The 55,565-nt window shown below is 66.1% G+C and carries 57 protein-coding genes and 3 pseudogenes (1 of these 60 running past the window's edge); 17 read left to right on the top strand and 43 right to left on the bottom strand.

Features of this window, described 5'->3' with window-relative positions:
* The 7 genes from RSO01_RS22505 to RSO01_RS22475 all read right to left on the bottom strand — a co-directional run.
* A protein-coding gene (locus RSO01_RS22505; protein ID WP_147151699.1) for a primase/helicase family protein crosses the window boundary here: on the bottom strand, positions 1-272 show its 5' portion. The gene continues 805 nt to the left of window position 1, outside the view; the window shows 272 of its 1,077 coding nt (coding positions 1-272); its start codon is at positions 270-272; its stop codon lies beyond the left edge, outside the window.
* A complete protein-coding gene (locus tag RSO01_RS22500) occupies positions 256-1,923 on the bottom strand; it encodes a DEAD/DEAH box helicase (protein WP_147151698.1) in 1,668 nt (555 codons plus the stop codon). Before RSO01_RS22500 ends, RSO01_RS22505 begins: the two co-directional genes overlap by 17 nt.
* Positions 1,886-2,647: a hypothetical protein gene (locus tag RSO01_RS22495; protein ID WP_147151697.1), complete on the bottom strand. Its 762-nt coding sequence runs from the start codon at positions 2,645-2,647 to the stop codon at positions 1,886-1,888. The genes RSO01_RS22500 and RSO01_RS22495 overlap by 38 nt, the downstream gene beginning before the upstream one ends.
* Before the next feature lies 1 nt (position 2,648).
* Positions 2,649-3,713 (bottom strand): bifunctional DNA primase/polymerase, encoded by a 1,065-nt coding sequence (locus RSO01_RS22490; protein ID WP_147151696.1) that lies wholly within the window; start codon positions 3,711-3,713, stop codon positions 2,649-2,651.
* Positions 3,713-3,898: a hypothetical protein gene (locus RSO01_RS22485; RefSeq protein ID WP_147151695.1), complete on the bottom strand. Its 186-nt coding sequence runs from the start codon at positions 3,896-3,898 to the stop codon at positions 3,713-3,715. The genes RSO01_RS22490 and RSO01_RS22485 overlap by 1 nt, the downstream gene beginning before the upstream one ends.
* 279 nt (positions 3,899-4,177) lie before the next feature.
* Positions 4,178-4,399, bottom strand: a complete 222-nt coding sequence (locus RSO01_RS48305; protein WP_174825947.1) for a helix-turn-helix domain-containing protein — start codon at positions 4,397-4,399, stop codon at positions 4,178-4,180.
* A 137-nt stretch (positions 4,400-4,536) separates the two neighbouring features.
* A complete protein-coding gene (locus RSO01_RS22475) occupies positions 4,537-5,400 on the bottom strand; it encodes a hypothetical protein (RefSeq protein WP_147151694.1) in 864 nt (287 codons plus the stop codon).
* A gap of 309 nt (positions 5,401-5,709) precedes the next feature.
* Between RSO01_RS22475 and RSO01_RS49940 the strand changes: the two genes are divergently transcribed.
* From RSO01_RS49940 to RSO01_RS22440, 7 genes are all read left to right on the top strand, one after another.
* Entirely contained in the window at positions 5,710-6,018 is a 309-nt protein-coding gene (locus RSO01_RS49940; RefSeq protein WP_147151693.1) for a helix-turn-helix domain-containing protein, read from the top strand.
* Positions 5,904-7,007, top strand: a complete 1,104-nt coding sequence (locus RSO01_RS22465; RefSeq protein ID WP_147151692.1) for a tyrosine-type recombinase/integrase — start codon at positions 5,904-5,906, stop codon at positions 7,005-7,007. Before RSO01_RS49940 ends, RSO01_RS22465 begins: the two co-directional genes overlap by 115 nt.
* 113 nt (positions 7,008-7,120) lie before the next feature.
* Positions 7,121-8,326, top strand: a complete 1,206-nt coding sequence (locus tag RSO01_RS22460) for a TCR/Tet family MFS transporter (RefSeq protein ID WP_147151691.1) — start codon at positions 7,121-7,123, stop codon at positions 8,324-8,326.
* A gap of 19 nt (positions 8,327-8,345) precedes the next feature.
* Entirely contained in the window at positions 8,346-9,560 is a 1,215-nt protein-coding gene (locus tag RSO01_RS22455; protein ID WP_147151690.1) for a TCR/Tet family MFS transporter, read from the top strand.
* A gap of 55 nt (positions 9,561-9,615) precedes the next feature.
* Positions 9,616-10,650, top strand: a complete 1,035-nt coding sequence (locus RSO01_RS22450) for an ABC transporter substrate-binding protein (protein WP_147151689.1) — start codon at positions 9,616-9,618, stop codon at positions 10,648-10,650.
* A gap of 75 nt (positions 10,651-10,725) precedes the next feature.
* Positions 10,726-12,915, top strand: a complete 2,190-nt coding sequence (locus tag RSO01_RS22445) for an ABC transporter permease (RefSeq protein WP_147151688.1) — start codon at positions 10,726-10,728, stop codon at positions 12,913-12,915.
* Positions 12,912-13,961, top strand: coding sequence for an ABC transporter ATP-binding protein (locus RSO01_RS22440; RefSeq protein WP_147151687.1), 1,050 nt, complete (start codon positions 12,912-12,914; stop codon positions 13,959-13,961). Before RSO01_RS22445 ends, RSO01_RS22440 begins: the two co-directional genes overlap by 4 nt.
* On the opposite strand, the pseudogene RSO01_RS49935 reads toward RSO01_RS22440, so the two are convergent.
* The 11 genes and pseudogenes from RSO01_RS49935 to RSO01_RS22385 form a co-directional block, all read right to left on the bottom strand.
* Positions 13,945-14,283: pseudogene (locus RSO01_RS49935) on the bottom strand (histidine phosphatase family protein); the annotation flags it as partial. The gene RSO01_RS22440 and the pseudogene RSO01_RS49935 overlap by 17 nt on opposite strands.
* Positions 14,280-14,423, bottom strand: a pseudogene (locus tag RSO01_RS49930) (hypothetical protein); the annotation flags it as partial. The pseudogenes RSO01_RS49930 and RSO01_RS49935, both read right to left, overlap by 4 nt.
* Positions 14,424-14,448: 25 nt before the next feature.
* Positions 14,449-14,505, bottom strand: a pseudogene (locus tag RSO01_RS49925) (hypothetical protein); the annotation flags it as partial.
* Positions 14,506-14,518: 13 nt separating this feature from the next.
* Positions 14,519-14,749, bottom strand: coding sequence for a hypothetical protein (locus RSO01_RS22420; protein WP_147151685.1), 231 nt, complete (start codon positions 14,747-14,749; stop codon positions 14,519-14,521).
* A 270-nt stretch (positions 14,750-15,019) separates the two neighbouring features.
* The gene (locus RSO01_RS48460; RefSeq protein WP_218037433.1) at positions 15,020-15,550 is read right to left on the bottom strand and encodes a MerR family transcriptional regulator; all 531 of its coding nucleotides are present in this window, start codon (positions 15,548-15,550) and stop codon (positions 15,020-15,022) included.
* Positions 15,551-15,574: 24 nt separating this feature from the next.
* Positions 15,575-15,886: an integration host factor subunit alpha gene (locus RSO01_RS22410; RefSeq protein WP_092821269.1), complete on the bottom strand. Its 312-nt coding sequence runs from the start codon at positions 15,884-15,886 to the stop codon at positions 15,575-15,577.
* A gap of 146 nt (positions 15,887-16,032) precedes the next feature.
* Positions 16,033-17,004: a beta-ketoacyl-ACP synthase III gene (locus tag RSO01_RS22405; RefSeq protein ID WP_147151684.1), complete on the bottom strand. Its 972-nt coding sequence runs from the start codon at positions 17,002-17,004 to the stop codon at positions 16,033-16,035.
* A complete protein-coding gene (gene plsX, locus RSO01_RS22400; RefSeq protein WP_246158673.1) occupies positions 17,001-18,080 on the bottom strand; it encodes a phosphate acyltransferase PlsX in 1,080 nt (359 codons plus the stop codon). Before plsX ends, RSO01_RS22405 begins: the two co-directional genes overlap by 4 nt.
* Positions 18,081-18,132: 52 nt before the next feature.
* Positions 18,133-18,327 (bottom strand): 50S ribosomal protein L32, encoded by a 195-nt coding sequence (gene rpmF / locus RSO01_RS22395; protein WP_147151683.1) that lies wholly within the window; start codon positions 18,325-18,327, stop codon positions 18,133-18,135.
* Positions 18,328-18,443: 116 nt separating this feature from the next.
* The gene (locus tag RSO01_RS22390; protein WP_170303268.1) at positions 18,444-18,965 is read right to left on the bottom strand and encodes a YceD family protein; all 522 of its coding nucleotides are present in this window, start codon (positions 18,963-18,965) and stop codon (positions 18,444-18,446) included.
* A gap of 72 nt (positions 18,966-19,037) precedes the next feature.
* Positions 19,038-19,529 (bottom strand): ubiquinol-cytochrome C chaperone family protein, encoded by a 492-nt coding sequence (locus RSO01_RS22385; RefSeq protein WP_218037432.1) that lies wholly within the window; start codon positions 19,527-19,529, stop codon positions 19,038-19,040.
* 87 nt (positions 19,530-19,616) lie between these two features.
* Here RSO01_RS22385 and RSO01_RS22380 point away from each other — a divergent pair, with 87 nt between their 5' ends.
* On the top strand, positions 19,617-20,087 hold the full coding sequence (locus tag RSO01_RS22380) for an outer membrane protein assembly factor BamE (RefSeq protein WP_170303267.1): 471 nt from the start codon (positions 19,617-19,619) through the stop codon (positions 20,085-20,087).
* 202 nt (positions 20,088-20,289) lie between these two features.
* On the opposite strand, the gene RSO01_RS22375 is transcribed toward RSO01_RS22380, so the two are convergent.
* The 13 genes from RSO01_RS22375 to RSO01_RS22315 all read right to left on the bottom strand — a co-directional run bounded on the left by RSO01_RS22375 (position 20,290) and on the right by RSO01_RS22315 (position 32,859).
* Complete coding sequence (locus RSO01_RS22375; protein WP_147151679.1) at positions 20,290-22,395, bottom strand: sodium-translocating pyrophosphatase; 2,106 nt, start codon at positions 22,393-22,395, stop codon at positions 20,290-20,292.
* 154 nt (positions 22,396-22,549) lie between these two features.
* Positions 22,550-23,782, bottom strand: coding sequence for an MFS transporter (locus RSO01_RS22370; RefSeq protein WP_147151678.1), 1,233 nt, complete (start codon positions 23,780-23,782; stop codon positions 22,550-22,552).
* Positions 23,783-23,891: 109 nt separating this feature from the next.
* Positions 23,892-24,857, bottom strand: coding sequence for a thiamine-phosphate kinase (gene thiL, locus RSO01_RS22365; RefSeq protein WP_147151677.1), 966 nt, complete (start codon positions 24,855-24,857; stop codon positions 23,892-23,894).
* A gap of 3 nt (positions 24,858-24,860) precedes the next feature.
* Positions 24,861-25,340 carry a transcription antitermination factor NusB gene (gene nusB, locus RSO01_RS22360; RefSeq protein WP_147151676.1) on the bottom strand — a complete coding sequence of 160 codons (480 nt, stop codon included), beginning with the start codon at positions 25,338-25,340 and terminating at the stop codon, positions 24,861-24,863.
* On the bottom strand, positions 25,337-25,813 hold the full coding sequence (locus RSO01_RS22355; protein ID WP_147151675.1) for a 6,7-dimethyl-8-ribityllumazine synthase: 477 nt from the start codon (positions 25,811-25,813) through the stop codon (positions 25,337-25,339). Before RSO01_RS22355 ends, nusB begins: the two co-directional genes overlap by 4 nt.
* A gap of 2 nt (positions 25,814-25,815) precedes the next feature.
* A complete protein-coding gene (ribB, locus tag RSO01_RS22350) occupies positions 25,816-26,967 on the bottom strand; it encodes a 3,4-dihydroxy-2-butanone-4-phosphate synthase (RefSeq protein ID WP_147151674.1) in 1,152 nt (383 codons plus the stop codon).
* Entirely contained in the window at positions 26,964-27,566 is a 603-nt protein-coding gene (locus RSO01_RS22345; RefSeq protein WP_147151673.1) for a riboflavin synthase, read from the bottom strand. The genes ribB and RSO01_RS22345 overlap by 4 nt, the downstream gene beginning before the upstream one ends.
* Before the next feature lie 9 nt (positions 27,567-27,575).
* Positions 27,576-28,658: a bifunctional diaminohydroxyphosphoribosylaminopyrimidine deaminase/5-amino-6-(5-phosphoribosylamino)uracil reductase RibD gene (gene ribD / locus RSO01_RS22340; RefSeq protein ID WP_218037431.1), complete on the bottom strand. Its 1,083-nt coding sequence runs from the start codon at positions 28,656-28,658 to the stop codon at positions 27,576-27,578.
* A gap of 4 nt (positions 28,659-28,662) precedes the next feature.
* Positions 28,663-29,127, bottom strand: a complete 465-nt coding sequence (gene nrdR / locus RSO01_RS22335; protein ID WP_092821256.1) for a transcriptional regulator NrdR — start codon at positions 29,125-29,127, stop codon at positions 28,663-28,665.
* Between the two features lie 30 nt (positions 29,128-29,157).
* Positions 29,158-30,465, bottom strand: coding sequence for a serine hydroxymethyltransferase (gene glyA, locus RSO01_RS22330; RefSeq protein ID WP_281291487.1), 1,308 nt, complete (start codon positions 30,463-30,465; stop codon positions 29,158-29,160).
* Entirely contained in the window at positions 30,462-30,911 is a 450-nt protein-coding gene (rpiB, locus tag RSO01_RS22325) for a ribose 5-phosphate isomerase B (RefSeq protein WP_147151672.1), read from the bottom strand. Before rpiB ends, glyA begins: the two co-directional genes overlap by 4 nt.
* Before the next feature lie 110 nt (positions 30,912-31,021).
* Complete coding sequence (locus tag RSO01_RS22320; RefSeq protein ID WP_147151671.1) at positions 31,022-32,200, bottom strand: MFS transporter; 1,179 nt, start codon at positions 32,198-32,200, stop codon at positions 31,022-31,024.
* Positions 32,182-32,859 carry a GNAT family N-acetyltransferase gene (locus tag RSO01_RS22315; protein WP_147151670.1) on the bottom strand — a complete coding sequence of 226 codons (678 nt, stop codon included), beginning with the start codon at positions 32,857-32,859 and terminating at the stop codon, positions 32,182-32,184. Before RSO01_RS22315 ends, RSO01_RS22320 begins: the two co-directional genes overlap by 19 nt.
* A 104-nt stretch (positions 32,860-32,963) precedes the next feature.
* On the opposite strand from RSO01_RS22315, the gene RSO01_RS22310 reads away from it, so the two are divergent.
* A complete protein-coding gene (locus RSO01_RS22310) occupies positions 32,964-33,581 on the top strand; it encodes a bifunctional transcriptional activator/DNA repair enzyme AdaA (RefSeq protein WP_246158672.1) in 618 nt (205 codons plus the stop codon).
* 200 nt (positions 33,582-33,781) lie between these two features.
* Here the strand turns inward: RSO01_RS22310 and RSO01_RS22305 are convergent, their stop codons facing one another.
* The 6 genes from RSO01_RS22305 to RSO01_RS22280 all read right to left on the bottom strand — a co-directional run bounded on the left by RSO01_RS22305 (position 33,782) and on the right by RSO01_RS22280 (position 39,414).
* Positions 33,782-34,894: a branched-chain amino acid ABC transporter substrate-binding protein gene (locus RSO01_RS22305; protein WP_147151669.1), complete on the bottom strand. Its 1,113-nt coding sequence runs from the start codon at positions 34,892-34,894 to the stop codon at positions 33,782-33,784.
* Between the two features lie 62 nt (positions 34,895-34,956).
* Positions 34,957-35,316, bottom strand: coding sequence for a DUF6867 family protein (locus RSO01_RS22300; RefSeq protein ID WP_147151668.1), 360 nt, complete (start codon positions 35,314-35,316; stop codon positions 34,957-34,959).
* Positions 35,313-36,038 carry an ABC transporter ATP-binding protein gene (locus RSO01_RS22295; protein ID WP_246158671.1) on the bottom strand — a complete coding sequence of 242 codons (726 nt, stop codon included), beginning with the start codon at positions 36,036-36,038 and terminating at the stop codon, positions 35,313-35,315. The genes RSO01_RS22300 and RSO01_RS22295 overlap by 4 nt, the downstream gene beginning before the upstream one ends.
* A gap of 80 nt (positions 36,039-36,118) precedes the next feature.
* Positions 36,119-36,931: an ABC transporter ATP-binding protein gene (locus RSO01_RS22290; RefSeq protein ID WP_147151667.1), complete on the bottom strand. Its 813-nt coding sequence runs from the start codon at positions 36,929-36,931 to the stop codon at positions 36,119-36,121.
* Positions 36,932-37,073: 142 nt separating this feature from the next.
* A complete protein-coding gene (gene livM / locus RSO01_RS22285; protein WP_246158669.1) occupies positions 37,074-38,498 on the bottom strand; it encodes a high-affinity branched-chain amino acid ABC transporter permease LivM in 1,425 nt (474 codons plus the stop codon).
* A 1-nt stretch (position 38,499) separates the two neighbouring features.
* A complete protein-coding gene (locus RSO01_RS22280) occupies positions 38,500-39,414 on the bottom strand; it encodes an ABC transporter permease subunit (protein WP_147151666.1) in 915 nt (304 codons plus the stop codon).
* A 1,803-nt stretch (positions 39,415-41,217) separates the two neighbouring features.
* Here RSO01_RS22280 and RSO01_RS22275 point away from each other — a divergent pair.
* From RSO01_RS22275 to RSO01_RS22265, 3 genes are all read left to right on the top strand, one after another.
* Positions 41,218-42,072 (top strand): hypothetical protein, encoded by an 855-nt coding sequence (locus RSO01_RS22275; protein WP_147151665.1) that lies wholly within the window; start codon positions 41,218-41,220, stop codon positions 42,070-42,072.
* Positions 42,044-43,606, top strand: a complete 1,563-nt coding sequence (locus RSO01_RS22270; protein ID WP_147151664.1) for a type ISP restriction/modification enzyme — start codon at positions 42,044-42,046, stop codon at positions 43,604-43,606. The genes RSO01_RS22275 and RSO01_RS22270 overlap by 29 nt, the downstream gene beginning before the upstream one ends.
* Positions 43,607-44,063: 457 nt before the next feature.
* Positions 44,064-46,493: a serine/threonine-protein kinase gene (locus tag RSO01_RS22265; protein WP_147151663.1), complete on the top strand. Its 2,430-nt coding sequence runs from the start codon at positions 44,064-44,066 to the stop codon at positions 46,491-46,493.
* An 18-nt stretch (positions 46,494-46,511) separates the two neighbouring features.
* Here the strand turns inward: RSO01_RS22265 and RSO01_RS22260 are convergent, their stop codons facing one another.
* Positions 46,512-47,216: a YbaY family lipoprotein gene (locus tag RSO01_RS22260; RefSeq protein WP_170303266.1), complete on the bottom strand. Its 705-nt coding sequence runs from the start codon at positions 47,214-47,216 to the stop codon at positions 46,512-46,514.
* 236 nt (positions 47,217-47,452) lie between these two features.
* On the opposite strand from RSO01_RS22260, the gene RSO01_RS22255 reads away from it, so the two are divergent.
* Positions 47,453-47,788, top strand: coding sequence for a hypothetical protein (locus RSO01_RS22255; protein ID WP_147151661.1), 336 nt, complete (start codon positions 47,453-47,455; stop codon positions 47,786-47,788).
* A 41-nt stretch (positions 47,789-47,829) separates the two neighbouring features.
* Here the strand turns inward: RSO01_RS22255 and RSO01_RS22250 are convergent, their stop codons facing one another.
* The 4 genes from RSO01_RS22250 to RSO01_RS22235 form a co-directional block, all read right to left on the bottom strand.
* Positions 47,830-48,255 (bottom strand): hypothetical protein, encoded by a 426-nt coding sequence (locus RSO01_RS22250; RefSeq protein ID WP_147151660.1) that lies wholly within the window; start codon positions 48,253-48,255, stop codon positions 47,830-47,832.
* A 172-nt stretch (positions 48,256-48,427) separates the two neighbouring features.
* A complete protein-coding gene (locus RSO01_RS22245; RefSeq protein ID WP_170303265.1) occupies positions 48,428-49,042 on the bottom strand; it encodes a hypothetical protein in 615 nt (204 codons plus the stop codon).
* Complete coding sequence (locus tag RSO01_RS22240) at positions 49,039-49,665, bottom strand: hypothetical protein (RefSeq protein WP_147151658.1); 627 nt, start codon at positions 49,663-49,665, stop codon at positions 49,039-49,041. The genes RSO01_RS22245 and RSO01_RS22240 overlap by 4 nt, the downstream gene beginning before the upstream one ends.
* Positions 49,662-50,006, bottom strand: a complete 345-nt coding sequence (locus RSO01_RS22235) for a PadR family transcriptional regulator (protein ID WP_218037430.1) — start codon at positions 50,004-50,006, stop codon at positions 49,662-49,664. The genes RSO01_RS22240 and RSO01_RS22235 overlap by 4 nt, the downstream gene beginning before the upstream one ends.
* Positions 50,007-50,083: 77 nt before the next feature.
* Between RSO01_RS22235 and RSO01_RS22230 the strand changes: the two genes are divergently transcribed.
* From RSO01_RS22230 to RSO01_RS22210, 4 genes are read left to right on the top strand one after another with little or no spacing between them, the layout of a single operon-like run.
* A complete protein-coding gene (locus RSO01_RS22230) occupies positions 50,084-50,962 on the top strand; it encodes an NAD(P)/FAD-dependent oxidoreductase (protein WP_281291488.1) in 879 nt (292 codons plus the stop codon).
* A 32-nt stretch (positions 50,963-50,994) separates the two neighbouring features.
* Positions 50,995-51,513: a UGSC family (seleno)protein gene (locus tag RSO01_RS50265; protein WP_445009152.1), complete on the top strand. Its 519-nt coding sequence runs from the start codon at positions 50,995-50,997 to the stop codon at positions 51,511-51,513.
* Positions 51,510-52,547 (top strand): hypothetical protein, encoded by a 1,038-nt coding sequence (locus RSO01_RS22215; protein ID WP_218037428.1) that lies wholly within the window; start codon positions 51,510-51,512, stop codon positions 52,545-52,547. Before RSO01_RS50265 ends, RSO01_RS22215 begins: the two co-directional genes overlap by 4 nt.
* On the top strand, positions 52,544-53,527 hold the full coding sequence (locus RSO01_RS22210) for a hypothetical protein (protein WP_147151654.1): 984 nt from the start codon (positions 52,544-52,546) through the stop codon (positions 53,525-53,527). The genes RSO01_RS22215 and RSO01_RS22210 overlap by 4 nt, the downstream gene beginning before the upstream one ends.
* Positions 53,528-53,559: 32 nt before the next feature.
* Here RSO01_RS22210 and RSO01_RS22205 read toward each other — a convergent pair.
* On the bottom strand, positions 53,560-55,565 hold a 2,006-nt coding region (locus RSO01_RS22205; protein WP_147151653.1), incomplete at its 5' end, for a calcium-binding protein.

The raw sequence follows: 55,565 nt of genomic DNA, 5'->3' as shown, positions 1-55,565 counted from the left end.
CGTGTCCTGCAGGCCCGTGACCGAAGCCCGACAGCCACGAGGTCGAGCAATCGTCCATCCTCGAAATGCGGCACGATGATCGAAGGTTTACCGCCGGGCGCGGGGGCGTAGTTGTGCGCGTCGTGGTCGACAAACTCGATGCCGAAGATAGGGCCGCCGTGCTGGTGCAATCCGCAGGCGTCGAGCGCGCCGGCAACATCCTCGCACCGCGCCTTCCGGTGCGCCTCAACCAGCTCCAGCAAGAGCGGGTTGGTTTCAGGCCGCGGCTGCATTCGTCGGCCTCTTTTTGGAATAGCGCGCCATCTCGTTCCGACAGAAGCGCTCGGCATCCAGCGTCAGATAAGCAGGGTCGTGGTCGATATGGTCGTTGTAGCTCCAGGGCGGGAAGGCCCCGTACACGCCCTTGAACATGGCCGCCGCCCATCGGCGGGCGGCTTCGCCGTCGCCCTTCTTGCCGCGGACGGCGTAGGCCAGGAACGTTCGGTAAGCCACTTCGCGATTGCGCAAGATGGCATGGTTATCGAAGTCGAATTTCCGGCCCGACGTGGCGCCCATGTGCAGGCAGTGGGTGGTCCCGCGAATGGTCGTGACGTTGCTGGGCCGGCGGGGCCGTTCCCGGCCGCAGGCGAGACAGGCAGACACACCAGGCGGCAAGATGGCCTGACAGCCCAAGCATACCAGCTCCTTGCGCTCCTTCTCGGTCGCAGACGGGCGTGCCGTGCGGTCGCGCTCGGCGCCCTCGTCCAGCTTGTCGACGCCGTCTCGCCAAAACTCCACGGTATCATTCAGGAAGCGCAGGCAGTTGCCGGTGTGGTCGATCACCAGCGCCTTGTCCTTGCCGGGATGGGAGCGCATGACGCGCCCGAGCTGTTGAATGTGCGTCGTGAAGCTCTTGCGCAGCGGTCGGCAGAGGATGCCAACCAGCACATCCGGCACGTCGAAGCCCTTGGCGAGTGCATCGCAGGACACAAGTCCGGTGATGGCGCTGTCGGGCTTCCGAAACTCCGCAATCTTGGCGCGCCTGTCGTCCTCGCTGTCGTGATAGGAGATGTTGGCGAAGTTCAAGCCTACCTGGGCAAAGGCCCGGCATATTTCCTCGCCATGGCGCACACTGGATGAAAACACGATGGTCTTGACCGAACCGCCGAAGTGTTCGCCCGAGCGCTTGACGTACTCGCTCACCACATCGCCAACGATCTGCACTCCAGCCCGCTCCAGGCCGCCGTCATCCCACTCCCCTGTCGAGCGAACGGCAACGCCGCTTGTGTCCATTTCCGTGGTCGCGACGTAGACCAAGGGCCGCGCAAGCATGCCTCGCTCAATGAGCGCGTCGGTGCTGGCGACGTTGACGATCGCGCCGTAGTGGCGCCCCAGGCCCTTGGTGAACGGCGTTGCCGTCAGGCCGATCACCGCGACATGCTCGGGCAGCATCGCCAGCCATTCCAACGTCGAATCGTAGAGCGTGTGGACTTCATCGATCAGTACGAAACGCAGGTCGCGCAGATGGCTGTCGACGTAGCCGCCGCGGCCGAGGCGGCGTCCCAAGGTCTGCGCGCTCACGAGCTGCACCAGGGCGCCCGGCCGCTGGCGCCAGTGCGTCGCCTGCATCACGCCATGGTCTAGGCCGTATAGGTCCAGCGCCGTCGATGTCTGGTCGACAAGCGCCGTCCTGTCGGTGACGAATGCAGAGCGCGAGCCGGCACGCATGGCGCCCTGCATTAAGCCCAAGCCCATGATTGTTTTGCCGCTGCCGGTTGGGCTGCAGAGGATCTGGCGCCGATGGCCGCGCCGGATGTTCTCCCGCGCGGCGTCGATCGCCGCGGACTGGTAGTCGTACAACACCAGTTCTTTGACCGGCGGCGCGGGGTCGAGGTCGGAGAGTAGATCACGCATCGGCGTGACCCTTCTTCCAGCCGGCGGCAATGGCCCGTTGCTGCCAGAGGTTGGCGCGGGTCTTGAGCGAGCCGTTTTCTTCCACCAGGGCAGCGACGCGCCTATCGAGCGCCGCCACCTGCTTGCGCAAGGTCTCGTTCTCGGCCGCCAACGCGGGATCGCCACCTATGGCGATACGCTCATCCCGCTCCATCTCCTGATCGCGCGCCGATGCGTCGGCCGCGGCCTGAAACTCAGGATCAAGGACCACGCGCACGCTGTCGCGCTTGCGCTTGTCGGATAGGAGCGTTTCAAACGTCTCCGCTGGTATGGCGGCATAGGTCCGCGCTCGATGCGCCAGGTTCTTGTCAATGCCGGCCTCTGCCAGCGTCACCGGGGCGTCCGGCTCCCGTGGGTTTGACTCTAACCCGCGGCGAAGTTGACCCGTTGCCCTGCCTACCGTCTCGCCCTGGGCGTGCATCAATTCGCCTAGGCGTCGTTCGGCGCGGATACGAATGTCTGCCGCGTCGAGCTCCATTTGGCGATTCTTCGCCTGCTTTGCGTAGGCCCGCACGGCCTCTGCCGTGGCGCGGATATTCTTCACCTCGTCAACGGCCTTGGCCTCTGCCAGTGCCTTGCAGGCGTTGTCGTACAGGGCGAGCCCGCCGTCTGAGGGCGCGACGATCAGCGAGCCCGAAAATTCCCGGCCCGACTCATGATCATGATTCTTACCTTGGGGGCAGGGGGCGGGGGTGTCAGTTATATTGGGGTTCAACTCAGACCCCTTTCCCGGCGGGCGCCGTGTTGGAGGGGAAGCAGTACAAGGCGGGGTCGTTCTTCCCTCGCCCGCCGGCCGCGATCTGCTGCAGCTCGCCTAGGTCGCAGGCTTGCCGGATGGCAGCGCGATAACGGTTGCGACCCCAAGAACCAATTAAGCGCGCGTCGGCCATGGCCTGGGGTACCAGGGCGAAGGGTCTTCCCGGCTGGGCACCGTGCGCCCTCCTCGCCATCGTCATCAGCGCTAGCGAGTCGGTCGCCCCGGCCGTCAATAGGCGCGTGATCGACTCGGCGGGGATGATGATGGTTGAGCCGTTGCCGGAAACCATCAGTCGCCCTTGTTCGCGATAGCGCCACACGCTGCCCACGGTCCTCTGCACTTCGGCATCGGGCAGCGGGTCGGCCAGATCGGCATTGCAGCGGCGGATTTGTTCTAGGAGGGCGTCGCGATCGACAACGCCAAGGGCGAGTTCACGTGCCAGCCGAAACATGGAGGCATTCCGGTTGCCCTGCTCGGCCTTCGTCGCTTGTTCATGTTCATTTCGCAATGAACTTTGAGCAGCGCCCAGCGCGCCGGGTCGGATCTTCGGCAGTTTGCGAAGATCATCTAAGCCACCACGCAGGAAGCGATAGCGGCCACCTGTGGGGCGTTCGGACGGCGGGGCGACCGCAAGGCCGCCCTCCCCCAGGATGTCGATGGGATGGCCTTTGTCGGGCCTGATGCTGCGTCGTTCGCCGGCATGCCGGTAGTACAGATGCGCCTTGCCGCTGGCCGTCTGCACGATGACCGGTGAGTCGCCATAGGTGTTGATGGCGTGCCGCACCTCGGCGTCGACCTGACTGTCGATGTCCACGACAGTCAGGCCGTTGCGCTTGCCGCACCAGAAGCCGAGGCCGGGCGCGTCGGCAAATCTCGGTTTGTGGGCGAGATCGATTGCAGCACGTCGACCAAGGCGTGCGGGATGCGCGATCAGTGGTCGCTTCCCGTCCGCCCCGCCGAGCGGCAGGGGGACTATGCCTGCGGCAACCCACGCGGCGGCTGCCTCGGTGTATGCGCCGGCCATCACCGCGGCGCCTCTATGGTGGCGAGGTAGGCCGCCGCAGTGTCGGGATTGATCTCGCCGCGACGGCGTTGGTCATGGATGACTGCCGCCGTTAGCAAGTCGAAAGCAGTAGCGAAACGGCGCGAGTCGATCCTGGGGAGCGCCGACCGGCGGCCGGGGAACGGCACGACGTTGTTGGTGCTCATCACCTAGCGAGCCTCCCTGTTCGGGAAAGCCAGATCAGCAACTACACGGGCTGTGGCGGGGAGAAGTCCGAAGCGATGGACAAGCCTACGCTCGGCGTAGGTCGCGACGACGTGCCAGCGCGGACGTTGCGCCCTATGGCGCCGTTGCTGTAGAATGTTGGGGTTCATCGTTGATGCCTCTGTTCAATGCCCTTGCCGGGGCGTGGACGCACAAAATTGAAGCCATCGGCGCGTCGCCCGCGTCGGTGGCTTCTTCAATTGGGGAAACGCGAAGCGGCACTAGGCGGCGCTCTTCATGTCGGGCAGGTTGGCGATGAAGGCGCGGGCGGCCGGCGCTGGAATCAGCGTGCGGACGCCCAACTTTTTGGCCTGCAATCGGCCGGCGCGGATTGCCGCGTAGGCCGTGGGCCGGCTGCAGGGAACGGCCTTGCAGAAATCGTCAAGGCTGTAGGCGAGTCGGTCGGCGCTGTCGGGAAGGTCGGCGGTAGCGGCGTCGGTCATCGGCTGGCTTTCTCCTTACGGTGGAGTGCCCTGCTAGGTGACAGGGCGTGCCAGCGAGTATGTTGCTGCCGTTAACTGCTGAAAATTCCGGCATCCTGGGCTTGCCCAAGTTGCCCAAGACTTTGCCCAGCTCTCCGCTAGGTCGAGCGTCGAGCGCTCTGCGATCTCGCGGCGCGCTTCCGACCGTTGGGGCCGCCATGGTGCCATGCCTCGGGACCTACGATCGCGCGCGCCTTGCGCACCAGCTTGCGGAGACTCGCCATCGCCGGGAACGCCTTCCGTGCATCGCGCTCGTCATCGTCGCGGCCGGGCGGCGGTCGCTTCGGATCATGGGCGGTCACGCGCGCGCGATACCACTCGATCAACTCGGCCGGGACAGGATCGGCCGGCGCCATGCTGACCAGGAGTGTCGACGCCGCGTCGACAGAAGCAGGCTCAATCGCTGCAGGCTCGACAACAGAGGCAGGCGGCGCCGCCGCGATCGATGACGCGGCCGGCGCGGCTGCAGGCTCAGCCATTGCGGACCACAAGCGCCGTACATCATCGGCTTGCACGCGAAGATCTCGCCAGCAATCGGCATCCACCATATCGGGTGGCCCAAGGCAATTGACGCCATCGCGCTCAAAGAAACGCAAAGTGTCAAAAGCCTCTGGGGGAATTTCCCGAGAGGGGCCACCATACAGGGAGCGGCCCGTCATCTTGAGCGCGCCACGCCCGCAGGCGGCCAGCAATTCCTTTTGTGCGCCCCCGATCCATGCGGTGCCTGGCGTATCTGCTTTTGGCGGCCCAAAGTATTCGGTGGTTTGGTCTAGAAGTTCGAGGAGTTGCCCATAGCTCATGCCGTCGCCGATCATCACGGCGTGGTCTTCGTCTTCACTGTCGATCGATTCCAACTCGGCGGTGAACGCCAGCCTTGCAAAGGTTTGATCGGCCAAACTGGCGGCCAGATCATCGTCGTGGCTCGCTATCCAGAGGCAAGCCTGTGGGATGTTCCACCGCATGATGTCGGCCCTCCGCAATGGGGCACCGCAAGGGAGAAGGTTGACGCGGCCGCCCCGCTTGCGGTCGGGGTGTTCGCTCCGTCGAGCTAGCCGCGCCCAATTCGGCCTGTAAGCTGCCCTCCTGTGCCTTGGCAAGCCACAAGGGTCGATTACGTGGCTGGCCTTTTGTCATGACCTCAATCAAGTAGACATCTGTCGGAGGGCAGCTTACGGCGAGGAGTGGATGATGGCCCTCCATCTACTCAACGCCCCGATCCAACGGGCAGGCGCCTATCGGCTAGCGGGGCCGCGAGCCGGGCGCGAGCTGCGATGACGACGGAGCTACGCAGCCCAGCCGAGATAGCGGCCCGACTCCACTGCTCCCCCCGGACGCTGGCCGAGCATGTTCGCACCGGCGGCCTCCGATATGTCATCATCGGCCACGGGACAAAGCGGCCGCGCAAGATGTTCACGGACGCCGACGTCGAAGAGTTCATCGAGCGCCAGACTCGCAGGGACGTACCATGTCAGTCTACAAGCCCAAGGGCTCGCCGTTCTACCACTACGACTTCGAACTCGGAGGTGATCGCTTTTACGGCTCTACGAAAAAGACTGAGCGCCGAAAAGCCGAGAAGGTAGAGGAAGACAAGCGGGATGCGGCAAAGAAGGCCGCCAAGGCAGCGCAGAAATCATCCGCCTCGTTGCAGATCGACGACGTCGCTGGCCGCTACTGGAGCGAAGTCGGCCAGCATCACGCCGGCCATAAGGACACATGGGCCGCCCTGGAGCGCCTGGTCGAATACTTCGGGCCACCCAAGCTGATCACCGAGATCTCCGACAGTGACGTCGCGCAGCTGGTCGCCTGGCGCCGCGGGCACCGGAAGCACGGCAAGCTAGATGCCCCGCTGATCACCAACGCCACCGTAAATCGCAGCACGACCGAGGTGCTGAAGAAGCTGTTTACACGGGCCAAGAAGGCTTGGGGCGTGAAGTTCGACCACGAGCCGAACTGGACGGCGCATTGGCTCGAGGAGCCGGAGGAACGGGAGCGCGAGCTCGTTGGCGATGAGGGCGCCCGCCTCGAGGCGGCCACCAGAGAGGACCACGGGCCGTTCTTCGCCTTCGCTGGCACTGCGGCCCTACGGCTGAGCGAATGCCTCCTGCGCTGGTCTGAGGTCGACTGGGATGGCCGCCAGATCCGCAAGCCCGGCAAGGGCGGCAAGCTGGTGGTGGTGCCGATCACGCCGACGATCCGGTCGATTCTGTGGCCCCTGCGCGGCCATCATCCTGAGCACGTCTTCACCTACGTCGCGAGGCGCACCAGGGGCAAACTGATCAGAGGGCAACGCTATCCCCTCACCTACTCAGGCGTGAAGTCCGCCTGGAAGCGACTGCGCAAGCAGGCCGGGGTCGTCGACTTCCGATTCCACGATTACCGGCACGACGTCGGCACCAAGCTCCTGCGGCAGACCGGCAACCTCAAGCTCGTGCAGAAGGCGCTCAATCACCGCAACATCAAGACGACGACACGGTACGCCCATGTGCTCGGCGATGAGGTAGCTGAGGCGCTGGAAGGTCTCGCTAAGTCCCGTAAAAAGTCCCGAAACGCCTCGCGCAAGGTTGCCTAGGTGGTTGGCATCGTTGCCGAATTCCGCCCGACCCAATCAGTCTGGGGGACTGGGGGTCGCAGGTTCAAATCCTGTCGCCCCGACCATTTTCCTCCCCATCCATCGACGACGCCATGAATACCCGGCGGGCGCTCGCTTTCATCTTCTGCACGGTGACGCTCGACTGCCTGGCGCTGGGGATCATGCTCCCGGTCCTGCCGACCATCGTGCTCGGCTTCATGGGCGGAAACACCGCCGGCGCCGCCGAGGCCTTCGGGGTATTCGCCACGACCTGGGGATTGATGCAGTTCCTCTGCTCGCCGCTGCTCGGCGCGCTGTCCGACCGTTATGGACGTCGGCCCGTCATCCTGATCTCCTGCCTGGGGATGGGGCTCGACTACATCTTCATGGCGTTCGCGCCGTCGCTCACCCTCCTGCTGATCGGCCGCATCATCTCCGGCATCACCGCGGCCACCATCGCCACCTCCTTCGCCTACATCGCCGACGTCACCACGCCTGAGGAGCGCGCCAAGTCGTTCGGCATCGTCGGCATGGGGTTCGGCCTGGGCTTCGTGCTGGGGCCGGCGATCGGCGGCCTGCTGGGCGGCTTCGATCCGCGCCTGCCGTTCTGGGTGTCGGCCGCCGCCTGCCTGATCAACGCCGCGTTCGGCTGGTTCGTGCTGCCCGAATCGCTGCCGCCGGAGCGCCGCATGGCGTTCGCCTGGAAGCGCGCCAATCCGGTGGGCTCGCTGAAGCTGTTACTGTCGCACCGCCAGCTCATCGGGCTCGCGGCCATCGACTTCATCGTCAACACGGCCCATCAGGTGCTACCGTCGATCTTCGTGCTCTATGCCGGATATCGCTATGGTTGGAACGAGGCGACGGTCGGTCTGACGCTGGCCTTCGTCGGCGTCAGCACCGGCGTCGTCTCCGGCTTCGTCGTCGGCCCTGCCGTGAAGTGGCTCGGCACGCGGCGCGCCCTGCTGGTCGGCTTGGCGTTCGGCTGCCTCGGCATGGTGATCTATGGCCTTGCCCCAACCGGCGAATGGTTCTGGGTCGGGGTGCCGGTGATGGCGCTGTGGGGCATCGTCGGCCCGTCGCTCCTCGACCTGATGAGCAGACATGTGAGCGAGTCCGAGCAAGGCCAGCTTCAAGGCGCCAACAGTTCTTCGCGCAGCATCACCGGCCTGATCGGGCCGGCGATCTTCACGACGACCTTCGCCTGGCTGCTCGGCTGGCTGCCCGGCGCGCCCTTCCTGCTCGCCGCCTTGCTCCTGCTGCTGGCCGCTTGCGTCACCTGGCTGGTGACGGCGGCGGCGCCAGCCGACGCGTCGTCTTGACCGCGAGAGAGCCGCCTCGATGAACAACCGCGCGCTTGCCTTCATCTTCTGCACCGCGACGCTCGACGTCCTGGCGTTGGGAATCGTGGTCCAGGTCATGCCGGTACTGCTGCTGGGCTTCGCGGCCGGCAATACGAGCAGCGCGGCGGAGATGCTGGTGCTGTTCGCTTCGGTCTGGGGCCTGATGCAGTTCCTGTCCTCGCCTATCCTGGGGGCACTGTCGGATCGGTTTGGCCGGCGCCCGGTAATCCTGCTCTCATGCCTCGGCCTCTCCATGGACCATGTCTTCATGGCGCTGGCCCCGACCATCGAACTGCTGCTCGTTGGCCGCGTCATCTCGGGCATCACGTCGGCCACGATCAGCACGGCGCGCGCCTATGTCGCCGACGTCTCAGCCCCCGAGCAGCGCGCCCGGGCATTCGGCTTCATCGGCATGAGCTTCGGCATCGGCTTCGTGCTGGGACCGGCGATCGGCGGCTTCCTGGGCGACGTCGATCCGCGCCTGCCGTTCTGGGTCTCGGCCGCAGCCTCCCTGGCAAACGCCTTCTTCGGCTGGTTCGTGCTCCCCGAATCGCTGCCGCCGGAGCGGCGCATGGCCTTCTCCTGGAAGCGCGCCAATCCCGTGGGCGCGCTCCGGCTCCTGCTCTCGCAGCGCGAGCTGCCCAGCCTGGCGACGATCCATTTCCTCATCACCCTGGTCCAACAGGTGCTGCCGGCGGTCTTCGTGCTCTATACGGCCCACCGATACGGCTGGGACGGCAGGACGATCGGCCTGACGCTCGTGGCACTCGGCCTGGGCAGTGCCTTGGTGCAAGGCGTTCTTGTCGGTCCAATCGTAGACCGGCTCGGGCCGCGCCTTACGCTGATCGTCGGGCTGCTGTCGGGTGGCGTCGGCATGGCCATCTACGCCCTCGCTCCGAGCGGCCCCTGGTTCTGGTTGGGCGTGCCGGGTCTGGTGCTGTGGGGCATGTCGAGCCCGGCCCTGCAGCAGATGATGACCCGCCAGGTGAGCGCCTCGCAGCAAGGCCAGTTGCAAGGCGCCAACAACTCCCTACGCAGCCTCTCGGCCTTGGCCGGCCCTGCGGTCTTCGGCGGCCTGTTCGCCTGGTCGCTGCATCCGCTGCCGGGCGCACCCTTCCTGCTCGCAGCGTTCTTGTTGGCCGTGGCAGTCGTCGTCGCCTGGCTCCTCATTGCCCGGCGATCCGTGACGAATTCGGAGGTGGAAGCTCCGTAGACGTCAGGGAGCGCTGCATGCCATCCTGTCACAAAAGCGTAACAGTGGCGGACGCATGAAGACGGCGACAGCAGGCATCGCATTCCTTTTGGCTCTGGGTGCCACGGCATTCGCGACGCCGGCCTCGGCGCAGGGCGTGCTGAACGTCTACTGCTCAGTCCAGGTCGAGTGGTGCACCCTGATCGCCAACGAGTTCCAGAAGGCCACCGGCGTAAAAGTGTCGATGACGCAGAAAGGCTCCGGCGAGACCATCGCCCAGCTCAAGGCCGAGGCGCAGAACCCGAAGGGCGACGTCTGGTTTGGCGGCACCGGCGATCCGCATCTGCAAGCGGCCGAGGAAAACCTGACCGAGGTCTACAAGTCGCCCAAGATGAGCGAGCTGCATCCATGGGCGGTCAAGCAAAACACCGATTCGGGCGGCAAGACCGTCGGCATCTATGCCGGCGCGCTGGGCTTCGGCTTCAACACCGAACTGCTGGCCAAGAAGAACGTGAAGGCGCCGGCCTGCTGGGCCGACCTCTTGAAGCCCGAGTTCAAGGGCGAGATCCAGATGGCCAATCCCAACTCGTCGGGCACGGCCTATGTGGCGATCGCCACGCTGGTGCAGCTGATGGGCGAGGACAAGGCGTTCGACTACCTGAAGAAGATGCACGCCAACATCAACGCCTACACCCGCTCGGGCACGGCGCCGATGAAGGCGGTGGCGCGCGGCGAGACCATGGTGTCGATCAGCTTCGTGCATGACGGCGTCACCGAAGCGCTGGCCGGCTTCCCGGTGAAGACGGCGACGCCCTGCGAAGGCACGGGCTACGAGATCGGCTCGACGAGCATCATCAAGGGCGCGCGCAACATGGCGAACGCCAAGAAGTTCTACGACTGGGCGCTGACTCCCGAGGCGCAGAAGCTCGAGGCGCAGGCCAAGCAGTTCCAGGTGCCGTCGAACCAGGCGACGCCGCTGCCGCCCGAGGCGCCCAAGTTCGCCGACATGAAGCTGATCGACTACGACCAGGCCAAGTACGGCAAGTCGGCCGAACGCAAGCGCCTGATCGCGCGATGGGACAGCGAGGTGGGGGCGCTGCCGAAGCCGTAGGATGCACGCTCATTGGACCGCGGGCCTCCAGGCCCGCATCATGATTCATGAGCGGGCCTGGAGGCCCGCGGTCCAATGAGGGCGCCTCTTGCGTGGTCGGTCGCCGGTCTGCTCGCGGCGGTGGCCCTACCCTGGTACGCGTTGCAGGAAGGTCTCGACTCCGGCGCCTGGCTGAGCGGCCTGTGGTCGTCGGAGGATTACGCCTCGGGCCTCGCGCAGTCCATCGCACACGGCAAATGGTGGCTGGCGCCCGTGCTGGCGTCGCTCGCGGCCTGCCTCGCCGTCGCGCTGCTGCCGCTCGAGCGCGAGCGGCAGGGCACCCTGCTCCTGCTGGCGAGCGGCCTTGGCCTGTTGCTGTTCGTCGCCCAGGCGCTCGGCATCGGCTTGCGCGGCTGGACCACGGAATGGCTCAACGCCCTGCTCGGCGAGCTGGACGCACGCCAGGTCGGCATCGGCGCCGGCGGAGCGCTGGTGCTGATCGCCTTGCTGTCGCTGCTGTCGATCGCGCTGGCGCTGCGCGGCGGCTTTGGCGGCGATGCCTTCGTCGCCGGTGCCGTCACGACGGTCGCCGCCTCGATCGTGCTGTTCACCGCTTGGCCGATCCTGCGCATCCTGCTGCAGGCCTTCCAGGACGGCGATGGCGCCTTCATGCCGGCGCTGCTGATCGATCGGCTGGCCGCCGAAAAGATCTGGAGCCTGCGCTGCCTCACCGGCGGCGGCCGCTGCGGCGTGGCGTGGAACACGCTGTTCCTGGCGCTGGCCTGCGGTGCCGGCACGACGGCGCTGGGGCTTGCCTTCGCGCTGATCGCGACGCGCACCTGCTTCGCCTACAAGAAGACGCTGCGCGTGCTGACCGTACTGCCGATCATCACACCGCCCTTCGTGATCGGCCTGGCGCTCATCCTCGTGTTCGGCCGCTCCGGCCTGGTCAACCAGTTCCTCGAATGGTCGATGGGCGTCCAGTCGACTCGCTGGATCTACGGCTTCCAGGGCGTGTTCCTGGCGCAGCTCTTCGCCTTCACGCCGGTCGCCTTCCTGGTGCTGATCGGCGTCGTCGAGGGCGTGAGCCCGACCCTCGAGGAAGCCTCGCAGACGCTGCGCGCCGACCGCTGGGCCACCTTCTCGACCGTGTCGCTGCCGTTGATGCGGCCGGGCCTCGCCAACGCCTTCCTGGTGGGCTTCATCGAAAGCATCGCCGATTTCGGCAATCCCATCGTACTGGGCGGCGACTACGGAGTGCTGTCGACCGAGATCTATTTCGCCGTGGTCGGCGCACAGCTCGACTATGGGCGCGCCGCCGCCCTGGCACTGCTGCTGCTGACCTTTGCGCTGGGCGCCTTCTTCCTGCAGCGCCGTATCGTCGGCACCCGCTCCTACGCCACCATCTCCGGCAAGGGCGATTCCGGTTTGCCGACGCCCCTGCCCGATCGCGCGCGTCGCGCCGCGCAGTGGATTGCGCTGCCGTGGGCCGGCTTCACGCTGCTGCTGTACGGCTTCGCCTTCGTCGGCGGGCTGGTGAAGGTGTGGGGCCGCGACTACACGCCGACCCTCGACCACTACGCCAAAGCCTTCGCCATCGAGCACACGGCCGACGGCCTGATCTGGTCGGGCGCAGCGTGGAACTCGTTCTGGACGACGGTGAAGCTCGCGGCCATCGCCGCTCCCCTCACCGCGGCGCTCGGCCTGCTGGCGGCTTGGCTGCTGGTGCGCCAGCGCTTCGCCGGCCGCGCCACGCTCGAATTCGCCACCATGCTGAGCTTCGCCGTGCCGGGCACGGTGATCGGCGTGGCCTATGTCTTCGCCTTCAACGTGCCGCCCATCGAGATCACCGGCACGGCGATGATCATCGTGCTCTGCTTCATCTTCCGGAACATGCCAGTCGGCGTGCGCGCGGGCATGGCGGCGATGAGCCAGATCGACCGCAGCCTGGACGAGGCCTCGCTCACGCTGCGGGGCCGTGCCCCGCAGACCCTGGTCTATGTCGTCCTGCCGCTGCTGCGGCCCGCCATCGTCGGCGCCCTGGTCTACGGCTTCGTGCGCGCGGTCACGACAGTGAGCGCCGTCGTCTTCCTGGTCACCGCCGAGTACGAGCTCGCCACGACCTACATCATCCTGCGCGTCATCAACGGCGACTATGGCCTGGCCATCGCCTACAGCTGTGCCCTGATCGTGCTGATGCTGGCGGTGATCCTGGTGATCCAGTTCCTGGTCGGCGAACGTCGGTTGGGCCGGCGCGCGCCGCAGATCCAGGGAGGCCGCGCATGAGCGTTGAGTTCCGAGATGTCGTGAAACGCTACGGCACGGCGACCGCGGTCGCGGGCGTGAGCTTCATCGTCGAGGCGGGCACGCTGGTCACCCTGCTCGGCCCCTCGGGCTGCGGCAAGACCACGACCTTGCGCATGATCGCGGGCCTGGTACTGCCGAGCGAAGGCCGCATCCTGATCGCCGGCCGCGATGTCACCAATCTCAGCGCGACGCAGCGCGACGTCAGCATGGTGTTCCAGTCCTACGCCCTGTTCCCGCACATGAGCGTGCTGGAGAACGTATGCTACGGCCTGCGTCGCTCGGGCCAGAGAAAGGCTGAGGCCGCGGACCGGGCGCGCGAGGGGCTGAAGCAGGTCGGCCTGGCGGGTTTCGAGGAGCGCCAGCCGTCCGAGCTGTCGGGCGGCCAGCAACAGCGCGTCGCCGTGGCGCGCGCCCTGGTGCTGAAGCCGTCGGTGCTGCTGTTCGACGAGCCGCTCAGCAACCTCGACGCCCGCCTGCGTCGCCAGATGCGCGAGGAGATCCGCGAACTGCAGCAGCGGCTCGGCCTCACCGTGGTCTATGTCACGCACGACCAGCAGGAGGCGATGGCGGTGTCGGACCGCATTATCGTCATGAATGCCGGCCGCATCGAGCAGCAGGGCGGCCCGCGCGATCTCTACGAACGGCCGGCCACGCCTTTCCTCGCCCGCTTCATGGGCGAATCGAACCCCGCGCGCGGCAGCATACGCCGGCTGGCTCCCGACAAGGTCAGCGTGAGGCTGGGCGAGGCCGAGATCGAGATCGCCGACACCGCTACCGCCGACGGCGAAGCCACGGTGGCGGTCCGCCCGGAGGCGATCACGGTCGAGCCCGCACCCGGCCCGGCCGGTACGCTGCCGGGTAAAATCGCCAAGGCAAGCTATCTCGGCACGCACATGGAGTATTCCATCAACACCGCAGCCGGGACCCTGTTCGCGACCTGCCCCAGGGTCGAGCGGCCGCTGGCAGCGGGCGCAGCGGTTGCCGTCTCGCTCGCACCGCGCGGCGTGATCATCGTCCGGCAATGACCATCTCGGTGACCGTCCCGTCGTGCAGCCGGAACAGACGGTCCTGGGGGTGCGACCGGGCCAGGGTTTCTTCCGGCGACAACGCCCCGTAGGCGCCCTGGAGGGAGCGGCTCATCATTTCGTGCGTGACGGCCACGATCAACGGCGCCGTGCAGCCCGCAAGCCAGCGCCTGGCACGCTCGCTGGCAAGCGCATAGCTCTCCCCGCCGTCGATCACATGGCGCCATTTGTCCGCTTCGCGGGCCTGGCGGGCGCCGGGAAAGCGATCATCGATCTCGGCGTAGGTCAGGCCCTGCCAGGCGCCCAGGCGATGCTCCATCAGCAGCGGCGACTCGCGATGTCCGCCACAGGCAAGGCGAGCTCGGAAGCGATGATCTCGGCCGTCGTCCGCGCCCGGCCGAGCGGGCTGGTCTCGAGAACGACGTCCAACCCTTCGGGCAGCAGCTGTCGCAGGAAGCAGCCGGCCGCGCGCCTGGGCGACGCCCTTGGATGTCAGAGGTGAATCGAGCTGGCCCTGCTGGCGGCCGGCCTGGTTCCAGACCGTCTCGCCAGATAGATCAGGGCGTCGCGAGCCGGCGGCCGGTCTCGGTGAGCTTGCAGACCAGCCAGTCGGGCTTCAGCGGATTGCTGAACCACGGCTCGGCCCAGCCGCGACCGAGGCAGCGGCGCACGATGGCCGCCGCGACGGCTTGGCCGTCGAGGTCGAACAGCGGCAGCTTGCCGCCTGGCTGGGCGAGACCCCGGCGCAGGTAGAGCAACTCCGGAAGTGTCGGAAGATCGACTTCCAACTCGTTGTCATTCAACGCAAAGACGTCAAACGACTGCGCGTCGCTACGCGCGATTATGCGATCAGCAAACACGGCGGCGTCCCCCTTTGACGATGCCGGTTGATAGGCCCCTCGCCGAACAGATTACGCGTGTTCGGTGAAAAACAAAGATAAATCAGGTGGTTGTCGTCGTTTCTTGGTTTCTTGGCACGACCACCCGATCTGGTAGTTACTTGAAGGCCGATCGCCAAAGTCTTGACTGTCGCCCCCCGGCGGCAATCCTGACAGTGACTAGTTGCTGGCCTTCAAGGTGGTGCGAAGCTGCGTGAGGGCCTGTTCGAGGTCCTCGAGCACCGATTCGATCTCACGGCGTTTGTGCAGGTCGAGCACAGCCGCACGCGGCGTCGTGGTCGAGGGCTGCGGGCCGGTCCTGGGCAGCGGCTGGCGGGTCGATCCGGCCGCCATCGCCTCGGCGCGGGCCGACACGATGCGCAGGCTCTCCAGCGCGCTCTCGGCAGCGATGTCGAGGCGTTGCGCCGGCAGGCGCCCACGGCCTTCCTTCAGCAGGCGCTGCACGCCCTTGATGGTATAGCCGTCCTCATAGAGGAGCGTACGAATGCGGCGCAGGAGGTCGACGTCCTCCGGCCGGTAATAGCGCCGCCCGCCGCCGCGCTTGAGCGGACGGACCTGGCTGAACTTGCTTTCCCAGAACCGCAGCACGTGCTGCGGCACATCGAGTTCGGTTGCGACTTCGCTGATGGTGCGAAACGCCTGTGCAGACTTTTCAACCCTTCTGTCTGCGGTCTGTAGCGATACGGCCATGTCTAGACCCCCACATTGCCCCAACTACCCCTTGGACTCGTCTGGCGCCCCATTGATGAGTGATTTCAGGACGTTCGACGCTCGAAAGACGAGTACCCGTCGCGGCAGGATTGGAACTTCCTGCCCCGTCTTCGGATTGCGGCCCACGCGCTGGCCCTTGTCGCGGACCGTGAAGCTCCCGAAAGACGAGATCTTCACCGATTCGCCACGCGCCAATGCCTCAACGACCTCGGCGAGTATCGTCTCGACAAGATCGCTCGATTCATTGCGAGAGAGTCCCACTTCCTGGAACACCGACTCGCTCAGATCGGCACGCGTGATAGTCCGGCCTTCCATCCGGTACCCTTCCTTCCCCCACTTAATCCATACTCTAAGGATGGAAAGCGGTCAATATCAGTAGGATAGAGGCTGGCCTTGAATCGGCGTCTGTTCCCGTTCCGTTGCGGACGAGTAGCCGCCGATATTGTTTCAATCGTTGGCTGTTACCAGCGGACCAGCGAGGCTCCCCAGGCCAGGCCGCCGCCAATGCCTTCGAGCAGCAGCAAATCCCCCTGCTTGATGCGGCCGTCCTTCACAGCCGTATCGAGCGCCAGGGGAATGGAGGCCGCCGACGTGTTGGCATGTTTATCCACAGTCACCACGACCCGCTCGGGCGGCAGGCCGAGCTTGCGGCCGGTGCCGTCGATGATGCGCTTGTTGGCCTGGTGCGGCACCAGCCAGTCGATGTCCTTGGACTTGAGACCCGCCTTCTCGAGGACCTCGCCCACTACCGCCGCCATGTTGATCACTGCGTGCTTGAAGACTTCCTTGCCCTCCATGCGCAGGAAGCCGGTCGACTTCGTCGAGGACGGCCCGCCATCGACATAGAGGATGTCGTGTTGGCGGCCATCGGAGTGCAGCGCATTGGCGAGGATGCCGCGGTCGGCCGAGTTGCCCTTGCCCTGCTCCGCCTTCAACACGATGGCGCCGGCGCCGTCGCCGAACAGCACGCAGGTGCCGCGATCGTTCCAGTCGAGGATGCGCGAGAATGTCTCCGCGCCGATCACCAGCGCGTTCGAGGCCATCCCGTTCTTGATCAGGCTATCGGCCACCGACACGCCGTACACGAAGCCCGCGCACACTGCCTGGACGTCGAAGGCCGCGCCCTTGGTCATGCCGAGAGCGGCCTGCACGCGGGTCGCGGTTGCAGGAAAGGTCTCGTCGGGTGTGGCCGTCGCCAGCACGATCAGGTCGAGATCCGACGCCTTGACGCCAGCATGATCGAGAGCGCGCTGGGAGGCCTTGATGGCAAGATGCGATGTGAACTCGCCATCAGCCGCGATATGGCGCTGCTTGATGCCGGTACGCTGCTGGATCCACTCGTCGGACGTATCGACTTTCTTGGCCAGTTCGTCGTTGGTGACGACTCTTTCCGGCAGGTAGGCGCCGCAACCCTGAACGACGGACCGTATCACTCGCCCCCTCCGCTTGCCTGCAGCGCCGGCGTTGTCGGCGCCTCGGCGGTCGAAATCACCTGGTGCAGCTTGCCCAGGCCCTCGACGAGCTTGTTCTTGTACTCGTAACGAACCAGATCGACCGCCACGCCGATGGCGTAGGCGAAGCCCAGCGCATCGGTGCCGCCGTGGCTCTTCACGCACACCCCGTCCAAACCCAGGAACACGCCGCCATTGTAGCGCCGCGGATCGACGCGCTTGCGCAGCTTGACCCAGGCGCCCGATGCGAACAGGTAGCCGATCTTGGCGAAGGTCGAGGTCCGGAAGGCATCGCGCACGAACTGGGTATAGAGCTTGGCCGTACCCTCGATCGCCTTCAGGGCGACGTTTCCCGTGAAACCGTCGGTGACGACGACATCGATGTTGCCGGTGCCGATGTCGTTGCCCTCGATGAAGCCGTGGCAATCGACCGGCGAGCCGTTGCGGCGCAGCCATGCCGCCGCCTGGCGCAGCTCTTCGTGGCCCTTGAGTTCCTCCGAGCCGACGTTCAGCAGCCCGACCTTCGGCTTGTCGAGGCCGAGCAGCACCTGGGCGAAGACGCTGCCCATGACGGCGAACTCGGCGAGGTTCTCGGCGTCGCATTCGAGGTTGGCGCCGAGATCGAGCATCACCGTCTCGCCGCGCGCTGTCGGCAGGAACGAGGCAAGCGCGGGCCTGTGGGCGCCCTCGACCATACGCATGGCAAACATCGAGATCGCCAGCAATGCGCCGGTGTTGCCGGCCGATACGACGGTATCGGCGCGGCCTTGCGCGACGGCGTCGACGGCCAGCCACATGCTCGACTTACGGCGCCGGCGCAGGGCGAAGGAAGGCTTGTCCTCGGCCAGCACGGCATCTTCGGCCGGCACGATCTCGAGCACCTTGGCCAGGCCTTTGCGCTTGTCGACCAGCGGCTTCAGCCGCGCGGGATCGCCGAACAACAGGAACGACGTGCCGGGATAGCGCTCGCGCGCGATGTCGGCACCGTTCACGACGACCTCGGGGGCATGATCGCCGCCCATGCCATCGAGCGCCAGAACGATCTTGTCCGCGCTCACCGCAATGCTCCGCTAGTCGGGTGCCAGCCCATCGCCGGCAGCGTGCTACAGCCTACTTCTCGGCCGACGCGGTGTCCGCCAGGACCGGCATGTCCTCGCGATAGTAGCCGCAGTGCGAGCACACCGTGTGTGGGCGCTTCAGCTCACCGCAGTTCTTGCACTCGAGATAAGCCATCGACGGCAGGGCGTGATGGGACCGGCGCATGTTGCGGCGGGACTTCGAAACCTTCTTCTTGGGAACGGCCATGACGATCTCCACGGACGGGACCGGCCCACTGGCCTGGCCCCAAAAAAGCTGCGGCCGCGCTCTATAGGCGCGGCAGGCGGCACTCTCTAGCTAAAACGTCTCAGCACCGCAACAATTTAGCGGCCGCGGCGCGGTTTGTCTCTGAGGGCGGCCAGCCCGGCGAAGGGATGCCGGCGCTGCTCCGGCTGGCCTTTTCTGCCGCCGTGACGGGGCTTTGGCAGCACGTCTTCCAGCTTGGCGCCGGGCCGCCGCGGATAGGGATCGGCGGCCAAAGACAGCTGCTCGGCGACGATTTCGCCGATATCGAGCATATTTCCCGTGAGCGGCTCGGGGGCGTCGGCCTGCGAATTCAGCACGGCCTCGCCGCTTTCCGGGTCGCGATCGTCGGCCATGTCCGGCTTGAAGACGATGCGGAAAGTCTCGTCGAGATCCTGGTTCACCGGCTCGAGGGTGAGCACGCAGGCCTGCACGATGCGGCCGCGCAGCCGGCCTTCGACCACGATCTGGCCGCCGACAAGACGATCGACGGTCACCCGGGCGGAAAAGACCGGCAGGCTGAGGAAGCCGAAGCGCTTGGCCAGCGCGGCGCGTTCGCTGTCGCTGGGCGCGATCTCGAGCGCCGTGCCGGATGGCCCCATGCGGTCGAGGTCAACGACACGTTCAAGTTCTGATTTTTGGTTAATTTCAGCTCTTTGGTTCATTTTCTTAATCTACTTTGTTAACTCAAGCCGCGGCGTGTTGGCCAACCGCGCCGCATAGTCACGGATATGGGCCTCCAGCCGCTCGACCTCGGTATCGCCGGGCGACCTACCGCCGTAGGCGTTGCGGCGCAAGACGTCGCTGAGCGGCGCCGGACCGCCGGCCAGGGCCTCGCGATAAGCCAGGGCCCGGCCATGCAGCCCTTCGGCCATGATCTTGATGCGCCGCCCCACGCCCAGGTCCTGCACACCGATCTCGCGCAGGGTGAGGTCGAGGTGGCGGAACATGGCGTCGAAGAATGCCTGTGCAAGCCCCTCGCCGTCCGGCTCGCGCCGCAGGCGATCGATCATGAGGGCTGCGTGAAGGGCCAGTGAGTCGAAGCGGCCGTCGAGCGTGTCGGGAATGCCGCAGGCCTCGAACAGCACGGGCTCACGCGCTTGCTCGGCCGTGCGCGCATAGAGCGCGGCGGCAAACGCCACATGGGGATTCTTTCGCTTGAACACCAAGTTGCTCCCGTACCGTCGGTTGACCCGACGCGGCCATCACGACATCTTGCGGTCCCTCTTTCCGACGAACCCCAGAAGCCGTCCATGCGTCGCACCGTCCCGCTTGTCCTTGCCGCTGCCCTGCTGTCGGCCGCCTGTGAGCCCTACGGCGACATCAGGGGCTTCGCGCCGGCGCCGGGCACCGTCGACAAGCTCGAGGTCGGCAGCCAGAGCCGCGAGGACGTCGTGCGCCTGGTCGGCTCGCCATCGGCCGTAGGAACCTTCAATCCCAACGTCTGGTACTACATCACCGAGAAGCAGGAAAACTGGGGCCCGTCGCGGCCGTGGATCGCCGAGCAGAACGTGATCCAGATCACCTTCAACGAGCAGGGCCGCGTCGCCAACATCAAGTACTACGACCTCAAGGATGCGCAGAACGTCACCATGGTCTCGCGCATCACGCCGACCTCGGGCAAGGAGCTGACGGTGCTGGAGCAGATCCTGGGCAACGTCGGCAAGTTCAGCGGTCCCAGGCAGCAGAGCAACCCGGGCGCGCCGACCGGCGGCGGTCCCTGAGGCCTTGCCGGAGCGCGGACCTCCAGGTCCGCTCATGGTCTTCGTCTTCCGGACCGCGCGCATCCTGCGCGCTCATGAGCATAAGCGAGCCAGAGGCTCGCGGTCCGGAAGAACATGAGCGGACCTGGAGGTCCGCGCTCCGGCAAAAGAAAAAAGCCCCGGTCCTGCGACCGGGGCTTTCTCTTTACGACCTGTTGTCCGCTCAGTGGGCGAGCACGGCGAGCAGCAGCAGGGCCACGATGTTGGTGATCTTGATCATCGGGTTCACGGCGGGGCCCGCCGTGTCCTTGTACGGGTCGCCGACGGTGTCGCCGGTCACGGCCGCCTTGTGGGCATCCGATCCCTTGCCGCCGAAATGGCCCTCTTCGATGTACTTCTTGGCGTTGTCCCAGGCACCGCCGCCCGCCGTCATCGAGATGGCGACGAAGATGCCGGTGACGATGACGCCCAGCAGCATGGCGCCGACCGCAGCGAAGGCGTCGGCCTTGCCGGCGATCGCCGCGATCACGAAGTACAGCACGATCGGCGACAGCACCGGCAGCAGCGACGGGATCATCATCTCCTTGATCGCGGCCTTGGTGAGCATGTCGACGGCGCGGCCGTAATCCGGCCGGTCAGTGCCCTGCATGATGCCGGGCTTCTCCTTGAACTGCCGACGAACCTCTTCGACCACCGACTGCGCGGCGCGGCCGACAGCCAGCATCGACATGCCGCCGAACAGGTACGGCAAGCCGCCGCCGATCAGCAGGCCGACGACGACGTAGGGGTTCTGCAGCGAGAAGCTGACCGCCTTCACGCCGAGCTTGCCCTGGGCGATGAAGTAGTCGAGGTCCGACGTGTAGGCCGCGAACAGCACCAGCGCACCCAGGCCCGCCGACGCGATGGCGTAGCCCTTGGTGACTGCCTTGGTGGTGTTGCCGACGGCATCGAGCGCGTCGGTGTTCTTGCGCACTTCCTTCGGCAGGCCGGCCATTTCGGCAATGCCGCCGGCATTGTCGGTGACCGGGCCGTAGGCGTCGAGCGCCACCACCATGCCGGCAAGCGCCAGCATCGCAGTCGTGGCGATGGCGATGCCGAACAGGCCGGCCAGCACGTAGCAGACCACGATGCCGGCGCAGATCAGCAGCGCTGGCAGGGCCGTGGCTTCCATCGACATCGCGAGACCCGCGATGACGTTGGTGCCGTGGCCGGTGACCGACGCCTGGGCGACGGCCTTGACCGGACGGTAGTCGGTGCCGGTGTAGTACTCGGTGATCCACACGATCAGGCCGGTGATGGCGAGACCGACCAGCGAGCACCAGAACAGCGTCATGCCGGTGAACTGGCGATCGCCGACCTTGAGCACGGTGGCGTTGCCGATCACCCAGTCGGTGACGAACCAGATGGCCGGGATCGACAGCACGGCGGCCGCGATCACGCCCTTGTACATCGCCCACATGATGCCGCCGTCGGAGCCGAGGCGGACGAAGTAGGTGCCGATGATCGAGGTGATGATGCAGGCGCCGCCGATGGCCAGCGGATAGACCATCAGCTTGTAGACCAGCGCCGGATCGGCCGCGAAGAAGATCGAGGCCAGGACCATGGTGGCGACGGTGGTCACCGCGTAGGTCTCGAACAGGTCGGCGGCCATGCCGGCGCAGTCGCCGACGTTGTCGCCCACGTTGTCGGCGATGGTGGCCGGGTTGCGGGGGTCATCTTCCGGAATGCCGGCTTCGACCTTGCCAACCATGTCGCCGCCGACGTCCGCACCCTTGGTGAAGATGCCGCCGCCGAGACGGGCGAAGATCGAGATCAGCGAGGCGCCGAAGCCAAGCGCCACCAGCGCGTCGATCATCTCGCGGCTGCCCGGGGCGACGCCCATCTTCATGAGAACGGCGAAGTAGCCGACGACGCCCAGCAGGGCGAGGCCAGCGACCAACATGCCGGTCACCGCGCCCGCCTTGAAGGCGAGGTCGAGGCCCTGCCCCAGGCTCTTCTGCGCGGCGACGGCCGTGCGCACGTTGGCGCGCACCGACACGTTCATGCCGATGAAGCCGGTCGCACCCGAGAGCACCGCGCCGATCAGGAAGCCGACGGCGGCATGCTTGCCGAGCAGAATGAAGAGGATGACCAGGACGACGACGCCGACGATGGCGATGGTCGTGTACTGGCGGCGCAGGTAGGCGGCAGCGCCCTCCTGGATAGCCTGCGCGATCTCTTGCATGCGCGCAGTGCCGGAGTCGGCGGCCATGACCCGCGATGCGGTAACGACGCCGTAGAGCACGGCGATGATACCGCAGGCGACGACGGCCCAGATAACGGTAGACATTGTTGGCTAACCTATTGTTTTGACGGCATTTCCAGCCTGGCGCGTGCCGAAGTATCAAGCTCTCCCCCGGCGCGAGGCGGGCGGAAAATGGCAGAACGCCACAATCTGCGCAACCCGTAGCGGGGAAAAGCCCCGCTGCGTCAAGGGCTTGGCTTCAGACGCGGGCGGGATGGCGCAGGCGGAAGACGCCGATGACCAGGAAGGCGATCAGCACCAGGGCGAGCGCGAAATAGTTGAGCATCGCCCAGCCCTGAACCTCCAGGACAACGGAGGCCATCAGGCTCGCCGTCGCCGTGGTGCCGAACACCATGAAATCGTTGAAGGCCTGCGCCTTGCCGCGCTCGGCCTGACGATAGGTCGTGGTGAGCAAGGTCGTGGCGCCGACGAACATGAAGTTCCAGCCGACGCCGTTCAGGCCAAGGGCGATACGGAAGTGCCACTCGGTGACGCCGGTCAGGGCGACGACGACGCCCAGCACCAGGAGCGCGATGCCGACCATCATCATGTTGAACACGCCGAAGCGGGCGATCAGGTTGCCGGTGAAGAAGGCCGGCACGAACATGCCCATGACGTGAACGAAGATGGTGATCGGCGCCTCGGTGGCCTTGAGGCCGCACATCACGATGGCCAGCGGCGAGGCGGCCATGACGAAGGACATCACGCCGAAGGCGATCACCGCGCCGGCGCAGGCAACCATATAGGCCGGCTGCGTCACGATCTCGAACAGGGGGCGTTGCGGACCCGATTGGTCCTCCGACTTCACGGGCGGAAACTCGATGAAGCCCAACACGGTGAAGACGACGACGTGGATGACGATGACGGCGCAGAAGCTCGCCTGGAACAGCGGCAACCAGAGATCAGGTGTGAGGCGCGCCAAGCCAGGACCGAGGATGCCGGCGATGACGCCGCCCGCCGTCACATAGGAAATCGCCTGGGCGCGGAAGTGGCCAGGCGCAAGCTCGACGGCGGCGAAGCGATAGAGCTGCATGTTGGCGACGGCATAGCCCAGGCACAGGCCGCCCAGGCACATCACCAGGAAGCTGCCCATGCCGAGCCCGATCGCCGCAAGGGAGGCGCCGACCATGCCCATCAGCGAGCCGGTGCGGAAGCCGAACTTGCGGCCGCGGCGCATCATCAGCATCGAGGCCGGGAACACCGACAGCATGACGCCGAGATGCTGCATGGTGACGGGCAGGTTCGCCCACATGCGCATGTCGGGCGACACGATGGTCAGCACGGCGAGCGCCGAGGAGGCGAACATCAACGTGTTGCTGCTCTGGGTCAGCGCCTGGCAGGTGGCGAGGAGCCCGATGTTGCGCAGCGAACGGCGCGGGATGCCGCCACCCGACACCGGTTGCGTCTGCTCGACCTTTATCGATCCGTCCATTGGGCGCGCACTCTAGTCGCCCGGCTCCCCTGCCCCAAGCGAATAGGCGGCCCTGCAGTGCAGCTATGACTTAGGTTTGCTTATGGCCGTCCACGGCGCGGCGACGACATTAGAAGTGAACGTAGCCCTTGCGTGGGGCGCGGACCGGGCGGCCGGCGATCGTCAGTTCGACGCCCTTGCCGCGCGTGAAGGTGCCGATGGCGGTGACCTTGACCTTTGCCGCGCGCGCTGCTGCGAGCAACGCCGCTTGCTTGCGTGGCGATACGGCGATCACGAGTTCGTAATCGTCGCCGCCACCCAGGACGTTCGCCCACAGCACGGGCTCGGCTGCAACGAAGCGCCGGGCAGCAGCAGAGAGCGGCACGCGCTCGCGCTCGATGCGAACGGCAAGCCGCGATGCCTCGGCAATGTGGCCGGCATCGGCCAGGAGTCCATCGGAAACATCGGCGACTGCACTTGCGACGCCGACCAGTCGCGGTCCCAGGCCTGAGCGCGGCTGCGGCAAGCGATAGCGCTTCTCGAGTGCTGAAGAAGAGATTCGTCCCCGCGCTGCCAGCAGGCCGAGCGCGCCATCGCCGATCGTGCCGGTGACGAAGAGACGATCACCCGCCCGCGCACCGCCGCGCGTCAGGCCGCGCTCATGCGGCACGCGACCGAACGCCGTCACCGTGACGGTGAGCGGCCCCGGCGTCGTCACGGTATCGCCGCCGCTCAGCACGATGCCGTAGCGCCGCTGATCGGCGGCAAGGCCACGCGCAAAGCCCGCGATCCAGCGCTCGCTCCACGACGTCGGCAGCGACAGCGAGAGCTGGTAGGCGAATGGCTCGCCGCCGCCCGCGGCGAGATCGGACAGACAGACACGCAGCGCCTTGGCCGCCACCAGCTCGGGCTTCTCATCGGCCAGGAAATGCACGCCCGCGACCACCGTGTCGGTCTTGACGACGAGATCGCGCCTCGCGTCGGACGGCAGGAAAGCGTTGTCGCTCAAAAGCCCGCCGGCGCCGGGAAAGCTTTTGGCCAACGGCGCGAAGTAGCGGGCGATCAACTCGAATTCGCCGATGCGCCGGCGGCGCATGCGCTAGCTCGCGAGCTCGGGAGAACGCGACTGGCGCGCCACGCGATCGAGCACCGAATTGACGAAATTCTGCTCGCCCTGGTCATAGAAGGCGTTGGCGATCTCGACATATTCGCTGATCGCCACCTTGGGCGGCACGTCCTTGCGATGGATCAGCTCGTAGGCGCCGGCGAGCAGGATGGCGCGCACCAGCCGATCGGTACGCTCCCAGGTCCAGTCCTGCGCCAGCGCGCCGGTCAGGGTCTGCTCGAGCTCCGCCTTGTGCGCGACGGCGCCTTGGACGACGTCCTTGAACAGCGGCTGGTCGGCATCGCGGCGCATGCCGCCCTCGCCCCCCTCACTCCGGCGCACGTTCAGGAACTGGTCAATGATCTCGGCCGGACCGTGCTCGCCCTCCTGCCATTGAAAGATCGCCTGCACGGCCGCCATGCGCGCGGCTTGGCGCTTGCTGGAGCCAAAGCCCTGTATCGGCTGTGCGCTCATGCGTTCCGCCAGCGGCGGCTGAGCGCCACCATGGCAAGGCAGGCATGCGCGGCATCGCCGCCCTTGTCGCCGCGGTTGGTGAAGGCGCGGGCCTTCGCCTGCTCCATCGTGTCGACCGTGACGATGCCATAGCCGATCGACAGCCGTTCGCGGACGGAGAGATCCATCAGGCCGCGCGCACTCTCGCCGCAGACATAGTCGTAGTGCGTGGTCTCGCCGCGGATGACGCAGCCCAGCGCGACGAAGCCGTCATAGTGGTCGGCCGCCAGGGCAATGGCCCCCGGGATCTCGAAGGCGCCCGGCACGACGATGCGCTCGCTCACCGCGCCGCTCTTGCCGATCTCGCGCTCGGCGCCCTCGATCAGGGCGTCGGCGATCTCGGCGTAGTAGCGCGATTCCACGATCAGGATGCGCGCACCTTTCACTCCGGCGACCGCCGGTCGGGCCGTCGGTGTTTCCGTGCGAGTTGACATGGCTAGCGGGCCGGTCTGCCGGGAACCGGCTTCTGGCCGACGATCTTCAGACCAAAGCCTTCGAGGCCGACGACGGACTTGTTGCTGTGACTGAGCAGCACCATCTCGCGCACGCCGAGGTCGATCAGGATCTGGGCGCCGACTCCATAGTCGCGCAGCTCGCCACCTGCAGGCTCGATCGCCTCGCCGGCGCGGCGCCGCTGCTCGGACAGCATGACGGTCGGCGGCTCGCGGATCAGCACGATCACGCCCCTGCCCTCCTTGGCGATCTCCTGCATGGAGGCCTCGATCTCGCCGCCGCGGCCGGTGTTCCTCTGGCCGAGCACATCGGTGAAGATGTTGACGGCGTGCATGCGCACCATGACCGGGCCGCCCGCCGCCGGGTCGCCCTTCACCAGGGCGAGGTGCTGGGCCATCGTCACCTTGTTCACGTAGATGACGCAGCGGAAGTCGCCGCCGTAGATGCTGGTGAAGGTGGTCTCGCTCAGCCGCCGGACGATCGAATCGTAGCGCCGGCGATAGGCGATCAGGTCGGCGATGGTGCCGATCTTGAGTCCGTGGCGCTGGGCGAAGGTGATGAGATCGTTGCGACGGGCCATCGTGCCGTCGTCGTTCATGATCTCGCAGACGACACCCGCCGGCGTGAGCCCGGCGAGCCGCGCCAGGTCGACGGCGGCCTCGGTGTGGCCGGTGCGCTCCAGCGTGCCGCCTTCGCGCGCCACCAGCGGGAAGACGTGGCCCGGCGTCACGATGTCCTGCGGCCCGCACGAGGGATCGATCGCCACCGCGACGGTACGAGCGCGGTCGGCGGCCGAGATGCCTGTGGTCACGCCCTCGCGCGCCTCGATCGACACGGTGAAGGCGGTCTGGTGGCGGGTGCCGTTGTTCTGCGCCATCAGCGGCAGGCCGAGCTGTTCGACGCGCTCGCGGGTCAGCGCCAGGCAGATCAGGCCACGCGCGTGCTTGGCCATGAAGTTGATGGCGTCGGGCGTCGCCCATTGAGCCGGGATGACGAGGTCGCCCTCGTTCTCGCGGTCCTCGTCGTCGACCAGGATGAACATCCGGCCGCGACGGGCTTCCTCGATGATGTCTTCGGCCGCAGCCTTCACCTCGGAGAAGGTGATGCGCCAGGCGTCCTTTTCGAGCGCGCTCATGATCTTCCGTGCTCCAACAATCGCTGAACGTAACGCGCGAGCATATCGACCTCAAGGTTGACCCGATGACCCGGCTTGGCCTGTCCCAGGGTCGTAACCGCTTGAGTATGTGGAATAATGTTGACGCCGAAGCGATTTCCCTCGACTTCGTTCACCGTAAGGGAAATGCCATCGATGGCGACCGAGCCCTTGGAGGCGATGAAGCGCGCCAGCTCGGGCGGCGCCTCGAACACGAACCGCACGCTGCCGCCTTCCGGCGTCATCGACGCGATCGTGCCCACGCCGTCGACATGGCCATAGACCAGGTGGCCGCCCAGTTCGTCGCCGAGCTTGAGCGACAGTTCGAGGTTGATCCGGCTGCCGAGCTTCCAGTCGCCGAGATGGGTCTTGGCCAGGCTCTCGCCCGAGACCTCGACGGCGAACCAGTCGGCCCCCTTCTCGACCACCGTCAGGCAGCAGCCCGAGCAGGCGATCGAGGCACCGATGGCGATCGGCGCCATGTCGTGCCGGGTGCGCACCACGAAGCGGCGGTCGCCGCTGTTGCCGCCGGGGGTGACCGAGGTGATCTCGCCGATGTCGGTGACGATGCCGGTGAACATGACCCTTACCTATGCCCCTCTCGCCCAGCTTTCCACCGTGTCACCCTGCAGTAAGCGGGCCGAAATCAGCCTGAACCGGGGCGCGAAATCCAGCCGGTTGAAGCCAAGCTCGCCGACCGCAGAGCGGCCGTCAGCGCCCAGGACCAAGCCCGCCCGATAGCTGGTGATGCGGTCGATCAGGCCGGCCTTCAGGAAGGCCGCGGCCACCTGGCCGCCGCCTTCGACCAGCACGCGGGTCAGTCCCCGCTGGCCGAGCGCCTGCGCCGCGGCGGCGACATCGACGCGGCCATCGCCTGCGGCGGCGACCTCAATGATCTCAACGCCGGCCTTGTGCAAGACCTGACGCTGGCCGGCCGGCGCGGCATTCGTGCACACGAGCCAGACCGGCACCTGCCGAGCCGTGGTCGCGAGCTTCGATTTTTCCGCCAGACCCGCCTTCGAATCGAGCACGATGCGTACCGGCGAATAGGCGCCGAGCCCGGGCAGGCGGCAGGTCAGGTCGGGATCGTCGGCCGCGACCGTTCCGGCGCCGACCAGGATCGCGTCATGGATGGCGCGCAAACGATGGCCGTCGGCGCGCGCGCCCTCGCCCGTGATCCATTTGCTCTCGCCCGATGCCGTCGCAATGCGCCCGTCGAGGGACGAGGCGAGCTTGAGATGGAACAAGGGCCGGCCGGCGCGAACGCGCAACAGGAAGCCGGCATTGACCTCTTCGGCTTCGCGGGCGCCCTCGCCCACCTCGACGGCGATGCCCGCGTCGCGCAGCCGCGCATGGCCCTGGCCGTTCACCGCTGGATTGGGATCCTCCATCGCCGACACGACGCGCGCCACGCCCGCGCGCACCAGCGCGTCGGCGCAGGGCGGCGACTTGCCGAAATGGGAACAGGGCTCGAGCGTCACATAGACCGTCGCACCGCGCGCCGCCTCGCCTGCCTTGCCGAGCGCGTCGACTTCGGCGTGCGGGCGTCCGCCGTCCTGCGTGCGGCCGCGCGCGATGACGCGACCGTCCTTGGCGATGACGCAGCCCACGGCCGGGTTCGGCCAGGTGCGCCCGAGCGACCGGCGCGCCTGCGCGAGCGCGGCGCGCATCATCGCGTCAGTCCTTGAGGTTGGTCTCGGCGAGATCGGAGATGAACTCCTCGAAGTCACGGGCCTCGCGGAAATTGCGATAGACCGAGGCGAAGCGCACATAGGCCACCGGATCGAGCGCGCGCAGCGCGTCCATCACCAGCTCGCCGATCTGCGTCGAGGGGATCTCGCTCTCGCCGGAGCTTTCGAGGCGCCGGACGATGCCGTTCACCACGCGCTCGACGCGCTCGGGATCGACCGGCCGCTTGCGGCAGGCGACCGAGATCGAGCGGGCGAGCTTGTCACGATCGAACTGCACACGCTGGCCGTTCTTCTTGACCACCGTGAGCTCGCGCAGCTGCACGCGCTCGAAGGTGGTGAAGCGCGATCCGCACGACGGGCAGTAGCGCCGCCGGCGGATCGCCGAATTGTCGTCAGTCGGTCGCGAGTCCTTAACCTGGGTGTCCTCGTGACCGCAAAATGGACAGCGCATTCTCTCCCCCTGTTGTCCTTTGCGCTCGCGTCAGTCTCGGTAGATCGGAAAGCGGGAACAAAGCGCGTGAACCTTGGCGCGGACCTGCGCCTCGACCTGGGCGTCGCCGTCCGGGCCGTTCTTGGCGATGCCGTCGAGCACGTCGGCGATCAGATGGCCGACCTGGCGGAACTCCGCCACGCCGAAACCGCGCGTCGTGCCGGCGGGCGACCCCAATCGCACGCCGGACGTGATGGTGTACTTCTCCGGATCGCCCGGGATGCTGTTCTTGTTGACGGTGATGCCGGCGCGATCGAGCACCTTCTCGGCCGACACGCCGGTCGCCTTCTTCGGACGGAGATCGACCAGCATGACGTGGCTGTCGGTGCCGCCCGAGATGATCTTCAGGCCGCGCTCGGTCAGCGCCGAGGCGAGCGCGCGCGCATTGTCGACGGTATTCTGGGCGTAGACCTTGAACTCGGGGCGCAGCGCCTCGCCGAAGGCCACGGCCTTGGCGGCGATGATGTGCATCAGCGGGCCGCCCTGCAGGCCGGGGAACACTGCCGAGTTGATCTTCTTGCCGATGTCGGCATCGATCGACAGCACCATGCCGCCGCGCGGGCCGCGCAGCGTCTTGTGCGTGGTCGTGGTCACGACATGGGCGTGCGGCAGCGGGCTGGGATAGACGCCCGCCGCGACCAGGCCGGCATAGTGCGCCATGTCGACCATGAAGAAGGCGCCGATCTCGTCGGCAACCTTGCGGAAGCGCGCCCAGTCGATGTGACGCGAATAGGCCGAGGCGCCGGCCACGATCAGCTTGGGCTTCTCGCGGCGCGCGGTTTCCTCCATCTGCTCGTAGTCGATCAGGTGCGTGTCGGGCGTCACGCCGTAGGACACGACCTTGAACCACTTGCCCGACTGGTTGGCGGGCGAGCCGTGCGTGAGATGGCCGCCCTGGTCGAGCGCCATGCCCATGAACTTGTCGCCCGGCTGCAGCAGCGCCATGAACACGGCCTGGTTGGCCTGCGCGCCGGAGTGCGGCTGGACGTTGGCGAAGCTGCAGTCGAACAGCTTGCAGGCGCGGTCGATGGCGAGCTGCTCGGCCTTGTCGACCTCCTCGCAGCCGCCGTAGTAGCGGCGGCCGGGATAGCCCTCGGCATACTTGTTGGTCAGCACCGACCCTGCGGCCTCGAGCACGGCGCGCGAGACGATATTCTCCGACGCGATCAGCTCGATCTGCTCGCGCTGACGATGCAGCTCGCCTTTGACGGCCGCATCGACCAACGGATCGGCCTCGGCCAGGCTACGCGTGAACATCGGCAGCGGCGTGTCGGTCGTCTTGGCAGCGGTTTGACTCATTTCGTGCAGCCCTTTGACAGCTTGGCAACGCGGCCGGCGTGGCGGCCGCCTTCGAACTTGGTATCGAGAAAGACTTTTAGCGCCTCGCGGGCGGTTTCGGTGCCGATCAGGCGCTGGCCGAACGCCACCACGTTGGCATCGTTGTGCTGGCGTGACAGACGCGCCGAGGTGACGTCATGAACGAGAGCCGCCCGCACCTTGGGGTTGCGATTGGCGGCCATCGAGATGCCGATGCCGGTGCCGCAGACCAGGACACCCTTCACCGCCTGTCCCGACGCCACCGCGTCAGCCATCGCCATGCCGAAGTCGGGATAGTCGACCGACTGCGTGGAATCGGTGCCGAGATCCAGCACATCGTGACCCGCCTCCTGCAGGTCGCGCTTGAGAATCTCTTTCAGGTCGAAGCCGGCATGATCCGACGCGACCGCGATGGCGCCCCCCGGCATTTCGACCAACGATCCCCTCTAACTGTTGAGACCCCGGATACCATATCCGGGGCCGCGGTGTCACGGTTCCGCAAAATCGTGGAAAGTGACCTACAAGACGTTGAATCGGCTCAGGAAAAGCGGCGGCCCAGAACGACGATGCCCGCGGCGGCGGCCTGAAGCACCGCACCTGCCATGAATACCTCGATATAGGCGTCGGTGACCTCGCGCAATCCGCCGAAGATGGCGGGAGCGAAAGCGAACACCGCCTGGTTGATCGCCGTGACGAGGGCCACAACGGTGCCCGCATCGGCCGCCCGGAATTCGCGCTGGGCGATCAGCGGTGGCAGCGACGTGAGATTGCCCGCCCCCAGGCCGAACAGCATGCAACCCAGAGCCAGCGGCGCCATGCGATCGCCGAATGCCAGCAGCAGCGTGCCGGCGGCCTGCGTCAGGAGATTCGCGGCCGCTGCAAGCCGACGGTCATGCTCGCCCAGCAGCCATCCCATCAGAGTGCGACCCAGCACGGCGCAGAGCGTGGCCAGGCCGATCGCCAGCGCCGCCATCGTCGCGCCGAAGGCCGGTTCGAGCCTTGCGATCAGATGCGCGAACAGGCCGATCTGGACGAACATGCCGAGGGCAAAGGCCACCGACATCGTGAGGAAGCGTGACTGGCCGAGCAAGGCGCGACGCGGCGTCGGCGGCGCGGCCTTCGACGCCGTGCCGGGCGGCGCGCGTCTCAGCACGGCCCAAGCCACCGGACAGATCACGCCGACTGTCGCAAGCGCAACCAGTCGACCGGCAGAGCCAAGTCCAGCGTGGGCGATCAGCGCCGTCCATAGCGGTACGAACAGCAGGCCGCCGATGCTGGCACCATTGAATGCCGTGCTGATGGCTCTCGGCCGGTCGCGCTCGAACCAGGGCGCGACGATGAGGTTGAGCGCCGCCCCGCTCATCGCCGACCAGCCCGCGCCGCTCAGCAGCACGGCCGGCACGAGCTGCCAGATCTCCTGTGCGTTGGTCCACGCAACGGCGCCGGCCGCCGTACAGACGGCGCCGGCAACGGTGATCGAGGCGGCGCCGAAACGGCGATGCGCGTCGGGCACGACGGTGATGAGGACCGCGCCCACCAGGAAATGCGCCGTGATCGCCAACGAGATCGTGGCGATCGGCCAGCCGTGGGAGCGATTCAGCGCGGCCAGGTAGACCCCCGGTCCGTAGAAGCCGACGCCCCAACCGAACACGGCGATGACGAACGCTGCCCAGACAACGCGCCGGCCGTGACTGCCGTCTAGATCGGCCGGCGCCACAGTACCACCAGCTCGCGACGCGTCTCGAACCCCAGGCCCCGGTACAACGCCACGGCCGCCGCATTGTCCGGCCGGACATGCAGGAACGGCCGTTCGCCCTGGGCGAAGGCGTGTCGCATCAGCTCTCGCGTGAGCGCCGCGCCATAGCCCTTCCCGCGCGCCTCGGGGTGCACGCAGATGGCGCTGAGCTCGACATGGCCCGGAACGCGCAGCCGTTCGCCGGCCATCGCCACCAGCCGGTCGCCGTGGCGGATGCCGACATAGCGGCCGAGCAATGCCGTGCGCTTGCCGAACGGCCCCGGCTCGGTCGCCGCGACCAGATCGAGCATGGCCGCCGCGTCGGCAGGCGACAGCACTGTCACCGGAGGCCCGCCCTGCTCCGGCTGCCGCGACGCCACCATCTGCAGCAAGGCGAAGCGGCTGGTCTCCTCCCAGCCATCCGGCAGCGGCTCGGCCTGCGGCCGGAACAGGCGTGCCTCCGTTCCCGCAGGAAGGTCGGCCGCGAGATCGGCGTAGCCGGCGGCGCTGGGTTCGGCGATGGCGGAGAACGGCGCGATGTCGCGCGGATAGTGCCGTGCCAGGCCGCGGCCCAGCGCGTGCTGGCGATGCGGTCCCTCGAGCGCATGCCAGATCGGATTGTCGAGGACGTTGATCGTCATGGCGCGCGGAACAATGCCTTCCCTCTTATAACCTATTAACGGGTTATATGGTTATTTCCTGTCGCTGGGCTTGTCAACCGGTCAACCGGTTATTAAGCCCAAGGATGAAAGACGGCTCGCCGGAATCAGACTCCATCGCCATGCTCGACGCCGAGGAATGTGAACGGGCGCGCGTCCGCCGCGATCGCCGCTATGACGGCCGTTTCTTCTCGGGCGTGCGCACCACGCGCATCTATTGTCGGCCCGTCTGCCCGGTGCGGCCGGCGCAGGGCAGGAACGTCGCCTTCTATCCGACGGCGGCCGCCGCCGAAGCCGCGGGCTTCCGTCCCTGCCTGCGCTGCCGGCCCGAGACGGCACCGTTCTCGCCGGCATGGCTGGGATCGCTCACCACCGTGCGACGGGCCATGCGGCTGATCCGCGACGGCGCGCTCGACCGCGGCACCGTCGAGGACCTTGCGACGCGGCTGGGCATCGGCCCGCGCCATCTCGATCGCCTGTTCCAGCGACATGTCGGAGCGAGCCCATTGCAGGTCGCGCGCACGATGCGCGTGCAGCGCGCCAAGCGCCTGCTCGACCAGACGACGCTGCCGATGACCCACGTCGCGGCGCGCGCGGGCTTCGCCAGCCTGCGCCGCTTCAATGCCGTCTTCGCCGAGGTCTACAAGCGCACGCCGAGCGAGGTCCGCAAACATGGGAAAAGAGGCCGGATAAACGATGCATAGAGCGACAACGCGGAGAAGCAACGCAACGAGCCGATTATATAACTATAGTTCCAATAGTCAAGAACTGTGGTCTATCGATAGTTTTTGCGCTCCATAGAGGCCATTTCGGCGCACTATTGTCGGCCGCTGCCAGCAATGCTTTCACCGCCGGCAAAGAAAAAGGGCCCGGTAACGGGCCCTTCTCCTCGAAGCCTTCGCGTCTACTTCTTGATCGGCGCCGACTTGCCGTCCTTCCAGATGTAGATGTCGTAGACCGGGTTCTTGATGTCGCCCTTCTGGTCGAACTCGAGCACCCCGACGGCGCTGTCGAACTTGCCGCCACGCAGCGCGGCCGCGACCTTGGCGGCGTCGGTCGACTTCGCCTTGTTGGCGGCGTCGGCCCACGCCTTGACGGCGGCGTAGCTGAACAGCGTATAGCCTTCCGGGTTGTACTTGGCGTCGCGGAACTTCTTCACCAGGGCGGCGTTCTTCGGGTCGTCCTCGACCTTGGGCGGGAACGACATCAGCACGCCGTCGGTGGCGGCGCCGCCGAGCTGGGCGAACTCCGCCGTCTCGAGCGAATCGAAGCCCACCATCTTGGCGGCGAGCCCCTGCTCCTTCGACTGCTTGATGATCAGCGCACCCGCGGTGTGGTAGCCGCCGAGCACGATGATGTCGATCTTCGCCTGCTTCATCTTGTTGATCAGCGCGGTGAAGTCCTTGTCGGTGTCGTTGTAGGCCTCGTACATGGCCTCCTTCAGGCCGCCCTTGTTCAGCGCCTTCTTGGTCTCGTCGGCGACGCCCTTGCCGTAAGGCGACTTGTCGTGCAGCACCGCGACCTTGGCGTTCTTGAAGTTCTTCAGGATGTAAGCACCGACCGTGGCGCCCTGCACGTCGTCGCGGCCGCAGGTGCGGAACACCGTGGTGTTGCCCTTGGTGAAGGCGTCGTCGGTCAGCTTGATGTTGGTCGAGGCCGGCGTGATCTGCAGGATCTTGCCTTCCTTGTAGATGTCCGACGCCGGGATCGACGAGCCCGAGCAGAAGTGGCCGGCCACGAAGACGACCTTGTCCGACACCATCTTGTTGGCGACGGCCGTCGCCTGCTTGGGATCGCAGGCATCGTCACCGATCACCAGCTCGAGCTTCTGGCCGTTCACGCCGCCCGCGGCATTGACGTCCTCGACCGCCATCATGGCGCCGCGGCGCAGCTGCTCGCCGAACGCGGCGTTGGCGCCGGTCATCGGTCCCGCCGAGCCGATCTTGATCTGCGCGAAGGCCGGCGTCGCCATCAATGCGATGGCCGCGACGGCAAGTGCGCCATAGGTTTTCTTCATACAAGCCTCCTAGTTCGCCCCGAAAGGTTCCCCGTCTCCACGGCTGTGGAGCATGCGATAGATTAGTGCCGCTCCTCCCAGCCCAGCAAGCCTTTGCGCCTGTAAAGCCAGGGATACTGGCGCACCATCTGGCGCACATGAGTGAGCCGGTAGGCGAAGGCGGCGACCGCGAGTTGCACGGCCCAGCCGAGCAGGAAGCCGCCTACCGACCACAGCTCGCCATCGTCGAGCGCATAGTCGAGAAAACGCAGAAGGCCCGAAAGCAGCGCCGTATAGAAGACGATCTGCCCCCACGGACGCCAGGTGATGGCGACGGCGTGGCCGGAGGCGAAGGCGCCCGGCGCAATCAGGCAGTTGAACAGCAGGAAGGCCGGCAGGCTGTCGCCGAACCACTCGAGCATGAAGGTGTCGAGCAGGCTCATGCGTGGCCACCTTCCAGATAGGCGGCGCGCACCTCGGCGTTGGCCAAGAGTTCGCGGCCGGTGCCGCTGAGGCGCACCCGGCCGTTGGCCAGCACGTAGCCGCGATCGGCGAGGCGCAGCGCATGGAAGGCGTTCTGCTCGACCAGGAAGATCGTCACCCCCTCCTCGCGCGCGATGCGGGCGATCGCCTCGAAGATCTGCCGCACGATCAGCGGTGCCAGCCCGAGCGACGGCTCGTCGAGCAGCAGCAGCCGCGGCCGGCTCATCAGGGCGCGGCCGATCGCCAGCATCTGCTGCTCGCCGCCCGACAGCGTGCCGCCGCGCTGCTCGCGCCGCTCGGCGAGCCGCGGGAACATGGCGAAGACGCGCTCCAGGTCGTGCTGGAAGTGCGTGGGATCGACCAGCGTGGCGCCCATCTGCAGGTTCTCGAACACGCTCATGCGCGGGAAGATGCGGCGGCCCTCGGGCACCTGCGCCACCCCGCGCCGCACGATCTCGTGGGTGGCGAGGCCAGTGATGTCCTCGCCGTCGAGCGCGATGCTGCCGTCGCGGGCCCGCGGGTTGCCGCAGATCGTCATCAGCAGGGTCGACTTGCCCGCGCCATTGGCGCCGATCAAGGTCACGATCTCGCCCTTGGCGACCCGCAGGTCGACGCCATGCAGGGCCTGGATGGCGCCGTAGAACGTCGCCACGCCGCGCACCTCGAGCATGGTCTCAGCCATTGCTGTCACCCCGAGCGAAGCGAGGGGCCTTTCCTGGCGCCGCGAAAGGTCCCTCGCTGCGCTCGGGATGACACCGGCCGCTAATCACCGATCGCCTCCTCATCTGTCCCGAGATAGGCGCGGATGACGGCGGGGTCGCGCTGCACCTCGGCCGGCGGGCCCTCGGCGATCTTGCGGCCGTAGTCGAGCACGACGACGTGGTTGGAGATGTTCATGACCACGCTCATGTCGTGCTCGATCAGCAGCACCCCGATGCCGTCGCGGTCGCGGATCGACACCAGGAGCTGGTTGAGCTCGGCCGATTCGCGCGGGTTCAGTCCGGCCGCCGGCTCGTCGAGGCAGAGCAGCCTGGGCTCGGTGCACATGGCGCGGGCGATCTCCAGGCGCCGCTGTGCGCCGTACGGCAGCTCGCCCGCCGGGCGGTCGGCGTCGGCTAAAAGGCCGATGCGCTCGAGCCAGGCGCGCGCCAACGCGATCGCAGCCTCCTCGGCAACGCGATAGACCGGGAGGCCGAGCAGGCCGAACACGCTGTAGCCCGACGCCAGCATCAGCTTGTTGTGCTGCGCCACCAGAAGGTTCTCGAGGACCGTCATGGCCGGGAACAGCCGGATGTTCTGGAAGGTTCTAGCCACGCGCGCCCGCTGGCCGATCTCGTGGCCCAGCATGCGCTCGAGCAGATAGTCGCGGTCGCCGCGCAAGGTCAGGCGGCCCACGGTCGGCTTGTAGAAGCCGGTGATGCAGTTGAAGACGGTGGTCTTGCCCGCGCCGTTGGGGCCGATGATCGCCGTGATCTCGCGCGGTCGGCCGCTGAAGGAGACGTCGTCGATGGCGACCAGGCCGCCGAAGCGCATGGTGAGATGCTCGACCTCGATCAGGGGGGTGACGGCGTTCATTTAAATTCCGTCATCCCGAGCGGAGCCGCCCAAAGGGCGGCGTAGCCGAGGGACCTTTTCTTGTCGGCGTACCAACAAGAGGAGGTCCCTCCGCTCCGCCTCGCTGCGCTCGGCTCCGGTCGGGATGACGGGGTGGCTTTGATCATCCGCTGCCTCCCGATCCCACAGGATGCAGCCGGATCGACGGCTCGCGATGGCCGATCAGGCCGCGCGGCCGGAACACCATGATCAGCACCATGGCGAGGCCGAAGGCCAGCATGCGGTAGTTGCCGAGCTCGCGGAACCACTCCGGCAGCCCGATCAGCAGGACCGCCGCCAGCACCACGCCGATCTGGCTGCCCATGCCGCCCAGCACGACGATGGCGAGGATGATCGCCGATTCGATGAAGGTGAAGCTCTCGGGGCTGATGAAGCGCTGCTTGGCGGCGAAGAAGGAGCCGGCGAAGCCCGCGAACATGGCGCCGACGGCAAAGGCCGTGAGCTTGGTGTTGGTGGGATTGATGCCCAGCGCCTTGCAGGCGGTCTCGTCCTCGCGCAGCGCCTCCCAGGCGCGGCCCACCGGCAGGCGGCGCATGCGCTGGGTGAAGAGGTTGGTGATCAGCGCCAGCAGCAGGATGATGTAGTAGAGGAAGATCAGGCGGTGGATGCCGTGGAACGGGATGCCCAGCATCTCCGACACCGTCTGCTTGCCTTCGGGCGCGGTCTCGGCGAACACCGCGCCGAACAGGGTCGGGCCGGGGATCGTGCCGATGCCGGCCGGACCGTTGGTGAAGTCGACCCAGTTCAGCAGCACCAGCCGGATGATCTCGCCGAAGCCCAAGGTGACGATGGCCAGGTAGTCGCCGCGCAGCCGCAGCACCGGAAAGCCCAGCAGGATGCCGAAGCTGGCCGAGAACATGCCGGCCAGCGGCAGCACGGCCCAGAAGCCCAGGCCATGCTGCGTGCTGAGCAGCGCATAGGCATAGGCGCCGACGGCGTAGAAGGCGACGTAACCAAGATCGAGCAGGCCCGCGAGGCCGACCACGATGTTCAGCCCCCAGCCCAGCATGACGTAGGTCAGGATCAGCACGCCGAGATCCATGGTCTTCTGGTCGGCGAACGGCGTGAACGGCATCACGATGGCGATGCCCAGCAGCACCCAGCCGAGCCACTGCGTGCCGATCGTGTTGACGATACGGCCTGTGGGCGTGCGCGCGGCCGCATGGATTGCCTGATCGGCCCACGGCCAGACGGCGCGGATCACCAGCAGCACGCCGCCCAGGGCCACGAACCAGTGCAGGAAGCCCGACGGCAGCTGCATGGGTGATGCGCCGGCCGCGATCATGACGATGCCGAGCGCGATGGCCGGCCAGCGCAATCCCATGGCCGCCATTTGCAGGCCGAGGCGGCCGAAGAAGATGATCACCAGCGCCACGGCGAGATCGACGAACTCGTACTGGAAGCTGAGCCCGGCGCGCGAGCCGACATCGACGGTGCGGAAGCCGACGATGAAGATACCGAGAGCGGCGGCGACGAGGGCGGTAAGGGCCGCGTCCTTGAGCATCTTCAGGAGACGCGGATCCACCATGTCAGACCTTTTCGATCTCCGGTTTGCCCAAAAGCCCGGTCGGTCGGAAGATCAGGACGAGCACGAGGATCGAGAAGGCGGCGACGTCCTTGTATTCGCTCGAGAAGTAGCCGGCCCAGAAGACTTCGATCAGGCCGATCAGCAGGCCGCCCAGCATGGCGCCGGGCAGCGAGCCGATGCCGCCCAGCACCGCGGCCGTGAAGGCCTTGATGCCGGCCAGGAAGCCGATGAAGAAATCGATCAGGCCGTAGTACATAAGGAACAGCATGCCGGCGACGGCCGCCAATGCTGCGCCCAGCACGAAGGTCAACGAAATGGTGCGGTCGACGTCGACGCCCAGCAGCGCCGCCATCTTCATGTCCTGCTCGCAGGCCCGCTGGCGGCGGCCGAGCGAGGTCTTGGCAATCAGCCAGGTGAAGCCGCCCATCAGCACGACCGTCACCAGGACGATGATGATCTGCAGCCACGAGATGCGCACGTCGAAGCCGTCGAGGCTGAACAGGTTGAAGCCGCCCGAGACGATCTGGCCGCCGGGCTTGGGCCTCGCCCCCTGCACGAGCTGCACGTAGTTCTGCAGCGCTATCGACACGCCGATGGCCGAGATCAGCGGCGCCAGCCGGAACGAGCCGCGCAACGGGCGATAGGCCGTTCGTTCGATCGCCCAGCCGTAGACCGAGGAGAAGGCCATGGAGATCAGCAGCACCAGCACGATTGCCACCGGGGCCGAGCCGATGCCCAGCATGCTGCAGATCATGAAGCCGATCAGCGAGATGAATGCACCGATCATGAACACTTCACCATGCGCGAAGTTGATCATGCCGATGATGCCGTAGACCATCGTGTAGCCGATGGCGATCAGCCCGTAGATTGCACCCAGCGTGATGGCGTTGATCAGTTGCTGCGTGAAATACGCCATGTCTTGTGTTTTTCCCTGCTCCTTGGACCTACGACGCTTCCGCTTGCCCATGCAAGCGAACTATCCACCACGGCGGCGCGAATTGGCCGGTGGACGCCCGAGGACCGACGTGCAAGTCGCGGACCATGTCGGGCGCGGCGAGGCCGGAGAGACGCCGCGGCATGCCGGCTGCAACTTGCGATCGGGATTTCCGCATTTCTCGCATTTTGCGCTACCCCCCTCGCCGCTCGATTTGTGCGCTGCACCTCGTGACTGAGACAACGACACTCCGGACAGCCACCGTGATCGAACAATCGGCTCCGCGCAGGTAAAAGGACCCTGCCTCAAGGTTTGCCCGACCAATCTATCATAACCCGAGTAACTTCACTTCTTCAAGAACGATAACTAGGGTCCGGGAAGAGGCATAATTTCGATTCGCCGACTTTCTGCGTGCCATACGGCGCAGAAGGTCGAATGCCAGAGTCGAATGCCAGCAGTGCCGGCACTCGCACGGCGCCGAACGAAAACGTTAGAGGGAAAAACGCTAGGTGCCGGCCGGGCCCCTATAGAGTTTTTCCGGCGCGACGCCTGGAACTCGCTTCCGTTGCCCACAGAAAACGGCAATCGGTGCAGGTCGCGGGCTCGCCCCATAGGCGCTAGCTTACCCCCTAGCCTCACCCTGAGGAGCGCCCCCTCGAGTATCTCGGGGTAAACTCCGGGCGCGTCTCGAAGGGTGGGCAACACCGAGACCGGTTGCCATCCTTCGAGACGCCACGCTTCGCGCGGCTCCTCAGGATGAGGTTGTGCGTGAACAGAACCAAAGCTAGCGCCTATGAGAGGGCTCGCCCTCCTCCGAACGGGTTCGTTCGCAGCGCTCCTGTGGGCGCACGTAGTCATATGATCCTCCGATGTCTGCCGATGGTCTTCGTGGCGCTTCAGTCAATGGGACTGGCACGAGCGGTCATGAGTTCTCTCCGGGAAAGGCGGCGGTTGGGAAGCACACGACGATCCGTCGGTTCAGCGATCGGCCCGCGGGACGGCTTGTCGATCTCCCTCCGTTTCCAGTTGTCGAACCCGCACACTTGTGAAAGTGCTTGGGCAGGTCCGGACGCAAGAGAGGTCGGTGTCGTCTTCGCAGGCGGTCCACGCTGGACGCGCCGGTTTGCAGCGTGTGCTGCTTCGGTGCTGGGCCTGCGAAACCCTTGGCTTCCCCATCCGTATCCCGGTTGCCGAGCCGTTGGCCGGTCCGGGACGCGATGGAGCTCGCTGTTGTCTTGACAGGCGTCTCGCCGCCTCCGGTCCCGCGTTGCGGGTTGCCGGGAAAGCTTTGGTCGCTGTAAGCGCGAGTGAAATCTCCTGGGCGGTTTTGGCCGTGAGCGGCCATGCTGCCGATCCTCTCGAAGAGAGGGATAAGCCACAATTTCCGGCGAGAGAGTCAAGCTTGTCGAGCATGAGCCGATCCTTTGCTTGAGTCAGGATCGGCAGGGATAGGCCTCAACTTTGCGCTAGGGAGTCAAGTGGTTCCTAACGACATGCGATTACGTATCGTGGATCGGGTCATTCATGCATTTGATTGTAAGCCGATTAGGTTTTTCGTGATAATATGGGTACGTGGACGCATTGAGGAGACGATTGCTGCCGCTTACAGGAAATAGTGCAGTCCGCATTCCCCTTCAGCACCTATCAGTTCGTGTCCCGTGGCATGACGCCGGTTGGGATGGCACGGTCTGTCGCTCGCCTCGGCAGAACGCAAGCTGCCTCGTCCTTAATCGCATAGGTGCCACTAAGAACGATGCGCTGGAAGAGCAGTATGCTGGGAAGTCGTTGAGCGAGGTGCCAGAAGAGGCCGCGCCACCTTGTTTCTCTGAGCGAGTCAATTTTCTGTCGGCAAAGCCGCAACGTCGACTTGCCCGCCATGCGTATGCAAAGACCAGTGAGCATCACAAACACATTGCAGCTACCCAGTTTACCCACCCGGCTTTTTCTGTCGGGGCGACGCCGTTCGGCTGGCTATTGAAAGATCGGGCGTGGGGAGATGAATGGCGCAAGGGCAAAATCGACAGCAAAGCACTCGCCGAACGATATGGAATCGACTCGCGGCCCGAGTACGAACCCGACGAGCCGAACTGGCTGAACGACAGGCCGTGGATACAGGGTCACGCCAATCAGAAGGCCCTGCTAGACGCATTCTTCGGGGCATTGCAACCGAAGCGGAGCCTTGTCTTTGTCTATTCGAAGCGAACTCCGCTCATCGACGATGATCAGTGGATGATCGTAGGTGTCGGACGTGTCACTTCCATCGGGGAGTTGCAGGAATGGGACTATAGCCCGCCCAAGAATCCGCCCATCCGTTCATACCTGTGGGAACGCTCCGTCAGTCACAGCATTCGGGCGGGCGGCGTTGATGGCCTGTTGTTACCGTACCACGATCTACTCGAGCGATGCGAAAAGGATCCCGATGTTGATCCGAGTGATTGCATCGCGTTTGTGCCTGACGAATTCAGGAACGAATTCTCGTATGCGAGTGAGCACGTTTCTGCCGGAAATGCGATTGCCGCGCTTTTGGCGGTGAAAGAAGCGCTCACAGCATATAGCGAACGCTTTGGCGGCGATTGGAAGCCGGGGCTCAAGTGGATCGATCAACGCCTGGGTGAACTATGGTCGCTTAGAGGGCCATAGCCGCATCGAAGATGATGGCATTCTGGCATTCGTAAGCAATTCATCCTTCCTGCATAAGAATAGCTTCGACGGCTTCAGAGCGGTTCAAGAGGCTGACTTCAACGAGCTCTGGGTGCTCGATCTGAAAGGTGATGCGCGAACATCAGGCGAAGATCGTAGGCGGCAGGGCGGTAACATTTTTGGCGATCAGATCAAAGTAGGAATCGCTATCTACTGCTTCGTGAAAAAGAAAGGCAGCAAGGGCTTCAAGATCTTCTACGACGCTGTTCGGGACTACGCAAAAGCGGATGAGAAGATGGAGTTCATTCAAGCCCCCCTTAGCACGCGCACAATGCAGGAGCTTCGGCCGGACGCAAGGCACAACTGGCTAAACTTGCCCTCCGCAGAGTTTGAGCAGTTCATCCCGATTGCGACCAAGGAAACCAAGGCGACGAAAATTGAGGGTCAAGAACGAGCTATCTTCAAGCTCTTTTCCTTGGGAATTTCGACCAATCGCGACGAATGGCTCTACGATCGTGATCAGAAAGTGCTGACGAAGAAAGTCCGCCAGTTGATCGGTGCATACGATGCTATCCCGCCTACTACCAAAACTTATCCTGACACACTCAAGTGGTCGCGAAATCTTAAGCGGCGACTTGCGCGCAACGAACGTGAGCCATTCTCTGCCAAGCGAATTGTGCAGGCTAGTTACCGACCCTATTCGCCGCGGTGGCTCTATCAATCGGACGTGTTCACGGACGAACTTGGGCTTGCCGACGAGCTATTTCCACCGACGGGCAAGAATGTGGGAATCAGTTTTAGCGCTCCCGGCTTTCGAACAAACTACTGCGCGCTAGCAGTGGAAGGTGTTGCTGATTTGCATTTTGGTGCTGCGGTAGATGGTTATCAGCAAGTGACGCGATACCGCTTTGAAGGAGGGAAGCGGCTCGACAACGTTACTGATTGGGCTCTGAGTCAGTTTCGCACACACTATGGCGACAACGGCATTACGAAGGACAATATCTTCGCCTATGTTTATGCCGTTCTTCACGACCCGAAGTACCACCAAACCTTCACTTCCAACTTGAAGCGAGAGTTTCCTCGGGTGCCGTTTCATCGGGACTTCAAGCGATGGTGCACTTGGGGCAAGTCTTTGCTCGACTTGCATCTTGGCTATCTGTCAGCCAAGCCCTATGCCCTAAAGCGCACAGACGTGTCTGATGCGAAAGCTAGAAGTGCCGCACAAAAACCGCGCGTCATTCTTCGTGCTGATGAAAGAGCCGGAACCATCGTACTGGACACTGAAACGCAACTTTCAGGCATTCCAGGCGAGGCATGGGAATACAAACTAGGGAACCGTTCCGCTCTCGAATGGGTCTTGGATCAGCACAAGGAAAGACAAACGAAGGATGTTTCGCTTCGCCGACTAAAATTGGCGCCCTATAGTTTTTCAGATCACAAGGAAGGGGTGATCGATCTGTTGAAACGCGTAACGACTGTTAGCTTGAATACAGTCGAGATCGTTGATGCGATGAAGAAAGAACCTCGCGCCTAGGCATAGCCACGCTGGTTCGTTGATGCGAGGACATGGAACGGCGCGTAGCGGCTATCGCTGAACCGCATGAAGGCGCGCACGGGTTCGCCGGCACGGACAGGATCTTCGAGCTAGCGAAGCGGCACAGGATACGGACGGCGTGGGCACCGACATCCTGTTCTCCCCATAACTGGCGCCGCACCAGGGGCGTTGCTGGCGAAGCTGGCGCGCTAGCGCACACCGGCCGAAGCCCTGGTCACGACAACCAGGACCAACGCAGAGCTCCTGGCGCTGTCGCCACAGTGCCTGTTCCCGTCCGGGCCGTTTCCGATCGGTCGGCCCTCTTCCGCCGCGCCCCACGCAACAGACACTTCGTCAGAGCCCGCGTCAGCACCACTGGCGCGATGGCAGGTCCTTTAACGTCGGTTGAGCGGTCCCACCGCGACGCCCATACTGGGCGCCTGGTGCGGGGGATCCGATGGCGGACGATCGGGCTGACCAGGCGCATGCCGTCGACCGGACCGAACATGCTTCGGCCCTGCCGATCGGCACGCGTATTGGCCGCTATCGCCTCGACGCGGTGCTCGGGCAAGGCGCCTACGGCATCACCTATCGCGCGCACGACCTGCAGCTCGAGCGCGACGTCGCCGTCAAGGAGTACCTGCCGGCGCTGCTGGCGACCCGACTGGACGGCCTCACGGTCCTGCCCCGCTCGACCCAGGTCGCCGACGACTTCGCCTGGGGCCGTGAGCGATTCCTGGACGAAGCCCAGACCCTGGCACGGCTGGCCCGCGCGCCCGCGGTCGTCCAGGTGCACGACTATCTCGAAGCCAACGGCACGGCCTACGTGGTCATGCAGCTGGTCGAGGGCGAGACTCTGGGAAGCCAATGGCGGCGCGACGGGCGCCTGCCGCCGGCGGCCGTCGAGCGCCTCGTCCATCCGCTGCTCGATGGCCTGCAACAGATCCACGCCGTGGGCGTGCTTCATCGCGACATCAAGCCGGACAACATCATCGTGGCGGCCGACGGCTCGCCGACCTTGATCGACTTCGGCGCGTCCCGGGTGGCGATCGCCGACCGGACGCAGGCCCTGACCGCCGTCTACACGCCGCGCTATGCCGCGCCGGAACAGATGACGTCGGGCCAGCAAGGCCCCTACACGGATATCTACGCGCTGGCGGCCACGCTCTATGTCTGCGTCAGCGGCAAGGAGCCGCTCAGTGCGACCCATCGTGTGCTGAACGCCGATGCCATGCCCTCGGCACGCGACATCGCGCGCGGCGATTATGGCCAGGAGCTGCTCTCTGCCATCGATGCGGGCCTGCTGCTTCAGCCGGAGGAGCGGCCGCAAACCATCGCCGCCTGGCGCGAGGTCTTCGCGACAGGACGCTGGGCGGGCTTGCCGCCTGCCGACAGGACTGTCGCGCAGGCGCCGGGCCGCGTCTCGACGACCGTCAAATCCACCGCCGACCGCGCGGCCCGCCTGTCGCGCACCCGGCTGTCGCGCCTCCTCCAATCTCGCAGGGGGCTCGTGCTGGGCGGCACCGTGGCGGCGGTCGCGCTGGTCGCCGGCGCCTTGTGGCTCGGCCGCGATCTCCTCTCGCAGCAGAGCCTCGAGTCGCAGCTCGAGGCGGCACTCGCCAGGAGCATGCCGGCGACCACGCCGAAGTTTCGCAAGGAGACCGCTGCTGCGTTTGCCGAGGCGCCGGCCAACCGCGCGGTCGCGGTGGCCCGCCAGGGCGGCAAGCTGCGCTGGACGTCGGACTGGCCGACACGGGAAGTGGCCGAGGAAAAGGCGCTGGAGAGGTGCCAGTTGGCCTATGACGAGCCGTGCATGCTGATCGCCGTCAACGACGCGGTGCTGCCGGCCGGTGCCGACGGGAGCTGGCCGGTGCGCGATGCGCCGAGAATGCGCTATACCGGGACGCTCAGCCTCGAACGCCTGCCGATCGTGCGCGCCAAGGAGCTGCAGAGGCCCGAGATCGCCAACTATGCCGCCGCCGCGGGACCCAAGGCGCTGGCGCTCAATGCCCAAGGCGTGCTGACCGTCGCGACCGGCGCTGCCACCCAGCGCGCCGCCGAGGAGCAAGCCCTGCGCGCCTGCCGCAGCGAGGCGCAGCGTCCGCGGCTGGAGGGCACCTGCTTCCTCTACGCGGTCGAGAACCGCGTCGTCCTGCCGCTCAAGGCCACCGAGCCGCTCGCTGCCGCGCCTGCCGCCGCTCCACCCGCGCCGCCTCCTGTTCAGCCGCCGGCAGCTCAGCCGCAGACGGGGGAAGCGGCGATACGCGCGCGGCTGCTCGACGCCTTCGCCAAGATCCTGGCATCGCAATCCGCGTCGGCGCGCGAGTCCCAGGTCGAGGGCTACCTGTCGTCCAGTCAGCACAAGGCGCTGGCCGCCCATCCGCCGTCCGGCAGCTGGCGCACCTACGGCTGGGCGAATGCCGCTCTTGCCGAAGAGCGCACGCTCGAAGGCTGCCAGGTGCGCTACGGCGCGCCCTGCCTGTTGATGGCAGTGGACGACGGGCTTCGCGCCACCGATCTCGGCGCCTCGCGCCGCCTGATGCCCAGGGTCGAGTATGACGGCGTGTTCGACCCGCAGAAGATCCCGGCGGTCCAGGCGACGCTGCGTCAGCGGGCGGACGTCGCGGGCTACCGCACCGCCGCGGGCGCCAAGGCGGCGGCGTTTCATCCCTGGGGCCGGCTGTTCATCGTCAGCGGCACGGGCAGCGGCACGGGCAGCGGCACGGGCAGCGGCCCTGGCAGCCCACGCGAAGCCGAGGAGCGCGCCCTCGCCGAGTGCAACGCCGACCCGCAGCGCAAGAACCAGGACGGACCCTGCTACCTCTATGCCGCCGGCGATCAGGTCGTCCTGCCGAGGCGCGCGACGGTACCGATAGCGGCGCCGTAGGCGCCGCGCGCAACCTCGTCAGCCCTTGGGCGCCTGGACTTGCTCAAGCAGCAATCCGATCGGCTTGTGCAGCTCCTCGCCGGCGATGACATGCGGCACCGCGAGCTGGAAAAGAGTCTGGCGCTTCACCACCAACCGCGCTGTCACCGCGAGCCTGCGGCCTTCGAGCGGGATGACCCTGGGCAGGTGCAACGCAAAGGGGATCGGCACTCTCCATCCGCTGCGCACAACCTGCTCGGTCAGGACAGTGCCGGCCGGCGACTCGCCGATGTCCAGGAGCTGGACGCGCAACTCGGCGCCGCGAGGCAGGGCCGTCTCCTGGGGAAAGCCCGCCGAGCCCGCCACCGTCGTCGCCGGCGCCAACGCGTCGCCCGGGCCGGGCCGGAGCTGCCTGGCGTGGAACATCAATGCCTGGCCCCCGGCATCGAGCCCGCACGTGAAGCGGAACGTCACCGATGTACCGTCGCGTCGGTGACGGGCGCCGGTGCCGGTCGCCGTGGTGGCGATGATGTGCGCCCCCGACGTCTCCTCGGTCCGCTCCACCCTCGTCCACGGCCTGCCGTCGATCATGATGATACCGAAGGCCGGATCGGACTGGCGCATGTCCCTTCCCACCTTGCCGGCACAGCGCGAGATCGTCGACGAGTCCCTGTCGGCGGGATCCTGCGCTAGCGCCGGCGTGGCGAGGACAATGGCGGTGAGGACGGGAAGAGTGTGTCGCACGACGTTTCCTGCGGAAGATCGCGCCGGGGCACTGATTCTGGCGGTCCAATTCTTTTGCGCTGCCATTGCACGACGATTTCCAGACACGGAAAATCGGTTACACCTGAAACCCGGCGCCGAATCCGAAGCCCGCACAAGAAACGTTACCCACCGGGCGAGAAACATTTGCCCCTCGTCCATTGGCATTCACGGAAAAGTCACCACGTTGGTCCTGTCGATCCGAAAGGAGGCCCGCCATGGGCACTTCGCAGAAGATGGTCCTGGAGAGGGCACAGAGCGCGCTGGCGATGCTGGGTGGCCTGTCGACCAAGGCAATCGTCACGCTGGTCGTCTGCATCGGGTTGGGGATCGTCGGCATCTATTACGCAACGACGATCAACTCCGACATTCCGCTCTCGGATGCGGGGTCCGTGGCGTTGATCATCGGCGTGACGTTCAGCCTCATCCTGGGCATCGGGTTGATGGCCCTGATCTTCTTCAGCAGTCGCAACGGGTTCGACGAGCGGTCGGACGTTCAGTCCGACGGCAGGACCAAGAGCGGTGAGCAGGCGACTCCCGACGATCGCGGCTAGCGCGGAACCGCGCCGGGGTCACCGTCGTGGATGGCGATCGATCACCGGAAGGGGTAGTTGTCAGCCACGGTCGGATTGGTGATGTCCGGCGCCTCGGTATCCTCCGGCTCCATCGCCGGCGCGTTGGGCTTCGGGACAACGAAGGCCTTACGCACCAACAAGGACGCTTCCATATCGATGCCTTTGCGATAGTTCCCTCGCTGGCACTCGATCGAGGCGCCGATACGCGTGTGGTTGCGCGGACCGTCGGAGTTCTCTCCGCGCCCCGCACCATAGTAGTCGTAGTAGGCCACGAGCTGCGCGCAGCGCTTCTTCAGCCAATCGACCCTTTCGGGCGTCATCGGCTTCGAGTCAGGCAGGGAAGCGGATGTGGTGGGCACTGCAGCCGATTGTGCCGTGGCGCCGCCCGCACCTACCGTCAGCTGCGTGGCCGCCAACACCGTGGCCGCCAGCAGCGCGACCGTCATTGATTGCCGCCATGCGCCATTCAACAACATGCCGCTCTCCGTAAAGACCGCGTTTCAACGCGATAGCTACGGAGCGCCGGTTTCAGTCACACGGGCGCAACGATGAATTCATGGTGTCAGTCGTCGTCACAGCACCGTAACGGCGCGTGTCGTCGAACTGTCACCCGCGACGTCAAGCCGGAATTCTTCGTGCGTCTGAAGCCATGCGTTGGCGGTTGCGCCGCGACATGGCGACGAGGCGGACGACGGCAATGGCCAGCACGAGAGCCGCCATCGGCCAATAGAAGCTGTCGATTGGCACGCGCTTGCCGACGGCGACGGCGAAGCTGATCCAGATGTACCAGCCGCCGATCAGGTGCAGCAGGCGCCAGTTGCGTGGGCCGAGCCAGGCGGCCGTGCGGTCGAAGGATGTCGCCGTCATCGCGGCGATGAAGAGGTAGGCCGTGCCCGCCAGGACAATGGTGGTGATGTTGGTGAGCTTCCAGAACAGCTCGCGGTCGAGGGCGGCCAGCGCGAGGATCACGCCGAGATGGATGAAATGCGAGACGGCGAACGACACGCCGAGATAGCGTCGATTGCGGCGCTGCCATCGCGTCACCTCTGAGGGCACGAGCTCGGCCAGGGCGCTGGCGGTGAAGGCCAGCGCAAACAGGACCAGGGAGGTGCGCGCCGTGGCGCGGATCGCCAGACGCACGCCCTCGATGTCCCAGCCGTGGCTCGCCGCGAAGTAAAGCGTCATCGCGCCGAGCAGCAGCGACAGGGTGCCGGTCAGGCGCCATCCGTTCATTGCGCTTCCCTCCGCAACAACGCCGTGCGCCTGAGGCGTCGGCCCAATCCGATGACATGGAACGACAACAGGCCGATCAGCGCGATCTCACCGGACGCTGACAGCAGGACGTGGATCGGCGCGCCGTTGGCAAACAGATCGGCACGCGCGAGACCGGCACCGATGGAAGCAACGAGGCCGCCAAGACAGATCGCAAGCGCGGCCAGCGACTGGCGGAAGGCGAACCACGCGATCACGCCCACCGCCAGCGCGGCGATGAAGGCGTAGCGGTCGATCAGCGGCGCGGCGAACGCCAGAGGGGCGGAGATGGCGCCGTCATCCAGCCAGATCACGCGCAGGCGCATGGCGATGAAGGTCACCACGACCGTGATGGCGAGCGTGATCCACGTGCGGCGCGCCTGGCGGTCGACGGCATCGATAGCGAATTGTGCCGCGATCTCGCGGCCGAGGCCGAAGCGCTCGACGGCGCGCCGCTCGGCCTCGGGCGACGGCCAGGCCGGATCGGCTTCGGCGGCGTCGCGCAGATGGTCCTCGACCTCGCTCGCCAGACGGCTGGCCAGCGCGGGATCGAAGTCGAGTTCGCGGCGAAGCCCGGCAACGTAGTCGTCGATCGCGCCGCTCATGCCCGCCCTCCTCCCAGTACCGGCCCCAGCGCCGTGTCGACCGCCTGCGAGAAGCGGCCCCACGCCTTGCGGCGTTCGCCGAGCGCGGCCGTCCCTGTTCTGGTGAGCGAATAGACCCGGCGCTTGCGTCCGCTCGGCGGCGTCGTCCAGGCGCTCGACAGCAGCCCGGCCTGCTCGAGCCGATGCAGCGCGGGATAGACGGTGCCCTCCGGCAGATCGAACGTGCCGGCGCTGCGCTGCTTGATGGTCTCGATGATGGCGTAGCCATGCGCCGGTCCTGCTTCCAGTGCGGCCAGCACAATGGCGTCGAGGTGGCCCTTCAACATTTCTGGGGTGAGCATTTCAGCTTCCATACCTAGCATAACTAGGTGTAGAGCCTGAAAGCGTCAAGCCGCTTGCACTTCGCGCCCGAACACAGATTAGTGAGCGGATGAGTAACGCATCTTTCGACGTCATCGTGGTCGGCGCAGGTCCGGCCGGTCTCACTGCAGCAACCGGCGCCGCGCGTGCCGGGCTGAAAGCCTTCTGCATCGACAAGCTTGCGCCCGGCGGCGCGCTCATCAATCTCGCTGAACTGCACGAGGTCGACAGCCACGAGGATGGCCCGCAAGTCGCGTCGCGCCTGACCGACGAGGCGACGGAAGCCGGCGTCGAGCTGGGCTTCGGCGAGGTGGTGAAGCTTTCGGGGTCCGGTCCATGGACGGTGGAGACCGCCGACGGCGAGCAACATACCGGCCGTGCCGTCGTGATCGCCACCGGCCTCGCCAAGGGCACGCTCGGCCTGCCGGAGGAAGGCCGCTTCGAAGGCCTCGGCCTCTCCCACTGCGCATCATGTGACGGCCCGCTCTATGCCGGCCGGCCCGTCGTCGTCGCCGGCACCGAAGGCTGGGCGCCGCGCGAAGCCGCCGAGCTGCAGGTCGTGGCGGGCGACGTGACGGTGGTCGGCAAGCCGGCAGCGTCACTGCCCGACGGCGTGCATCACCTCGACGGCCGCATCGTCGCCCTCGAAGGCGGCGACGGCATCGAAGCCGTGGTCGTCGAAAGTGGCGGCGCGCGGAAGAGCATTCCGGCCAGCGCGGTGTTCGTCTATGTCGGCCAGTCTCCCGCTGCGGAATTTCTGGCGGAAACGCTTGCACGCGACGCCACCGGGCATATCGTGGTCGATGAAGGGGGCCGCACCTCTGCCGCCACGGTGTTCGCCGCGGGTGACGTGCGGGCTGGCGCGCGGCACTATCTCACCGACGCCATCGCCGACGGACAACGCGCCGGCCAAGCCATCGTGCAAGCGCTGAAGTGACGGCCCTCGAGAAGAACCAAGGAGTACCCTCCATGCGTATCGTCAATCCAAGCTTCGGCCTCTCGGCCACCACGGCCGAGAAAGTGGCCCTGAAGCCCGTCAACTGGGCGACCGACGCCATCGCGCTCGTGTCGAATTCCAAGCCCAATGCCCGCGAGCTGCTGGCCGGCATCCGCGACAAGCTCGGCGCCACGCGCATGATCGACAACATCGACTTCCTGTCGAAGAACAGCGCCAGCCAGCCGGCGCCGGCCGACGTGATCGAGAAGGTCGCCGCCAACTACCGGGGAGCGCTGCTCGCCATAGCGGATTGAGGGAGCTGTTCATCGTGGAGTTTCCACGACAGCATCGAACTCGAGAAGCGCGGCATCACGGCCTACGTGATCGCCACTGAGACATTCAAGCCGCTGGTCCTGGCCCAGGCCAAGGCCCGCAAGGTCGAACCGCGGCTGATCGTCGTGAAGCATCCCATCGGCGGCCTGAACGCCGACGAGCTCAGGGAACGCATCGAAGCGGCAACCAGGGGACTGACCGAGGCCACGAGTAAATGAAGGACATCTCCGAGCAGGAAGTGATCGACATCGGCGACATGGATGTCGAGGCCTTCAACGACTTCGCCACCGAGCAAGGCTGGGGCGACGGCATGCCGCTCTTCGTGCCCACCGAGGCCAAGGTGGCGAAGTTCGTGGAAACAGTGCGCGGCGACAACCGGCCGATCCCGCCGGTGCCGCCGCGCCAGGTCGTGCCGACCTTACAGAGCATGGCGGCCAACGCCGTGATGGCCGGGTGCAAGCCGGAATACTTCCCGGTGGTGACCGCAGCGCTGCGGGCCGTGCTCGATCCCGAGTACAACCTGCACGGCTCGCTCGCGACCACGCACTCCTGCGCGCCGGTGGTGATGGTGAGCGGCCCGATCCGCAAGCAGCTCAACATCAATTGCGGCTCGAACTGCTTCGGCCAGGGCTGGCAGGCCAACGCCACGATCGGCCGCGCGCTCGGCCTGATGCTGCTCAACATCGCCGGCGCCAAGCCCGGCGAGATGGACCGCTCGACCCAGGGCAATCCCGCCAAGTTCACCTTCTGCTTCGGCGAGAACGAGGAGGAGAATCCCTGGACGCCCTACCACGTGCAGCGCGGCTTCGCGCCGACCGACAGCGTGGTGACGGTGATGTCGGGCGAAGGCCCGCACAATCTCAACGACCACGGCAGCACGACGGGCGATGGCCTGCTCACCACCTTCGCCGGTTCGATGGCGACGCCGGGCGCCAACACCGTCTACGGCAAGGGCCCGATGCTGGTGATCATCGGGCCTGAGCATGCGCAGACCCTGAAGCGCGACGGCTACTCGATCGACAGCATCCGCCAGGAGCTGTTCAAGCGCTCGCGCATCCACATCTCGCGCATCTCCAAGGAGAACCAGGACACCTACACCAGCACCGGCCACATGCCGGACGGCGACTGGTTCACCATCGGGCGCAACCCCGACGACATACACATCACCGTCGCCGGCGGGCCGGGCAAGCACTCGGCCTTCATCCCGTCGTTCGGCGGCACGTCGGTCTCCTGCGTGCGGATCGCCGGGTGACCGAATGGTGCGGCTGGCCGGTCGTCGATGACGCGACGACCTGGGAGAACGCGCAGCAGATCCTGACCGACGCCGAACTGTCGGACGGCCTGCCCCTGGTGCCGCCGACGCGACGCCGGCTGGAGGCCATGGTGGCCGGCGTCGCAGCTCGCAGCGACTCGCACGGCATGATGCCGCCATTGTTCGGCGACATCACGCCCGATGCCGTCGCCTACCAATGCGTGATTGCCGGGTGCGTGCCGGCCGAGCTGCCGGTGGTGCTGGCCGCCTGCAAGGCGATCCTCGAACCCGACTTCAACCTTCTGGGCATCGCCACCACGACAGGCACCGCGGCCGTGGCGCTTTGCGTGCACGGGCCGATCGCACGCAAGCTCGGCATGAATGCCGGCACCAACTGCCTCGGCCCAGGCAACCGCGCCAACGCCAGCATCGGCCGCGCCCTGCAGCTCTGCCTGCGCAACATCGGCGGCGCCCGCGCCGAGATCGGCGACATGGCGACCATGGGCCAGCCCGGCAAGTACACGTTCTGCTTCGCCGAGCGCAACGACGGCCCCTTCCCCACCCTGACCGCGCGCCGCGGCCTCGGCGCCGATGCCAGCGCCGTCACCGTGATGGGCATCTCCGGCACCGCCGAAGTGCTGCCGGGCGACGGCGAAGGCGCGACGCCCGAGGCCATCCTCTCGCCCATCGTCGAGGGCATGCGCGCCGGCATCGTCATGTCGAGCACGCACCGCAAGAACGAGCGCGGCGAGCAGGTCTTCCTGCTGCCGCTGGAGATGGCCGAAAAGATCGTACGCCACGACGGCTGGGACCTTTTACGCGTGCAGCGCTACATGTTCGACCAAGGCCAACTCGGGGGTGGGGGCGTGGCCCGCTCCGCCGACGCGATCCATCCGATCCTCACCGGCGGCGCCGGCTACAAGATGACCTACCTGCCCGTGTGGGGCGGCGGTTCGGAGACGGTGACGCGGGTGGTTTAGTCTACCCGCGGTGAGCCCCAAACCGGTCCCTGTCAGATAAAGAGCAGGTCGGCGTCTCTCAGGGTCGTGACGCCCGTCAGATGGATCTCCATGCTCGCTAAATCCGTGGCCTGATCGAAATCGGTGTCGTTCACGTACAGGATCGTGTCGCCACCCGAAACGAACGCCTCGATCGTATGGGCGGCAATCGTCGACGGCGCCGTCGTCGCGGTCACCAGCGGATTGAACGCGTTACCGCTGAGCACGAAATTGAGCTTATCCTCGCCAACGGTGAAGTCGAGGATCGTGTCGTAGGCGGCGTGTGTCGAGTCCGACGCGTCGATATAGGCGAACAGATCCGCATCGGCCCCGCCTGAAAGGGTGTCGGCGCCGCCGCCGCTCACGAGGATGTCCTCGCCGTCGCCGCCATTCAGCGTATCGTTGAAATCGCAGCTGCAGTCGAGCAACACGTCGTCGCCGGCCCCGCCGTCGAGTTGGTCGGCGCCAGCGCCGCCATCGAGCGTGTCATCGCCCACCCCGCCGACCAGGGTGTTGTCGAACTCATTGCCGACCAGTTGAAGCCCATCCGTCCCAGAGACCTGCAGGACCTCGACCTCGCTGCCATCAGCCAGCACGAAGTCCGTGCTGGTGTAGATCGTGTCGGTGCCCTCGCCGGCCTCCTCGAACACGGTGTCGAAAAAGTCATGGACATAATAGGTATCGTTGCCGGTGCCGCCGAACATCGCGACCGGCGCGCCGCCGCCGCCCGTGAACGTATCGTCGCCTCCGAAACCATAGAGGGTATTCGACAGGAAGGCAGCAGGTGCGAAGGCATCGTCATCGCCATTGGTGCCGAGGTAGAGGCCCATGACATCGAAAACAGTCGTGCCGTCCGAGATCTGCAGGATGCCCGCGAGCTCCGATCCCTGGGCGCCGGGGGTGAGTTCCGTCGTGGCCCCACTCGTGACAGCCGGATTGCCGAAGGCCGAATCGAAGGGGCTCGTCAGGCTGAACGATCCACCGTCCGGGTCGGTGGCGACAAAGCTGATCGAAGTGGCCGTCGCCGAGAGATCGGCGATGGGCGACTCGAAATCGTACGCCGCAATATCGGAATCAGTCAGGCCGGTCACGCCGGCCAGATGGATTTCCATGCTGGCAGAGTCAGCCGCCTGCTCGGTATCCGTATCGTTGACGTAGAGGATGGTGTTGCCGCCCGAGACGAACGCCTCGATCGTATGGGCGGCGATCGTCGACGGCGCCGTCGTCACGGTCACCAGCGGACGGAATCCGTCAACGCCAATATCGGTGAAGTCGAGCGCATCCACGCCGACGGTGAAGTCGAGGATCGTGTCGTAGGCGGCGTGTGTCGAGTCCGACGCTGCGACATAGGCGAACAGATCCGCATCGGCCCCGCCCGAGAGGGTGTCGGCACCGCCGCCGCTCACGAGGACGTCCTCACCGTCTCCGCCATTCAGCGTGTCGTTGAAATCGCAGCCGCAGTCGATCAACAGGTCGTCGCCGGCCCCGCCGTCGAGCTGATCGGCGCCGGCGCCGCCATCGAGCTGGTCGTCGCCATCCCCGCCGATCAGGGTGTTGTCGAACTCGTTGCCGTACAGGTCGAGCCCGTCCGTCCCCAAGACGCGTAAGACCTCGACCTCGCTGCCGGCAGCCAGTTCATAGCTCGTGCTGGTGTAGACCGTGTCGATGCCCTCGCCGACTTCCTCGATCACCGTGTCGAACACCTCGTCGACAAAGTAGATGTCGTTGCCGGTGCCACCCGCCAGAAAATCCTCGCCAGCGCCGCCATCGAGCCGGTCGTCGCCTTCGACGCCACTCAGCGTGTCCCCGCCCACGCCGCCAATGAGATGGTTTCCGAACTCATTGCCGGCCAGGCTGAGCCCGTCCGTCGTCCCGGAAACGCGCAGGATCTCGATCTCCTGAGCGGGAACCAGAGCGTAATCGACGCTGGTATAGATGGTGTCGCGGCCCTCGCCCGCCGCCTCGACCACCAGGTCGGCACCCTCGTCGACGTAGTAGGTGTCGTTGCCGATGCCGCCGG

It is taken from the genome of Reyranella soli (assembly GCF_007992495.1).
GTDB classification, from domain to species: Bacteria; Pseudomonadota; Alphaproteobacteria; order Reyranellales; family Reyranellaceae; genus Reyranella; species Reyranella soli.
This window is presented reverse-complemented; position numbering and strand designations above follow the sequence as displayed.

Coding starts and splice junctions, on each gene's coding strand:
- RSO01_RS22475 (WP_147151694.1), bottom strand. CDS start 5,400: ATGCGGTGGAACATCCCACAGGCTTGCCTCTGGATAGCGAGCCACGAC.
- nusB (WP_147151676.1), bottom strand. CDS start 25,340: ATGAGCGCACAGCCGATACAGGGCTTTGGCTCCAGCAAGCGCCAAGCC.
- RSO01_RS22290 (WP_147151667.1), bottom strand. CDS start 36,931: ATGAACGCCGTCACCCCCCTGATCGAGGTCGAGCATCTCACCATGCGC.
- RSO01_RS49940 (WP_147151693.1), top strand. CDS start 5,710: ATGACGACGGAGCTACGCAGCCCAGCCGAGATAGCGGCCCGACTCCAC.
- RSO01_RS22390 (WP_170303268.1), bottom strand. CDS start 18,965: ATGGGGCCATCCGGCACGGCGCTCGAGATCGCGCCCAGCGACAGCGAA.
- RSO01_RS22240 (WP_147151658.1), bottom strand. CDS start 49,665: ATGAGCGGCGCGATCGACGACTACGTTGCCGGGCTTCGCCGCGAACTC.
- RSO01_RS22375 (WP_147151679.1), bottom strand. CDS start 22,395: ATGTCTACCGTTATCTGGGCCGTCGTCGCCTGCGGTATCATCGCCGTG.
- RSO01_RS22410 (WP_092821269.1), bottom strand. CDS start 15,886: ATGGAAGGCCGGACTATCACGCGTGCCGATCTGAGCGAGTCGGTGTTC.
- RSO01_RS22215 (WP_218037428.1), top strand. CDS start 51,510: ATGAAGGACATCTCCGAGCAGGAAGTGATCGACATCGGCGACATGGAT.
- rpmF (WP_147151683.1), bottom strand. CDS start 18,327: ATGGCCGTTCCCAAGAAGAAGGTTTCGAAGTCCCGCCGCAACATGCGC.
- RSO01_RS22370 (WP_147151678.1), bottom strand. CDS start 23,782: ATGGACGGATCGATAAAGGTCGAGCAGACGCAACCGGTGTCGGGTGGC.
- RSO01_RS22460 (WP_147151691.1), top strand. CDS start 7,121: ATGAATACCCGGCGGGCGCTCGCTTTCATCTTCTGCACGGTGACGCTC.
- RSO01_RS22250 (WP_147151660.1), bottom strand. CDS start 48,255: ATGACGGTCGCGCTGCTGGCGGCCACGGTGTTGGCGGCCACGCAGCTG.
- ribB (WP_147151674.1), bottom strand. CDS start 26,967: ATGAGCGCGCTCGAAAAGGACGCCTGGCGCATCACCTTCTCCGAGGTG.
- RSO01_RS48305 (WP_174825947.1), bottom strand. CDS start 4,399: ATGACCGACGCCGCTACCGCCGACCTTCCCGACAGCGCCGACCGACTC.
- RSO01_RS22315 (WP_147151670.1), bottom strand. CDS start 32,859: ATGACGATCAACGTCCTCGACAATCCGATCTGGCATGCGCTCGAGGGA.
- RSO01_RS22265 (WP_147151663.1), top strand. CDS start 44,064: ATGGCGGACGATCGGGCTGACCAGGCGCATGCCGTCGACCGGACCGAA.
- RSO01_RS22345 (WP_147151673.1), bottom strand. CDS start 27,566: ATGTTCACCGGCATCGTCACCGACATCGGCGAGATCACCTCGGTCACC.
- RSO01_RS22440 (WP_147151687.1), top strand. CDS start 12,912: ATGAGCGTTGAGTTCCGAGATGTCGTGAAACGCTACGGCACGGCGACC.
- RSO01_RS22455 (WP_147151690.1), top strand. CDS start 8,346: ATGAACAACCGCGCGCTTGCCTTCATCTTCTGCACCGCGACGCTCGAC.
- RSO01_RS22305 (WP_147151669.1), bottom strand. CDS start 34,894: ATGAAGAAAACCTATGGCGCACTTGCCGTCGCGGCCATCGCATTGATG.
- ribD (WP_218037431.1), bottom strand. CDS start 28,658: ATGATGCGCGCCGCGCTCGCGCAGGCGCGCCGGTCGCTCGGGCGCACC.
- RSO01_RS22310 (WP_246158672.1), top strand. CDS start 32,964: ATGAAAGACGGCTCGCCGGAATCAGACTCCATCGCCATGCTCGACGCC.
- RSO01_RS22485 (WP_147151695.1), bottom strand. CDS start 3,898: ATGAGCACCAACAACGTCGTGCCGTTCCCCGGCCGCCGGTCGGCGCTC.
- RSO01_RS22450 (WP_147151689.1), top strand. CDS start 9,616: ATGAAGACGGCGACAGCAGGCATCGCATTCCTTTTGGCTCTGGGTGCC.
- RSO01_RS22380 (WP_170303267.1), top strand. CDS start 19,617: ATGCGTCGCACCGTCCCGCTTGTCCTTGCCGCTGCCCTGCTGTCGGCC.
- RSO01_RS22245 (WP_170303265.1), bottom strand. CDS start 49,042: ATGAACGGATGGCGCCTGACCGGCACCCTGTCGCTGCTGCTCGGCGCG.
- RSO01_RS22490 (WP_147151696.1), bottom strand. CDS start 3,713: ATGGCCGGCGCATACACCGAGGCAGCCGCCGCGTGGGTTGCCGCAGGC.
- RSO01_RS22445 (WP_147151688.1), top strand. CDS start 10,726: ATGAGGGCGCCTCTTGCGTGGTCGGTCGCCGGTCTGCTCGCGGCGGTG.
- RSO01_RS22255 (WP_147151661.1), top strand. CDS start 47,453: ATGGGCACTTCGCAGAAGATGGTCCTGGAGAGGGCACAGAGCGCGCTG.
- RSO01_RS22355 (WP_147151675.1), bottom strand. CDS start 25,813: ATGTCAACTCGCACGGAAACACCGACGGCCCGACCGGCGGTCGCCGGA.
- glyA (WP_281291487.1), bottom strand. CDS start 30,465: ATGAGTCAAACCGCTGCCAAGACGACCGACACGCCGCTGCCGATGTTC.
- RSO01_RS22295 (WP_246158671.1), bottom strand. CDS start 36,038: ATGGCTGAGACCATGCTCGAGGTGCGCGGCGTGGCGACGTTCTACGGC.
- nrdR (WP_092821256.1), bottom strand. CDS start 29,127: ATGCGCTGTCCATTTTGCGGTCACGAGGACACCCAGGTTAAGGACTCG.
- RSO01_RS48460 (WP_218037433.1), bottom strand. CDS start 15,550: ATGGCCGTATCGCTACAGACCGCAGACAGAAGGGTTGAAAAGTCTGCA.
- RSO01_RS22280 (WP_147151666.1), bottom strand. CDS start 39,414: ATGGCGTATTTCACGCAGCAACTGATCAACGCCATCACGCTGGGTGCA.
- RSO01_RS22465 (WP_147151692.1), top strand. CDS start 5,904: ATGTCAGTCTACAAGCCCAAGGGCTCGCCGTTCTACCACTACGACTTC.
- rpiB (WP_147151672.1), bottom strand. CDS start 30,911: ATGCCGGGGGGCGCCATCGCGGTCGCGTCGGATCATGCCGGCTTCGAC.
- RSO01_RS22300 (WP_147151668.1), bottom strand. CDS start 35,316: ATGAGCCTGCTCGACACCTTCATGCTCGAGTGGTTCGGCGACAGCCTG.
- thiL (WP_147151677.1), bottom strand. CDS start 24,857: ATGCGCCGCCGGCGCATCGGCGAATTCGAGTTGATCGCCCGCTACTTC.
- RSO01_RS22235 (WP_218037430.1), bottom strand. CDS start 50,006: ATGCTCACCCCAGAAATGTTGAAGGGCCACCTCGACGCCATTGTGCTG.
- livM (WP_246158669.1), bottom strand. CDS start 38,498: ATGGTGGATCCGCGTCTCCTGAAGATGCTCAAGGACGCGGCCCTTACC.